42 protein-coding genes, 1 tRNA gene and 1 other RNA gene (2 of these 44 running past the window's edge) are annotated in these 57671 nt (G+C 48.7%); 8 read left to right on the forward strand and 36 right to left on the reverse strand.

What is annotated here, in order from left to right:
• The 11 genes from HMPREF9453_RS03780 to HMPREF9453_RS03825 all read right to left on the reverse strand — a co-directional run.
• A protein-coding gene (locus HMPREF9453_RS03780) for a replication-associated recombination protein A (protein WP_008859248.1) crosses the window boundary here: on the reverse strand, positions 1 to 504 show its beginning. 810 nt of this gene lie to the left of the window's left edge; only the first 504 of its 1314 coding nucleotides appear in the window; it begins with the start codon at positions 502 to 504; its stop codon lies off the left edge, out of view.
• A gap of 223 nt (positions 505 to 727) precedes the next feature.
• A non-coding RNA gene (ssrS, locus tag HMPREF9453_RS11195) (6S RNA) lies at positions 728 to 910 on the reverse strand.
• A 54-nt stretch (positions 911 to 964) separates the two neighbouring features.
• On the reverse strand, positions 965 to 2773 hold the full coding sequence (gene aspS / locus HMPREF9453_RS03785; protein WP_008859249.1) for an aspartate--tRNA ligase: 1809 nt from the start codon (positions 2771 to 2773) through the stop codon (positions 965 to 967).
• 45 nt (positions 2774 to 2818) lie between these two features.
• Positions 2819 to 4081 (reverse strand): histidine--tRNA ligase, encoded by a 1263-nt coding sequence (gene hisS / locus HMPREF9453_RS03790; protein ID WP_008859250.1) that lies wholly within the window; start codon positions 4079 to 4081, stop codon positions 2819 to 2821.
• A gap of 271 nt (positions 4082 to 4352) precedes the next feature.
• On the reverse strand, positions 4353 to 4820 hold the full coding sequence (locus tag HMPREF9453_RS03795) for a Fur family transcriptional regulator (protein ID WP_008859251.1): 468 nt from the start codon (positions 4818 to 4820) through the stop codon (positions 4353 to 4355).
• Positions 4821 to 4830: 10 nt separating this feature from the next.
• Entirely contained in the window at positions 4831 to 5883 is a 1053-nt protein-coding gene (locus HMPREF9453_RS03800; protein WP_008859252.1) for an AI-2E family transporter, read from the reverse strand.
• A complete protein-coding gene (locus tag HMPREF9453_RS03805; protein WP_232217314.1) occupies positions 5880 to 6524 on the reverse strand; it encodes an MBL fold metallo-hydrolase in 645 nt (214 codons plus the stop codon). The genes HMPREF9453_RS03800 and HMPREF9453_RS03805 overlap by 4 nt, the downstream gene beginning before the upstream one ends.
• Positions 6525 to 6536: 12 nt before the next feature.
• Positions 6537 to 6986 (reverse strand): D-aminoacyl-tRNA deacylase, encoded by a 450-nt coding sequence (gene dtd, locus HMPREF9453_RS03810; protein WP_008859254.1) that lies wholly within the window; start codon positions 6984 to 6986, stop codon positions 6537 to 6539.
• Between the two features lie 2 nt (positions 6987 to 6988).
• On the reverse strand, positions 6989 to 9154 hold the full coding sequence (locus HMPREF9453_RS03815; RefSeq protein WP_232217327.1) for a RelA/SpoT family protein: 2166 nt from the start codon (positions 9152 to 9154) through the stop codon (positions 6989 to 6991).
• Between the two features lie 226 nt (positions 9155 to 9380).
• Positions 9381 to 11390, reverse strand: a complete 2010-nt coding sequence (gene recJ, locus HMPREF9453_RS03820) for a single-stranded-DNA-specific exonuclease RecJ (RefSeq protein WP_008859256.1) — start codon at positions 11388 to 11390, stop codon at positions 9381 to 9383.
• 135 nt (positions 11391 to 11525) lie between these two features.
• Positions 11526 to 11972: a hypothetical protein gene (locus tag HMPREF9453_RS03825; protein WP_008859257.1), complete on the reverse strand. Its 447-nt coding sequence runs from the start codon at positions 11970 to 11972 to the stop codon at positions 11526 to 11528.
• Positions 11973 to 12078: 106 nt separating this feature from the next.
• Between HMPREF9453_RS03825 and tadA the strand changes: the two genes are divergently transcribed.
• From tadA to HMPREF9453_RS03840, 3 genes are all read left to right on the forward strand, one after another.
• Entirely contained in the window at positions 12079 to 12552 is a 474-nt protein-coding gene (tadA, locus tag HMPREF9453_RS03830; RefSeq protein ID WP_232217315.1) for a tRNA adenosine(34) deaminase TadA, read from the forward strand.
• An 11-nt stretch (positions 12553 to 12563) separates the two neighbouring features.
• A tRNA-Ser gene (locus tag HMPREF9453_RS03835) sits at positions 12564 to 12652 on the forward strand.
• Positions 12653 to 12983: 331 nt separating this feature from the next.
• Positions 12984 to 14726 carry a DUF4127 family protein gene (locus tag HMPREF9453_RS03840; protein ID WP_008859259.1) on the forward strand — a complete coding sequence of 581 codons (1743 nt, stop codon included), beginning with the start codon at positions 12984 to 12986 and terminating at the stop codon, positions 14724 to 14726.
• Positions 14727 to 14833: 107 nt separating this feature from the next.
• Here the strand turns inward: HMPREF9453_RS03840 and recN are convergent, their stop codons facing one another.
• On the reverse strand, positions 14834 to 16495 hold the full coding sequence (gene recN / locus HMPREF9453_RS03845; protein ID WP_008859260.1) for a DNA repair protein RecN: 1662 nt from the start codon (positions 16493 to 16495) through the stop codon (positions 14834 to 14836).
• A gap of 14 nt (positions 16496 to 16509) precedes the next feature.
• Positions 16510 to 16965: an arginine repressor gene (argR, locus tag HMPREF9453_RS03850; protein ID WP_008859261.1), complete on the reverse strand. Its 456-nt coding sequence runs from the start codon at positions 16963 to 16965 to the stop codon at positions 16510 to 16512.
• A gap of 317 nt (positions 16966 to 17282) precedes the next feature.
• On the opposite strand from argR, the gene HMPREF9453_RS03855 reads away from it, so the two are divergent.
• Complete coding sequence (locus HMPREF9453_RS03855; RefSeq protein ID WP_008859262.1) at positions 17283 to 17777, forward strand: S-adenosylmethionine decarboxylase family protein; 495 nt, start codon at positions 17283 to 17285, stop codon at positions 17775 to 17777.
• Positions 17778 to 18009: 232 nt separating this feature from the next.
• Here HMPREF9453_RS03855 and pheT read toward each other — a convergent pair whose 3' ends face one another.
• From pheT to HMPREF9453_RS03875, 4 genes are all read right to left on the reverse strand, one after another.
• Positions 18010 to 20481, reverse strand: a complete 2472-nt coding sequence (pheT, locus tag HMPREF9453_RS03860) for a phenylalanine--tRNA ligase subunit beta (protein WP_008859263.1) — start codon at positions 20479 to 20481, stop codon at positions 18010 to 18012.
• A 19-nt stretch (positions 20482 to 20500) separates the two neighbouring features.
• The gene (gene pheS, locus HMPREF9453_RS03865) at positions 20501 to 21514 is read right to left on the reverse strand and encodes a phenylalanine--tRNA ligase subunit alpha (protein ID WP_040379881.1); all 1014 of its coding nucleotides are present in this window, start codon (positions 21512 to 21514) and stop codon (positions 20501 to 20503) included.
• 599 nt (positions 21515 to 22113) lie between these two features.
• Positions 22114 to 23577: an ISLre2 family transposase gene (locus tag HMPREF9453_RS03870; RefSeq protein ID WP_008859265.1), complete on the reverse strand. Its 1464-nt coding sequence runs from the start codon at positions 23575 to 23577 to the stop codon at positions 22114 to 22116.
• Positions 23578 to 23903: 326 nt separating this feature from the next.
• Positions 23904 to 24641, reverse strand: coding sequence for an NAD-dependent protein deacylase (locus tag HMPREF9453_RS03875; RefSeq protein WP_008859266.1), 738 nt, complete (start codon positions 24639 to 24641; stop codon positions 23904 to 23906).
• 163 nt (positions 24642 to 24804) lie between these two features.
• Here HMPREF9453_RS03875 and HMPREF9453_RS03880 point away from each other — a divergent pair, with 163 nt between their 5' ends.
• Genes HMPREF9453_RS03880 through HMPREF9453_RS03890 form a run of 3 tightly spaced genes read left to right on the forward strand, consistent with a single transcriptional unit; the run spans position 24805 to position 26765 of the window.
• Complete coding sequence (locus HMPREF9453_RS03880) at positions 24805 to 25368, forward strand: hypothetical protein (protein WP_008859267.1); 564 nt, start codon at positions 24805 to 24807, stop codon at positions 25366 to 25368.
• A 32-nt stretch (positions 25369 to 25400) separates the two neighbouring features.
• Positions 25401 to 25952 (forward strand): LemA family protein, encoded by a 552-nt coding sequence (locus tag HMPREF9453_RS03885; protein WP_008859268.1) that lies wholly within the window; start codon positions 25401 to 25403, stop codon positions 25950 to 25952.
• Positions 25953 to 26003: 51 nt separating this feature from the next.
• Entirely contained in the window at positions 26004 to 26765 is a 762-nt protein-coding gene (locus HMPREF9453_RS03890) for a TPM domain-containing protein (protein ID WP_008859269.1), read from the forward strand.
• A 231-nt stretch (positions 26766 to 26996) separates the two neighbouring features.
• On the opposite strand, the gene citC is transcribed toward HMPREF9453_RS03890, so the two are convergent.
• From citC to HMPREF9453_RS03950, 11 genes are all read right to left on the reverse strand, one after another.
• Positions 26997 to 28094, reverse strand: coding sequence for a [citrate (pro-3S)-lyase] ligase (citC, locus tag HMPREF9453_RS03895; RefSeq protein ID WP_008859270.1), 1098 nt, complete (start codon positions 28092 to 28094; stop codon positions 26997 to 26999).
• Between the two features lie 391 nt (positions 28095 to 28485).
• Complete coding sequence (locus HMPREF9453_RS03900; protein ID WP_008859271.1) at positions 28486 to 29823, reverse strand: bifunctional folylpolyglutamate synthase/dihydrofolate synthase; 1338 nt, start codon at positions 29821 to 29823, stop codon at positions 28486 to 28488.
• A gap of 413 nt (positions 29824 to 30236) precedes the next feature.
• Entirely contained in the window at positions 30237 to 32888 is a 2652-nt protein-coding gene (locus HMPREF9453_RS03905; protein ID WP_008859272.1) for a valine--tRNA ligase, read from the reverse strand.
• Positions 32889 to 33603: 715 nt separating this feature from the next.
• A complete protein-coding gene (ligA, locus tag HMPREF9453_RS03915) occupies positions 33604 to 35607 on the reverse strand; it encodes an NAD-dependent DNA ligase LigA (protein WP_008859274.1) in 2004 nt (667 codons plus the stop codon).
• Positions 35608 to 35617: 10 nt separating this feature from the next.
• Positions 35618 to 37825 carry a DNA helicase PcrA gene (pcrA, locus tag HMPREF9453_RS03920; RefSeq protein ID WP_008859275.1) on the reverse strand — a complete coding sequence of 736 codons (2208 nt, stop codon included), beginning with the start codon at positions 37823 to 37825 and terminating at the stop codon, positions 35618 to 35620.
• Between the two features lie 152 nt (positions 37826 to 37977).
• Positions 37978 to 38922, reverse strand: a complete 945-nt coding sequence (locus HMPREF9453_RS03925) for a manganese-dependent inorganic pyrophosphatase (RefSeq protein ID WP_008859276.1) — start codon at positions 38920 to 38922, stop codon at positions 37978 to 37980.
• A 421-nt stretch (positions 38923 to 39343) separates the two neighbouring features.
• Positions 39344 to 40639, reverse strand: coding sequence for a phosphopyruvate hydratase (eno, locus tag HMPREF9453_RS03930; RefSeq protein WP_008859277.1), 1296 nt, complete (start codon positions 40637 to 40639; stop codon positions 39344 to 39346).
• 47 nt (positions 40640 to 40686) lie between these two features.
• Positions 40687 to 41433 carry a triose-phosphate isomerase gene (tpiA, locus tag HMPREF9453_RS11440; protein WP_008859278.1) on the reverse strand — a complete coding sequence of 249 codons (747 nt, stop codon included), beginning with the start codon at positions 41431 to 41433 and terminating at the stop codon, positions 40687 to 40689.
• Between the two features lie 6 nt (positions 41434 to 41439).
• On the reverse strand, positions 41440 to 42627 hold the full coding sequence (locus HMPREF9453_RS11445; protein ID WP_008859279.1) for a phosphoglycerate kinase: 1188 nt from the start codon (positions 42625 to 42627) through the stop codon (positions 41440 to 41442).
• A gap of 2 nt (positions 42628 to 42629) precedes the next feature.
• Complete coding sequence (gap, locus tag HMPREF9453_RS03945; RefSeq protein ID WP_008859280.1) at positions 42630 to 43637, reverse strand: type I glyceraldehyde-3-phosphate dehydrogenase; 1008 nt, start codon at positions 43635 to 43637, stop codon at positions 42630 to 42632.
• Positions 43638 to 43677: 40 nt separating this feature from the next.
• Positions 43678 to 44691, reverse strand: coding sequence for a sugar-binding transcriptional regulator (locus HMPREF9453_RS03950; RefSeq protein WP_008859281.1), 1014 nt, complete (start codon positions 44689 to 44691; stop codon positions 43678 to 43680).
• Between the two features lie 416 nt (positions 44692 to 45107).
• Here HMPREF9453_RS03950 and HMPREF9453_RS03955 point away from each other — a divergent pair, with 416 nt between their 5' ends.
• A complete protein-coding gene (locus tag HMPREF9453_RS03955) occupies positions 45108 to 46058 on the forward strand; it encodes a nitronate monooxygenase (RefSeq protein WP_008859282.1) in 951 nt (316 codons plus the stop codon).
• 642 nt (positions 46059 to 46700) lie between these two features.
• Here the strand turns inward: HMPREF9453_RS03955 and HMPREF9453_RS03960 are convergent.
• The 8 genes from HMPREF9453_RS03960 to HMPREF9453_RS04000 all read right to left on the reverse strand — a co-directional run.
• Positions 46701 to 48302 (reverse strand): putative polysaccharide biosynthesis protein, encoded by a 1602-nt coding sequence (locus tag HMPREF9453_RS03960; protein ID WP_008859283.1) that lies wholly within the window; start codon positions 48300 to 48302, stop codon positions 46701 to 46703.
• 494 nt (positions 48303 to 48796) lie between these two features.
• Positions 48797 to 52156 (reverse strand): transcription-repair coupling factor, encoded by a 3360-nt coding sequence (gene mfd / locus HMPREF9453_RS03965; RefSeq protein WP_008859284.1) that lies wholly within the window; start codon positions 52154 to 52156, stop codon positions 48797 to 48799.
• Positions 52153 to 52653, reverse strand: coding sequence for a 2-amino-4-hydroxy-6-hydroxymethyldihydropteridine diphosphokinase (folK, locus tag HMPREF9453_RS03970; protein ID WP_008859285.1), 501 nt, complete (start codon positions 52651 to 52653; stop codon positions 52153 to 52155). Before folK ends, mfd begins: the two co-directional genes overlap by 4 nt.
• A 34-nt stretch (positions 52654 to 52687) precedes the next feature.
• Positions 52688 to 53050 carry a dihydroneopterin aldolase gene (folB, locus tag HMPREF9453_RS03975; protein WP_008859286.1) on the reverse strand — a complete coding sequence of 121 codons (363 nt, stop codon included), beginning with the start codon at positions 53048 to 53050 and terminating at the stop codon, positions 52688 to 52690.
• Positions 53037 to 53906, reverse strand: a complete 870-nt coding sequence (gene folP, locus HMPREF9453_RS03980; RefSeq protein ID WP_008859287.1) for a dihydropteroate synthase — start codon at positions 53904 to 53906, stop codon at positions 53037 to 53039. The genes folB and folP overlap by 14 nt, the downstream gene beginning before the upstream one ends.
• Positions 53907 to 54584: 678 nt before the next feature.
• Positions 54585 to 55196, reverse strand: coding sequence for a DUF47 domain-containing protein (locus HMPREF9453_RS03985; RefSeq protein WP_008859288.1), 612 nt, complete (start codon positions 55194 to 55196; stop codon positions 54585 to 54587).
• Between the two features lie 78 nt (positions 55197 to 55274).
• Positions 55275 to 55940, reverse strand: coding sequence for a metal-dependent hydrolase (locus tag HMPREF9453_RS03990; protein ID WP_008859289.1), 666 nt, complete (start codon positions 55938 to 55940; stop codon positions 55275 to 55277).
• Positions 55941 to 57138: 1198 nt separating this feature from the next.
• A protein-coding gene (locus HMPREF9453_RS04000; protein WP_008859291.1) for an ANTAR domain-containing response regulator crosses the window boundary here: on the reverse strand, positions 57139 to 57671 show its 3' portion. 58 nt of this gene lie beyond the right edge of the window; 533 of the gene's 591 nt are visible here — the last part of the coding sequence; its start codon lies off the right edge, out of view; the stop codon is at positions 57139 to 57141.

Below are 57671 nucleotides of genomic sequence, written 5' to 3' on the forward strand. Positions count from 1 at the left end.
AAGAGCCTGGAGACGGATAAGCCGCACCCGGGAAAGAAGAGGACGATTGATTTCAAAATAGGGATTTTCCGTAGTGGCACCGATAAGGATAATGGTGCCGTCTTCCACATAGGGAAGAAGAAGGTCCTGCTGCCCCTTGTTAAAGCGATGGATTTCATCAATAAAAACAATGGTCCGGCGCTGGTAATAGGAAAGCTCCTCCTTCGCATGAGACACCACGTCCCGGATATCCTTCGTGCCGCTGGCCGTGGCATTGAGTTTCACGAAATGACTGTGCGTCATCTTCGCGATTACTGAAGCAATGGTGGTCTTCCCGCAGCCGGGAGGTCCGAAAAGAAGGATAGATGGAATGGTATCCCGCTCAATCATACGGTAAAGGAAAGAATTCTTTCCTACTGCTCCTTCCTGGCCCAGTATATCCTCCAGCCGCTCCGGCCTCATGCGGTCTGCCAGGGGTGCATAAGAAACAGGTTTTCCATTGTCATAATCAAATAAAGAGTCCATAATCGGTGCCTCGCTCAAATACAAATGTTTCCCCTCTATTATCCCATGGATAGAAAGAAAAATCAAACAGATTTTCCATATAAAAGGATGAGATACCCCGACGCCTGGCAGTCATTTTTGTTCTATCAGGAAGCAGACCGACTAATTTGAAGCTCTAAGCCGCTAAGAGCCTATTCCTCTGCATCAAAAAAGCCGCCAAGAATATCTTGACGGCTTCATTGTTATTAGCCCCACCATGTCGTTTATTGCCGTATTTTGAGTCTGCATAATTGCAGGTGGGTGTTCTTGAGACAAGGTTTCTTGAACAGTCCCCGTACGGGGCATTGACTCACCTCATCAGCGCTGAACTCCCGTTATAAAGGTGTTGGTTCAAAATAAGAAGGCACGACGTGCACAGCAGGGTTTCCTTTACAGATAGTGTAGCAAAAATCCTATCATTTTACAAGACTATGACAGAAAATTATGCCTTTTCAAAGAGATCTTTTTCCTTCTTGATGTCTACTTTGATATGAAGTTCTTTGAGCTGCTTGTCTGCTACCGTAGACGGAGCCTGGGTCAGAGGATCAATGGCGCTCTGGGTCTTCGGGAAGGCGATAACATCGCGGATGGAATCCAGATGGAGCATAAGCATGACGAGGCGGTCGAGGCCCAGGGCAATGCCTGCATGAGGCGGAGCACCGTACTTGAATGCATCCAGGAGGAATCCGAACTTCTGCTCTGCTTCTTCCTGGGAAATGCCGATGGCTTTGAATACCTTTTCCTGCAGGTCTTCCTGGTAAATACGGAGAGAGCCGCCGCCGGCTTCTACGCCATTCAGTACCATATCATAGGCCTTGGCATAAACCTTGGAAGGATCGGTGAGGAGGTGCTGCACATCTTCATCCCGCGGTGCGGTGAAAGGATGATGTTCTGCCACATAACGGTGTTCTTCTTCGCTGTATTCGAACATGGGGAAATCGGTCACCCAGCGGAAGCAGAATTCGTTGGGATCGATGAGGTTCATGCGGCGGGCCATTTCAAGGCGCAATTCACCCAGAGCCTGGGCCACCACCTTCGGCTTGTCGGCAATGATGAGGACCAGGTCGCCTTTTTCTGCTTCGCAGGCTTTTCCGATTTCACGGATTTTATCTTCGCCCAGGAATTTGGTAATCTGGCATTTCAGGCTGCCGTCTTCGTTGAAGCCAATCCATGCCAGACCTTTAGCGCCATAGTGGCCTACATAGTCTACCAGGCCGTCCAATTCACGACGCGGAATGGCTGCGTCACCTTTTACATTGATGGCTTTAACCACGCCGCCGTTATCGAGGACAGAGCGGAATACTTTGAATCCGGTATCCCGAAGCAGGTCGGAAATATTATAGAAGTGCATGTCAAAGCGAAGATCCGGTTTATCAGAGCCATAAAGATTCATGGCATCATCCCATTTAATTCTCTTGAAGGGGATTTCAATATCCCTGTTCAGGACCTTCTTAAAGACTCTCTGCATCATGTGTTCCATGAGGTCAAGGATGAAATCCTGATCTTCAAAGGACAGTTCCATATCCAGCTGGGTAAATTCAGGCTGACGGTCGGCGCGCAGGTCTTCATCACGGAAGCAGCGAGCCACCTGGAAGTATCTTTCCAGTCCGGAAACCATAAGGAGCTGTTTGAAAAGCTGCGGGGACTGAGGAAGGGCATAGAATTTGCCCGGATTTACACGGCTTGGTACCAGGTAGTCTCTGGCGCCTTCCGGGGTGCTCTTAGTGAGCATAGGAGTTTCAATTTCCAGAAAATCATTTTCATCCAGGAATGTTCTCATTTCATGGACAATCTTATGTCTCATGATGAGATGGTTCTGCATTTCCGGACGTCTCAGATCGATATAACGATATTTCAGGCGGACATTTTCATCCACATCAATGCCGTCTTCTACATAGAATGGCGGAGTCTTTGCCTTGTTCAGGACGCGGAGTTCGGAAACTACTACTTCCACCTTGCCGGTCTTCATTTTCGGGTTCACGGTGTCAGCGCTTCTTTCCCGAACTTTGCCTTTCACAGCCAGAACGTATTCGCTTCTTACACCTTCCGCCTTGTGGAAAGCTTCTTCACCGTACTGGGGACTTAATACCAGCTGTACGATACCACTTCTGTCACGAAGGTCAATGAAAATCAAACCACCATGGTCTCGGCGGGTATTCACCCACCCTGCCAGTGTCAGTTCCTTACCACAGTCGTTTTCTGTTACCTTACCGCATCCGCAGGATCTTCTCATCCCTGCCATTGTTTCCATATTAGAGCACCTCTTTAAAATAATTTATATAAAGAATGACAACCCTTACGAGTTATGTTCTTCTTTAGCTATATAACCGGCTATATCAGCAAAAGGAATATCCTGCTGTGTGCCCGTATCCATATTCTTTACGGCAGCAGCGCCTTTTTCCAGTTCATTGCTTCCGATAATGACTGTAAACTGGGAAGCCAGCTTACCGGCCTGTTTCATCTGTCCCTTAAGGCTTCTTCCCTGCAGGTCCATATCCGTTACAATGCCAAGACCCCGCAGCTCTTCCTGGATTTTAAATCCTTCTGCGACAGCATCTTCACCAAGAGCGGCAATATAAACTCTCTTTTGTGCTTTGGGGGCAGGAATGAGATTCTGCATTTCCAGAGCCAGAAGCAGTCTTTCCAGACCAATGGCAAAACCAATGCCCGGTGTGGAGGGCCCGCCGATTTCTTCGACCAGTCCGTCATACCGGCCGCCACCGCAGACTGCGCTCTGGGCGCCAAGGGGCGGGTACTGAATTTCAAAGGCCGTATTGGTGTAGTAGTCAAGGCCCCGTACCAATCTGGGATCTACAGTATAGGAAATACCAAGGCTGTCGAGGTAGTGCTTCACTGCCTCAAATTTCCTGTGGCATTCATCACAGAGATAATCTGTAATCTCCGGAGCACCTACAGAAGCTCTCCGGCACCCTTCTTCCTTGCAGTCCAGAATGCGCAGAGGATTCTTATAAAGTCTTTCCCTGCAGTCATCGCAGAGCTGGTCTTTCTTCCCTTCGAAGAATTCGATAAGTTTCTTCCGATAAGCGGGACGGCAGTTCTTATCGCCGATAGAATTCAGGTGGAGATCCAGATCCTTCAGTCCAAGCTTATGGAAAATTTCACAGGCCATGGCAATGACTTCTGCGTCAGCCAAAGGAGAGGATGCGCCCAGCACTTCCAGACCAAACTGATGGAATTCCCTGTACCTTCCGGCTTGGGGACGGTCATACCGGAACATGGAACCAATATAGAACATCTTATGTACCTGCTGGTCACCATACATTTTGTGTTCCAGATAGGCACGAACAGCGGAGGCCGTATTTTCCGGACGAAGGGTCACAGAACGGTTTCCTCTGTCCGTAAATGTATACATTTCCTTCGTTACCACATCAGTGGTATCACCGATACCGCGCTGAAAAAGCTCGGTAGCTTCAATAATAGGAGTCCTGATTTCCTTGTATCCATACCGGGCACATACATCCCGGATGACTCCCTCCATATAATCCCACTTGTACACTTCTTCAGGCAGAATATCATGGGTTCCTTTTAATGCCTGCATAATGACACCTCTTTATTTTTACAGACTTTTCTGCAAAGGCATTCTTTCGGAAAGAAAATCTCCTCTTTCCGCTTACATTAACAAATTAAATTGTACCATCTTACAGGGCATATTGGCAAATTGAAATTGGACAGGTCTTCAGCATGAGGGTACCGCAGGGAAGTATTTTAAGCTGGCTTCTCCTGCAGGCAAAGGGTTCACAGGTTGGGCCGCGTCTGTCAGCGCTGAAAGCTGCCCTTTTAACACGCCTCTGGCCTGCGGATCATGCTCCTCACAGATTCTGATTCTTTTTAGCGCAGTCCCTGCAGTAGCCATAGAATTTCAGCTGGTAATCTACAATGTCAAAGCCGTTTTCCTTTTTGATTTTTTCCTTTACCTCATTAAGGAAGTCGTAGGAGAATTCTGTCACCTTCCCACAGCCAAGGCAGATGAGATGATGATGAGAGTGGGACAGGTTATGGTCATTTAATTCATAACGGCTCCTGCCGTCGCCGAAGTCCAGTTTTTTTAGAAGCTCCAGATGGGTGAAGAGCTCCAGGGAACGATACACAGTGGCCAGACCGATGTCGGGATTTTCGTCCCGTACCATTTCATATACATCTTCAGCGCTCATATGGTTTTCTTTGCTGTCCAGGAAAGCCTGCAGAATGATCTGGCGCTGAGTGGTGAATTTATACTTATGCTCCCTGATTTTCTTTTTCAGGGTATTCATAATGGTCGATTTTTTCATATTTCGCATAATCCCTCCGCTATCTTACTTTTTTATATCTGTCGTAGAACCACATGTGTTTTAAAAGGATCTGCAGCACCGCCACCAGGGGCACTGCAATCATCATGCCCAGGACACCGAAGATTTTGCCTCCGATAAGGACACCAGCAATAATGGCTACCGGGTGCACGTTAATAATGCTGCCCATAAGTTTGGGCATAACGAAATGTCCATCCACCTGCTGCACGATAATATAGAAAAAGATGACCTGAAGCATGACAGTGGTTCCCTGGAGGAGACCAAGAAGCACCGGCGGAATGGCGCCGATGATAGGGCCGATGAGAGGAACCATTTCCACAATGCCCGCCAGTAGGCCGATGACCAGAGGATAGGGAATATTCAGGGTCCACATGCCTATAAAAACCACCACTGCCATCAAGGTGGAAAGAAGGAGCTGACCACGAATATAGGCATTCAGCACAAAATGGATTTCCTTAAAAAGCTCTTCCAGATGATGATGGAAACGATCTGGAAAAATGTGGATGAACGCATTGACGAAGTACCCTCCTCTTTTCATCATATAGAAAGTAATGAAGGGCACCACAATGAGTTCCACTACTGTACTGGCAAAGGAAAAAATAGCAGACAGGCTGAAGGAAGCAATTTTCAGCGTATATTCACCAATATCCTGGAGGATGCGGGCAAACAGAGATTTGGCTTCCGGCGGCATCAGAGAAAGCTGATACTGCTTTTCCAGTTCCGGAACAGCCTGCTGCACCGCTGCCAGCATCCCTGGTACGCTTTTAATGAACTCCTGGAATTCGGAAATAAAAGGTACGAAGATATGGACGCCGATGAGGTAAATCACTGCAATGAAAAGAGCAAAGGAAAAGAGGATGGCAAAATCATAGGGAAATCGTGTCCATCCCATTTTCTGGGTCTGCCCGTATACCGCATGGGCCACAGGATTCAGGAGGGTGGTGATGATAAGAGACACTACGAAGGGAAAGAGCACCGATGGCGCTGCTATGATGATGGCTGCAAAGCCGGCAGCAATGGCCACCCTCAGCCAGAATTCAACACCCCATTTCATAGAATGCCTCCGGTAAGGAAAGGATTTGTCTTCTTTTCCTGTCCAATGGTGGTCTGCTCTCCGTGTCCGGAAAGAACCACCGTACTGTCAGGCAGAGAAAAGAGGTTCTTCTTAATGGTGCCGGTCAGCTCTTTAAGGCTTCCGCCGGGAAAATCGGTACGGCCGATGGAACCCTGAAAAAGGGAGTCTCCTGTAAATACAAGGCCTTCCCTCTTCATGTAGAAGGAAATACCGCCGGGCGTATGGCCGGCCGTGTCGATGACCTGAAATGTATAGCCGCAGGTTTCAATTTCATCGCCGTTCTTCACCCATACATCTGCATCGTCCACTAAAGTGGGCACAGGAAACATATAGGACAGGTTCTTCTCCGGGTCCCGCAAAAAAGGCTGATCCCTTTTATCCATGTACATTTTGGCCGCCGGAAACGCTTTTCGCAGCTCATTCATGCCGGCCATATGGTCTACATGCCCGTGAGTGAGGAAAATGGACCTGAGATGGATTTTCTTTTCACTGATGGCTTTTATATAATGCTCCGGCGAGAAGGAAGGATCTACCACCAGCCCTTCCATGGTTTCCTCATTGTACAGAATATATGTGTTTGTCATGAAAGGTCCAAGGACCATGTACATAATCTTCATCATATAGCTCCGGTTTTAAAAATTCTTTTCACTGTCAAGAAGAATGGTCACAGGGCCATCATTTTCCAAGGCCACCTTCATGTAGGTGCGGAAGACGCCGGTTCCCACTGTAAGGCTCTCTCTTTCACATTTTTCCACCACCAGGCGGTAAAGTTCATCGGCTCGGTCCGGCGCCTCGGCTTCCGTAAAACTGGGCCGTCTTCCATGGCGGGCATCGCCATAGAGAGTGAATTGGGAAACGATGGAAAGCTCCCCTTTGATGTCAAGAAGAGACAGGTTCAGTTTCCCTGCTTCATCTTCAAAAATACGGAGGTGGAGAATTTTGTCAACTATGTAGTCGGCATCCTTTTCTGAATCTCCCTTTTTCACGCCGAGAAGGACGGAAAGTCCCTTCCCGATGGAGGAAACTTCTTTTCCCTCCGAATCTACTCTGCACCAGTTACAACGCTGTACCACTGCTCTCATAATCATTCTCCCTGCATGGAATGCATGCGTCTTACAGAATGGACGCCCTTGATTCTTCTGATTTTTGTCATAATATAATCCAGCTGCTGCAGGTCCTTGATCTGGATACCCAGATGCATGACTGCCATGCCGTTGTTTTCAACTTTCACGTTGGCTTTGGAAACGGAAAGTTTCATCTCCGTCAATGCCGCCAGAATATCCGCCATCAAACCGGTCCGATCGTAGCTGATGACTTCGATGGTTACCAGGAACATACTGCTTGTCTGTTCTTCCCAGGACACGTCGATCATGCGGTCCTTATCGGGGAAATTGATGGCATTGGGACAGTCTGCCCGATGCACCGACACGCCGCGGCCTCTGGTAACAAACCCTACGATATCATCACCAGGCACCGGGTTGCAGCACTTGGACAGGTGCACCACCAGTCCTTCTTCCCCTTTCACCAGCACTCCGCTGTTGGAACGGGTCTTCACGCTCCGCATTTTCAGATTTTCCAGAGCTTTGGCCGTCTTCTGGGCCGCAGGTTTCTGGGCATTCAGTTCCCGCTTGTAAAGTTCCGTCAGTTTCAGTATGACGCTCTTCACTGCCACACCGCCAAATCCCACGGAAGCCAGCATATCTTCGGTGTTCATATTGTTGAACGTCCTAGCCACCTGGGCAAGCCGGTCCCTGGCAATCAGCTTCTTCCATTCATACCCCAGCCGGTCCGCTTCCTGGATAAGGGCTTCCTGACCTCTGGAAATATTTTCGCTGCGGTTTTCCTTCTTGAACCAGCTCCTGATTTTCGCCTTGGAGTCCGCCGCTCCTACCATATTGATCCAGTCGTAGCTGGGTTTCCCGGTTTTGGACGTAATAATGGAAACAATATCGCCGTTCTTCAGCTTCGTATCCAGAGGCACGATTTTGTTATTGACCTTGGCTCCCACGCAGCGGTTTCCCACTTCCGTATGGATACGATAGGCAAAATCGATAGGAATAGACCCTTTAGGAAGGTTAATGACATCCCCTTTCGGTGTGAACACGAAAACTTCATCGGAGAATACATCCAGCTTCAGGGCATTCATGAATTCCTTGGGATTGCTGGTATCCTGCCATTCCAGAATGCGGCGGAGCCAGCTGATTTTAGCATCAAAGTCTTTGGAACCGGCCTGTTTCCCTTCCTTGTACCGCCAGTGGGCAGCCACGCCATATTCGGAAATATGGTGCATTTCCCAGGTACGGATCTGTATTTCCACAGGCTGCCCCCTGGTGCCGATAACCGTGGTATGAAGGGACTGGTACATGTTGGGCTTCGGCACAGCAATATAATCCTTGAATCGGTTGGGCAGCGGTTTCCACAGGGAATGGGCAATACCCAGCACCGCATAGCACTGGGGGATGGTATCCACAATGACTCTCACTGCATAGAGGTCGTAAATCTGGGACAAATCCTTATTATCCCTTTTCATTTTCTTATAAATGCTGTAGAAATGCTTGGGTCTACCGGTAATGGTAGCCTTAATGCCGGCTTCCTCGATATGGTCATGGAGCACCCTCATGGTATCATTGACGATTTCTTCACGGGCTTTCCTCTTCTGTTTCATCTGCCGCACCAGATCGTAGTATTCTTCCGGATGCAGGTAATGGAAACAGAGATCTTCCAGTTCCCACTTAATGTTGTAAATACCAAGGCGATGAGCCAGGGGCGCATAGATTTCAATAGTTTCCTTGGCAATGCGCTGCTGTTTCTCCCGGCGGAATACTCCAAGGGTTCGCATATTGTGCAGACGGTCTGCCAGCTTGATGACCACCACTCGAATATCCTTGGCCATGGCCAGGAACATTTTACGGAAATTTTCCAGCTGCTGGTCTTCCTTATCTTTATAGTGGAACTGGGAAAGCTTGGTCACCCCGTCTACCAGAAAGGCTACTTCCTCGCCAAACATCATCTTGATATCTTCCAGCGTATATTCCGTATCCTCCACTACATCGTGAAGAAGAGCCGCCATAATGCCCTGGGGATCCATTTCCAGCTCTGCCAGAATGTAGGCTACAGCCAGAGGGTGGATGATATAAGGCTCTCCGGTGGCGCGGACCTGGGCTGCATGGGCCTTGCTGGCCAGCTCATAGGCCTCCTCTATGGCCTCCAGGCTCTTTGGATCCTTGATATAGGTTTTCACCTTATCCATGAGGCGCTTATATTCTTCTTCTTTTTCACCGCCCCAGTCCTTTTTCTGTTTCTGCCTTTCCACATACTCTTCCTGGTGAATTAGGAATTCAGCCAGCGTGGAAGCAGAGGCATCGGTATGAATGGTTTCCTCATTCAGATTCTGGTTAAAAACACCGGCCAGATTGGTGGTTTTTGGAAGAGCCGGCATTTCTTCTTCCTTTACATTTTCTTTTTTATCCATATTTTCATTCATCATGCCCACCCTCCTGGGTTCTATGCTTTCTATAAATAGAAGAAGTCAAAAGATCAAGTTTACGGGCCACCAGCCGTTTCTGGTAGAAGTCTTCCCCATTTCTGGAAAATCTTGACAGGATTTCCAATTCCTCGAAAACCGCCAGGGCCATCCCCAGCTTCACCGGTTCAAAGCCGTATTTTTTTCTCATGAGGTAATGGACCTCCCGCACCGGTTTGGCCATGGTGCGAAGAATAAGAGAAAGCTTTCTGTACACATCTACCAGATAATCCCTATCCAGCAGGCAGGCCTCTTCCTGTCTTATATCCCTGCCGATGAGCTGCACATGCTCCCCGTACCATTCATGCACCTCCGGCTCAAAGACCAGATCCACCACGTCTCCTGCCTGGCAGGGATTCTCTTCCCCTACGCCCCAGAAAATAGCGTCCACCAGACCGCTGTCTCCGGAAATCTGGCACTTGAAGTGCCGTCCGTCAGCCCCCATATGCCGGGCTGTTTCCACAAAGGCATGGTTCATGGCAAAGAGAGGTTTGGGATTATCTGCACCGCAGGGTTCCAAAAGGTCTAAAGAGTGGATAAAATCAAGACTCACATCCTTTAATGACAGTTCCTCCTCCACATCCAGCACCGGAATACAGTCTTCCTCTGTCAGCACCGATGCGGCATACCTGTTCATGCGCCGGCGCAGCTCCGGTATCTTCTCCTCTGCAATGGAAAAGCCTGCTGCCATCTTGTGACCGCCAAACTGAAGCAGAATGTCAGACTGGGCGGAAAGGGCTTTATAAATATTAAAAGCAGGAATACTCCGGCAGGATCCTTTCCCTATACCATCCCTCACTGTAATCACGAAAACGGGACGATGGCACGATTCCAGAATACGGGAAGCCACGATACCGATGACACCGGGATGCCAGTCCTTCCCGTCCACCACAACGGCCATGTCATTTTCTATGCCAAGCTCTGCCATGCGGCTTTTGGCCTGTTCAAAAATATCCCGTTCGATCTGCTGCCTCATAGTATTGATTTCACAAAGCTTTTGAGCCAGTCTTTCCGCTTCCTCTGCGGACTCTGTAGTCATGAGGCGAACCCCTTCCGATGCCCGGGCAATGCGGCCTGCCGCATTCAGCCTAGGCGCCAGGCCGAAGGATACCTGATCCGCCCGCCGGATTTCCGTAGTGTCATCATGAACAATGCCGGAAGCCTTAAGCAGCGCCGCCAGCCCCTTGATAGGAGTATGAATAAACCGCTTCATTCCCTCCTTTACAAGAATACGGTTCTCTCCGGTCAGAGACACCACGTCGGCAATGGTACCAAGAGCCGCCAGCTCCACGGTTCCATCATAATCTCTTCCCAGCCGTTTCATATAAAGTCCCCGGCACAACGTGTAGGCCACACCGCAGCCGGCCAGCTCCTTATAGGGGTAGGGGCAGTCCTTCTGGTGAGGATTTAAAACCGCTACGCAGGAAGGCAAAAGCTCCGGCGGAGTATGGTGATCGGTGACAATGATATCAAGCCCCTTCGGCGCCTCGCTGATAAGAGCAGCAGAACTGATGCCACAGTCTACTGTTATCAGAAGATGATATCCTTCCTCTGCCAGATGGTTCACTGCCTCCCTGTTCAGACCATACCCTTCCTTTTCTCTCTGGGGAATGTAGTATCCCACATCCGCTCCAAGGGAAGAAAGGCAGCGCATCATGATGGAAGTAGATGTAATCCCATCGACATCGTAGTCCCCATACACTACGATTTTTTCATGCTGATCTATGGCCTGCAGAATGCGGCTCACCGCTTTGTCCATACCCTTCATGAGGAAAGGATCTGACAGATGATCCAGATTGTCATAAAGGAAATGAGACAGTTTCTCTTCGCTGTCAATGCCCCGATGCATCAGGATCCGGGCCAGCTCCTCCGGAATGCCATGGGAGGCGAAAAAAGAAGGGATTTCCTCTCCTTCCCTATGGATTTTGATATGCCATTTATACTTCTGTTTGTCTCTATTCATAAAAAATCCTCAATTCTCATTCTTATTTTCCCTGTTATTTTATCACCTTTTATTCTCAATGACTACCGCATATTATCATTCTCAATAAAATCCAATAAAAAAAACCCGGAGCGCCCTGCTCCGGGGAAGAAACCCTTATTCCCAGGCTTCCTTCATAATATTTTTATATTCAGAATTCAGGTGATCCACCACCACATCAAGCACTACCCGAACAATTTCCGGATCAAAGCTGTCATTGGTGCTGGGCAGGCAGCAATCCAGGAAAATGGAGCCGTCATCTGCAGCCACATACTTGAAAACTTTGTAGCTTCTGTTCAGCGTGTTCAAATATTCCAGGAACTTAGCCTTGTTGGAATCCTTCACCAGCTGGCTTCCTACCTGTACACGGATAATGGTATAAATGGTATTGTCTGTAATGATACCCATGGGAATGGTCTGCCCTTCCACCTTGATATTGGACTGGAAAACCACCGTATCCGCTTCATCATGGACTTCATTCTTATTGAAGAAATTCATATTATTCTTCTGAATATACGCTTCAAACTTCTTTGCTTTCAGATTCACTCTTTTTTCTTCTGCCATCAAATTCACCTTCCAGTTAGAAATATAATTAACCTTTCTTTATTCTACCCTGCCTTGCCATTTATTTCCACATTGATTATGATAATTTCAGAAAAAAATAAAATCCATGAACCAAAGTAAAGGAAATCCCATGACCGATACAGAATACATGATGCTGGCCCTGGAAGAAGCCAGAAAAGCAGAGGCAGAAGGCGAAATCCCCATTGGCGCCCTGGTGGTATACAGAGACCTCATCATCGCCGCTGCCCACAATGAAAAAGAAGGGACCCATGACCCCACCGCCCACGCAGAAATCACAGTCCTTCGCAAAGCCGCCCGATTTCTGGGCACATGGCGTTTGACGGGCGCTTCCCTTTATGTTACCATAGAACCGTGTCCGATGTGTGCCGGCGCCCTTTTAAATGCAAGAGTCACAAGGCTGATTTACGGATCCCCAAATCCGCAGTACGGAGCGGTGGACTCCAGATTTCACCTCACCTCTTCTTTCGCCTTAAATCACACCGTGGAAGTTACCTCCGGTATCCTGCAGAAAGAATGTCAGGCGCTGGTAGATGAATTCTTCCGCCGTCGGCGCTCATAACTATATTACCTGGAGCAGTATCGAAGTGGTCATAACGAGGCGGACTCGAAATCCGTTAGCCCTTCGGGGCCCGTGGGTTCGAATCCCACCTGCTCCGCCAAAAGCAAAGCACCTTGCGAGGTGCTTTTTTATTTCTCAAGCGGATTTTTATTCCGTCATACAGGCAGATGGATTCAACGATACGTTAGGAGTGTCACTGCTTAAAGAGAAACCACGAAAGCTGATCTCACAAATCCCAGCAGCAGGCAGAGCGTCTTCATCGGTTCATGGCTTCTGCCCTATCCACACGGACCTTTCACATCCGTGTTTTCGTGATGCCCTTTTCATAGATATGAATTTCATCTATCAGCCAATGGAAAATCATTTACCCATCATTTTTCTCCCATGATATAATAATACAAATTACTCAATATACAGGGGAGGTAAATCCATTGATTTTCCATAAAAAAATCTGTCTTCTCGTTTTGGCTGCCAGTCTTTCTGCCTTTATCAGTACAGCCGAGGCAAAGACTATCCTGCTGGTGCCCCAGGATGACCGGCCGGTAAGCCTCGATTACACCGTTTCCACAGCAGAAAAGGCGGGGTACACTGTTCTCACTCCCCCCAGGGCTTATTTATCAGGAAAGAATTTCCGGGGCAGTCCGGATCAGCTCTGGCGCTGGGTTGAGCAGAATATGGTTCGTGCCGATGCCGCTGTGATTTCCACCGATTCTTTGATTTACGGCGGTCTGGTGGACTCCAGAAAGCATAATGAGTCTCTCAATACCCTCATGGCCAGGGAGAATAAAATCAAGTCCCTCCATTCTGCGTACCCGAAAACTCCTATTTACGCCTTTGGCACCATCATGCGCACCCCCTATGCTTCCGGCAGCGGCGTAGAACCCTATTACTACAGCAAGTATGGTAATGATTTGTACCGCCTGTCCGGGCTGCAGGATAAAATGGATGCAGGAAAACTTTCTACCGATGAAGCAGCAGAACTGCTTTCACTGAAGCTCTCCATTCCTAGTGAATATCTGCAGGACTGGTTCAAACGACGCACGAAGAATAATACCATCAACCGCATGCTGATAAAGGATACGAAGAGCGGTATTTTTACCTATTTCTGCGAAGGCCACGATGATAACAGCAGGAATTCCCAGTCTGCGCTGGAAGCCAGATATCTGGCGGTAGATGCGAAAAGCCTTCCGCCCACCCGTTACGGCTCCTTCCCCGGCGCCGACCAGCTGGCTCTTCTCCTGATTGCCCGCTATCATAATGACAGCAATCACTTAAAACCCAGTTTCACTGTAATTTACCCCCTGGGCCGGGCAGAAAATACCATCCCCAGCTATGAAAATCAGCCTATCGGCAAAACGATCAGCGAACACATCGAAGCGGTAGGCGGCACCATGGCAGGCAAAAACATTCCCGACATTGTGCTGGCAGTGAATACCCCCATTGCCACCACCGGCGAATCGGGACAGTTCAGCAATTTCGGCATGCTGAAGCAGAGCACCACCGATTTCATGAATGAGGTAAAAAACGTGGTGAACCGGGGTATCCCTGTTTCCATGGTGGACGTATACTTTGCCAATGGATCTGATAATACCCTCATGAATCTCATGGTAAAAGATGACCTGCTCTATAAAGTAGCTGCTTACAACGGCTGGAACACGGCGTCCAATACCATCGGCTACGCCATCGCCCAGGCGGTGCTGGCGCCGGATATGTCCGCAGAGGACCACAAGGATATGCTCATCGAGCAGTATATCGACAACTGGGCTTATCAGGCCAACGTACGTAAAAATATCGCCCGCCTTACAGAGCAGGAAAGCCAAAACATGGTTCCCACGCCGGCCATTAAAGAAGAAATGATTGCAGAAATCCAGGAATTTGCAAAAAAGAAAATAGGCCTCAACCCTGCCACTGTATCAGCAGAATTCCCCTGGAACCGCCTTTTTGAAATCAACGCTCTTGTATCTTCCAAACCCAGATACAAGGTATACCTTACCCGGGCAGAGCAGCAGCGCATAGCAGAAGAAAAGGCAGCTGCCGAAGCCAAAGCCAAAGCGGAAGCAGAGGCTAAAGCAAAGGCTGCGGCAAAGGCAGAGGCCCCCTCCCCTGCTCCTGCCGCTCCTTCTTCCGATGAAGAAAAGGATGGGGATATTTCTACGATAGTCATTAATAAATGATAGATTAACCCCAAAAGGGTTGTAAGGGATGCTCCTTTCCCCCTTCCTGTATCAAACAAAAACGGGTCTGTGACAAAATGATTTACATTTTGTCACAGACTCGTTTTTTATTCCTTTACTTTTTTCTTCATTTCCTCTGCCGATTCCAAAGCGCTCTGAGAAGAATCGCTGCCGGAAATCATGAGAGCTATGTCCGCCAAATGTTCTTTTTCGTTCAGCAAAACAGCTCTGGTGGCGGTCCTGCCATGGGAGACGGTCTTTACGATTTTATAATGACGGTCTGCGGCACAGGCTGTCTGAGGCAGATGAGTAATACAGAGGACCTGAATGGCATGAGAGAGGAAGGCAATCTTTCTGGCCACCTGAAGGCCTACTCTGCCGCTAATGCCCACGTCGATTTCATCAAAAATCAAGGTCTGCTGCTGGAGAAGGCGGGAGATAACCATTTCGATGGCCAGAGCAATACGGGAAATTTCACCGCCGGAAGCAGTGTCTTTCATGCTTCGAAGGGGTTCGCCCATATTGGCGGAGAAATAGAATTCCATTTCTTCCGCGCCGTTGGGAAGAGGCGTTTTGGCCGGTAGGAGGTGGAGTTTCATTCTTGCATTTTCCATACCCATGTCTTTCAGGGAAGAAACCACTTTTTTCAGAATGATTTCTGAGGATTTCATCCGTTCCCCGTTCAGCACTTCTGATTTTTTCATGAGCAGTGCTGTGAGGTCTTCGTAGTTTTTCTGAAGAGCTGCATTATCATAGATGATTTCTTTCAGGGAATTATATTCTTCCCTGGCCTTCTTTTCATAGGCCAGGACGTCTGACAGTTCAGGACCGTATTTCCGCTTCAGTTCCATAATCACTTCATTCCGATCCTGCAGGGTTTCCAGTTCTTCTTCCGAAAAATCGGAATTTGCGATGTAATCTTCCATGGTGCCGATGGCATCTTCCAGGGAGAAAGAAGCGGACCGAAGGGATTCCAGAATGGACCCAAGAGATTCATCATACCGGGCAGCCTGGGAAATTTCCTTATCCGCTTCGGCAATGGAGTCCTGAGGGCCTCCGTCGGCGGTGATAGTTCCCAGGGCATTGTGAAGAGAGCGGAAAATGCGCTCATGGTTCTGAAGAACCTGGAGTTTCTTTTCCACTTCTTCGTCTTCCCCTTCCTGGAGGGCAGCAGAGGAAATCTGCTTCAGTTCCCACTCCAGAATATCCAGCCGTCTTTCTCTTTCCTGCTTTCTTTCCCTGTAATCATCAAGAGCGTCCTTCAGTTTCTTCCATTCCTTGTAAGAGCTGCGATAGGACTGATAGGCTTCTGCAGCAGCAGGGGTACCGGAGTCCACCATCCTTTCACAAAAGGGAATGGACAGAAGTTCCATGTTATCATTCTGCTCATGGAGCCGCACCAGTTTCTTCCCCAGTTTCTGCAGCTGCCTGACAGTGCAGAAACTGCCGTTAATGGTACAGATGCCCCGGCCGGAACGATTCAACTTTCTGGAAATGATAATCTGTCCGTTATCGGAGTCAATGCCCTCTTCTTTTAGTTCTCCAATAATGGAGCTGTCGGCGTAGAAAACACCTTCTACCTTGAAAAAATCAGCACCGGTACGGATAAGGTCCGTGCTGGCCCGGCGGCCGGTGAGCATGGCCAGAGCATCAATGAGGATAGATTTTCCCGCCCCTGTTTCCCCTGTAAAGACAGTGACGCCCTGGTCAAAATCAATGACCGTATCTTCAATAATAGCGAAATTGATAATATGAAGGCTCTGCAGCATACCGGCTCACCGCCTCAGGACTTGAGCATGCCCTGGATATGGGACAGAAGTACCGGCACATCTTCCGGTGTTTTCAGGATAATGAGAACCGTGTCATCCCCTGCCAGAGTGCCAATGATGACATCATTCTTGGAATGGTCAATGGCAAAGGCTACGGAAGAGGCAGAACCGGGAATGGTGTGAAGCACCACCATGTTCATGGCAGAATCAATTTTCACTACGGCTTCCTGAAAGAGAATGGCCGTGTGGCTCTTAGACATGACACTCTGCTTCTCATTGGAAAGGGCATAGCGATAGTGACCGTTCTTATAGGGGATCTTAATCAGCATAAGGTCTTTAATGTCTCTGGACACGGTGGCCTGGGTAACAGCAATGCCCTCTTTTTTCAGAGCTTCCGCCAGTTCTTCCTGTGTCTCAATGACCTGATTCTGGATGATTTCTTTAATTTTCATGATTCTGTATCTTTTCATAAATGCTCTCCTTATCTGAAAAGTTTATCTTTTCCTGCCGATTGGTATCATCTGTATCTTCAAATGAATATACCTGTATTTTTATCAATTTTAAAGCATTTTAGCCTCAAGGTCAAATATTTTCTGCATAAAAATAAATTCTGTATAGATTTTAACGGCATTTTTTGCATTTCCTTGTTTATTTATTCACTCTGTCATGGAAATCATGCCTGTCATAAAGTGAATGCGAATGAATTGCACTAATTTTATCGCATAGTGAAAGAAATTCTGCTATAATGAATCAAATGTGCAAATATTTTAAAAGAAGGAATATACATATGGATAATTACATTGGAAAACACCTGCTTATTGACTGCTACAGCTGCAGTCCCGACACCCTGGAAGATTCTAAAACCACTCTCCAGACCCTGAGTGATGCTGCCGGGAAAATCGGCATGGAAGTCAAGGACACCTTTTTCCATGAAAGCGAAGATGAAATCACCGCCGCTGCCTACGGCCCCAAATCCCACATCTGTATTCACTGGTATCCTCATCTTGCCTATGCGGCAGTGGATATTTACAGCTTCAACATAGACCTGAAACCCGCCCGCTCCATGGCAGTGCTCCGGGCTACCCTCCATCCGGAAAAAATCAGGGCTACTTCGGTAAAACGGGGAAATATCAACCCCGACATGAAGCCCAATATCAAGTCCAAGTCCACCACCCTTCATAAGTTCAAAAACACAGGGCAGCAGATGAAGACTGCCGGCCAGAAAGTGGCCAACTATATGCGCCACAAGAATGAAAAGAGAGATACCCTGGGACCCGAGTGAATGCATACGCCCGGCAGCCTGAGGGTTCAGATGTTAAACCGGCCTTATGGCAGACAGGGCTTCATTCACAGCAGCCCTGGGACAGCAAACGGTATGTGACAGACTTGCTGCGTTTGCTCCCCTTATTTCAGAAAAGGCATGCCCGCACCATTCCTCGCCAGTATTTTTTACACCACATGAAAAGCCCCGGAAAATCATTTGGATTTTCCGGGGCTTTATCATGCCCAGTTGACTATGCGCGCAGGGTAATACCTGCTTTTCCCAGTGCTTTTACGATCTTTTCAATCCACTGGTCCACTTCTTTATCGGTCAGAGTCCGATCTTCAGCGCGGAAGGTCAAGTTGTAGGCCATGCTCTTACAGCCTTCCTTGACCTGCTCGCCCTGATAAAGATCGAAGAGGCGGAGGGTTTCCAGATGCTTTCCGCCGGCTTTACGGATAATTTCTTCCACTTCATCATTGGTGCAGTGTGCCGGCACCAGGAGGGAGAGATCCCGCTGGGAAGCCGGGAATTTCGGAATTCTGGAGTAGTCGATGGTCTCGTCCACCATGTTCATAAGGTGAGGAACAAAGATGACAAAGCCGTAAACTTCTTTCTTAATCCCCCATTTATCCAGTACCGCCGGATGAAGCTGGCCGAAGGACATGAGGGTCTTTCCGTCTTTCACAAAATCGGCAGAAATACCGGGGTGGAATACGGGATACGTGGAACGTCTGATTTCATAGTCTCTGATTCCCAGGGCTTTCAGCACATTTTCCATAATGGCTTTGATGTCAAAGAAATCATATTTCCTGCCATTATTCGGATAGCCTGCTTCGTCGGGACTTCCGTAGAGGAGTCCGGAGAAAAGTTCGTATTCATAAGGCAGTTCCGTCAGCGGCAGTTCCTTCGGCTGGTACACATGACCGGACTCGAAGATTGCTGCTTCTTCGTTCTTCTGGGAAAGGTTATAGGTCAGAGTATGCATCAGGCCGGGGAGAAGGGTGGTCCTCATATCCGGATATTCTTCGGAAATAGGATTCATAATGGGAATGGCATTATATACCTTATGGCCCCAGGGGAAATTCAGTTTTTCCAGATCCTTCTTATCCATGAAGCTATAGTTTACGACTTCGGAAAGGCCGTCTGCCACCAAACTGTCGGTAATGCGGAAAATCACGTCCTGGTCTTTGGACATGGCTCCCTTGGCAATGGCGCTCCAGGGAGTGGTGATGGGGATGTTCTTATAACCGTATACCCGGGCCACTTCTTCTGCCAGATCCGGCATGCCGGAAAGGTCAAGACGGAATTCGGGAACCGTGACGGTAAGGTTGCCATCCTGTTCTTCTACTTTGAAATAGAGGGCTTCCAGGATTTCAATCATCTGTTCCTTGGGCATGTTGATGCCGATGTAGTCATTGATTCTCTTTACCGTGGTTTTGATAATCTGTGGCTCAGCCTTTACGGGATATTCGTCCAGCATGCCTTTGGCTGTGGTGGCGGCTCCCTGTTCTTCCAAAAGCTGGCAGATGCGATTGATAGCCATTTCACTTCTGGCAGGATTAATCCCCTTTTCATAACGGCCGGACGCTTCGGAGCGAAGGCCCAAACGGCGGGAGGTTCTTCTGATGGAAGCGGAATCAAAAACCGCAGATTCCAGAAGGACGTTCTTTGTTTCCGCGGTGACTTCGGAATCAAATCCACCCATCACACCGGCAACGCAGGCCGCCTTATCATCGCCGTCGGCAATGACCAGATCTGAAGGATTAAGCTGTCTTTCCTGGCCGTCCAGGGTAACGATTTTTTCTCCTTCATGAGCATGACGGCAGGTAAGGGAATGACCGGCTACCTTGTCGTAATCATAGGTATGGAGAGGCTGTCCGATTTCCAGCATCACATAATTGGCAGCATCTACCACATTATTGATGGGGCGGATACCATTGCTGCGAAGTCTGTCTTCTATCCATTCGGGGGAACGTCCGATTTTTACGTTTTCCAAAAGGCGTCCACAGAAGCGTTTGCAGTAGGCCGGTTCGGAAATGTGAACGGAAGCACGGCCTTCGATAGGCGCCCCTTCTTCTTTTACGGAAATGGATGGCAGGGTAACTTTCTTCCTGAAAATGGCACCGGTTTCCAAAGCCATGCCGATCATGCTGAAGCAGTCGGCTCTGTTGGCGGTGAGTTCCATTTCATACACCACATCGTCCAGGTCGTACAGGCTATGAATATCCACGCCTACCGGTGTATCTTCCGGAAGGATAAGGATACCCTCATGGTTGAGAGCCGGGAAAAGATTGGCATCCATGCCCAGTTCACCTAAGGAGCACATCATGCCGGCAGATTTCACACCGCGAAGTTTTCCCGCCTTGATTTTAATATCACCGTGGCGAAGTCCGCCGGGTGCTTTATTATCATGAGCAGCAGGTACATGGGCACCGGAGAGAGCACAGGGAACAATCTGTCCTGCCTTTACATTGGAAGCACTGGTAACAATCTGCACCGGTTCTTCCTCACCCACATCCAGCTGGCAGATAAGAAGGTGATCCGCATCAGGATGTTTTTCCACAGAAAGGATTTTTCCTGTGATTACTCCTTTGATTCCTTCTCCAGGACGGATAACATGCTCTACAGGGATGCCGTCCACTGTCAGCGTTTCCGCCATATCATCAGGATTCATTCCTTTTATATCTACTAAGGTTCCCAGCCATTTTAAAGAAACATTCATCTATATAATCTCCCTTCCATTAGAACTGCTTCAGGAATCTGACATCATTTTCATAGAAATTACGGAGGTCGTCGATTCCGTAAAGCAGCATGGCGATACGTTCGATGCCCATGCCGAATGCAAAGCCGCTCACCTTTTCCGGATCATAGCCATTGAGTTTCAGTACCATGGGATGAACCATGCCGCAGCCCAGGATTTCCAGCCAGTCCGGATCTCCGTCTTCTTCACCGGTTCTGGCAGCAAAGGAAATATCTACTTCTGCCGATGGTTCGGTGAAGGGGAAGTAGCTGGCCCGGAAACGAATCTTCGTATCAGAACCGAAGAGGTCCTTCAAGAAGATTTCCAAGGTACCCTTCAAATCTGCAAAACTGATATCCTTATCCACCACAAGTCCCTCTACCTGATGGAATACAGGAGAATGGGTAGCATCATTATCCCAGCGGAACACTTTTCCCGGAGCAATCATACGGATAGGTGAATTGGGTGTATGTTTTCGGAGGGTTCTGGCCTGTACCGGAGAGGTATGGGTGCGAAGAAGGATTTCCGGTGTAATGTAGAAAGAATCCTGCATATCCCTGGCCGGATGATCCTTGGGGAGGTTCAGGCATTCGAAATTATAGTAGTCCTGTTCGATTTCCGGACCTTCTTCTACGGAATAGCCCATCCGGATAAAAGACTTCATGATTTCACGGAGTGCCTTGTCCAGCGGATGGAGATGACCGATTTTATGATGGCGGGCCGGAAGGGTAATATCTACTGTTTCATGCCGGATTTTTTCTTCCAGTCTCTTCTGTTTCAGTTCTTCCATTTTATCTGCAATGGCTGCTTCCACATCGCTTCTGACCTGATTGGCCAGAGCGCCAATGACCGGACGCTGGGCTGCGGAAACATCTTTCATGCCTCTTAAAATGGCGGTGAGTTTACCCTTTTTACCAAGGAAGAAAACCTTTGTATCCTGCAGTGTCTTCTCATCTACAGCAGCACTGATTTTATCCTGAGCATCCTTTTTCAGGGAATCCAGATCTTTTTCCATAAAAGAAACAATCTGGGCCCGTACCTGGTCAGCCAGCTCCGACAGATTGTTGTCGCTGTCATTCAGCTTCTTCATATCTCCCAGAAAACCGGTGAGTTTTGCTTTCACCGCTTCATAGGTTTCCTGTTTACGGTTTTCATCCCTGCAGGCCTTCAGCATTTCTTCTGCTTTTGCCTTCAGCTCATCTAACTTAGTATCCATCTATATACCTCCTGTAATTGATTCGGGCTGTCTTCCACCGGCAAAGAGGATGGGAAATAAAAAAAGCCTCGCCCCACTAAGGGGCGAAGTCTTTATCCGCGGTACCACCCTGATTTGTACTCGAAAGCTTTAACGCAGCCCTGCGTCCGGCCTACTCCGTTCAGCCGGCAGCTCCGAAGCGAACTAAGCCCAGCCGATTCTTTCCGGTGTCCCACTAGTACCGGATCCCTTTGTAGAATTCCTGCCGGCTCCTTCTTCATCATAGCCTCGATATATAAAGCTATTTTAACATGCCTGCGGTAAAAGTCAACCCCAGGGATAGGACAGGGTAAGTGTCAAGTTTTCCTCGGTAATTCATTTGACTGTCGATGATTACTATCTCCGTGGCTTCGGTTTTATCAGTATTTCTGTATAGCTCTGGCCAGTCTCCCCATTGGTGAAGAAGAAGCTCCATAAACGCCTATACGCCCCTCCAGGCATCCCGGCCTATAGTTTCTCATTTTACGCTTCTGCGCCTCACTCCGGACATTCTGGGCGATTTTACGCTCTGCCTGCACCGCAGCCTTGTGCATGGCTCTATCCATCTTTTTGTAGCTTTTCCCATTAGCATGGTACAGGAGAGCTGCTGTAAGTGTTTTATTCTTCCGGGCGGTCAATACCCAAACCATACACTCCATTCCCTCGCTGGACCAGCTCCGCCCCTGCCGCTTCATGCGATAGCTGTAAAACCGGTGATTTGTTTCTGCAGTCCCCAGGTGAATCTCTGTATGGATGCCGCGCTGACTCAGGCTGGGGATATAGGGAGCATTTCTCTCCAGATAGCTCTGCAGCTTGTCTACCTCCTCCAAATCCGCCTCTGTCCGGGCGCAGCTCCGGGCAGTATCCATCCATACGGGAATCTGTTTCATAATATCGTCGGTCCGGTGAAGTTCTCGGATAATGTGGTCTACCAGTTCCTTGTTGCAGAAGCTGAGCCGGGTCCGGATCTTTTCATGCACATGATAGCAGTCGCGGAAGTGCTGGTGATCCAGGCAGCCTTCTACCATTCGCTCAAAGTCCTGAAACTGGTATCCGGACCCTCCATCCCCATTCGACAGCACTGTGGTCTTAGACAGGTCATAGTGCCCAAGCAGATAGCTTCTTACCATTGCAAAAAGTTCTTTTCTGCAGGTAGATGCAAAGCAGCGAAGTCCTACCAGTTCTGTCCTGTTGCCATTTTCCCTGACCCCCTCATATACCTGGAGGCGGTGCACTTCCGAAACGCCGCCTTTCTCCTTGTTCTTGAGTACAATTCCATCTCCTTCAATCGCTATAATTTCCGGCTGCGTCGGCTTTTCAACCTTTTCCTCTTCTGCCAATGCTTTTTCATAAGCCTTTGCCTTCTTACCGGCATAATTCTTGAGTGAGATAACGGACTGATGGGAGATGGTAATTTCCGCCAGGCTTTGCAGGAGTTCACTGGCACTGCGAGATGTGGTAATTGCGACAGCCTCGACAATCCGCTCAATCATTCCCAGGCTGTAGTGCTTTCTGGGTTCAAAGCCCATTTTGCGGTCCAGAGGATAGAAGCTCTTCCCTTCTTTCTGCAGAAGTCTTCGGGTATAGGTCAGCTCTCCATAGCGGCAGCAAATCGTCCTAGAGTCCCGGCGCGCCACACGCCACCCCTGTACCTTGTAAATCTGATACAGCTCAGTGTCAATACGCGCCAGGGCCATAGCTATAAGCTGACAGTTCATTTCAGTGAGCCAATGAGTTAGCTTCCTTTCAGCCTCGATAGAGTCATCAGATTCCTTAATGAGAGAAATGACTGCACCAATTGCATTTTCACTCCAAATTTCTCCAGTTTTTGTTATAATATCCATGAGGAAAGCCCTTTCTTTGTTTTATTTGTGCACGGAAATTATAACATTTCCACTCAAGGGGAGGCTTTCCTCTTTTATTGTTTCTGGAAAAATTCCCCTACCGAGTAAAATTTTACACTAAGTAGGACAGGCATGCGGGTACAGAAAGTTTAGAATGTTTAGAAAGTGCTGACCCCAGCTGCCGGAAAGGAGTACTCTTCTTATACCCCAGGGCAGCCTGTCTGTTCTTCCTATCATCCCAAAGGGAGCTTTACAGTTCTAAACGATTTATCTCCTTTCACTTGTATCAGTACTTGCCTTTACCAGCTCTCGCCGCTCCGCCGGTGCTATACTCCCACCACTTCTCCCAGTATTTTTCCCACGCTGTCATGGAAAACCAGATCGCAGGTACTATCCCTTCCCGTTTCATCCTGGTTAATCATCACAAGAGAATCGCCGGCAAAATAGTCAATAAAGCCGGCGGCCGGATAGACCACCAGACTGGTGCCTCCAATGATGAGCATATCTGCCGTCTGTATGGCATCCATGGCATCTTCCATGGTATCCATATCAAGAGGCTCCTCATAGAGCACCACATCCGGTTTCACAATACCCCCGCAGTAAGGGCAGTGAGGCACCGGGCTGCAGAGGGAAAGGAAACTGTCCACGTCGTAGGAGCGGCCGCACTGAGTGCAGTAATTTCGCAGAATAGACCCATGAAGCTCCATCACATTTTGACTGCCTGCCTTTTGGTGAAGGCCATCAATATTCTGGGTAACAATACCATGGAGTTTTCCTTCTTCCTCCAGCCTGGCCAGAGCATAATGAGCCCTGTTCGGCTCAGCTGCTACCATGGCTTCTGCAAAGTTCTTGTAGTTGGTAAAAAACTCCACCGGATGTTCCTCATAAAAATGATGAGACAGCATTTCCTCCGGCGTCCAGGGAAGATTTGTCTTTTGCCGATAAATCCCATTGGCCCCGCGGAAATCGGGAATATGGGATTCTGTAGAAACGCCGGCGCCGCCAAAGAAAGCAATCTTATGATGACTCTCAATCATTTCCCTCAGTCTTTCCAAATCAGTCATGATGGTCTCCTTTCTGATGGAATGCAAAAGCCTGTTTTTTTTATTTTACCATTTTTACAGAAGAAAAAGTCAATGGAGAACTTCGCGATTTCCTCACCATTCATTGACAACCTTTCTACTATCCCCTATGCTAGATGTAGAATTTATGAAGGAGGAATTTATTATGAGTCAGCTTACACTGGCGAAAGCCAAAGAAATTTTACCGAAGTATACCACCGAAGACCATCTTTTCACCCATGCCATGGCAGTGAGTGCAGCTATGGGCGCTATGGCGGATTATTTCCATGCCGATAAGGACCACTGGGAAGCTATCGGCTATCTTCATGATGTGGATTATGAAAAATATCCCAATGAACACTGTCACCATGTCCGGGAATTTCTGGAACCGGAAGGCGTAGATGAGGAAGATATCAATACCATCATTTCCCATGGCTGGGGCATCTGCGACAACGACGTGGAACCCACCACGGACATCGAGAAGAGCCTTTTCACAGTCGATGAACTCACCGGCGTAGTCATGGCCTATGCCCTTATGCGGCCCGAGGGCATTACAGGTATGGAAGTGAAGGGATTGAAAAAGAAATTCAAGGATAAACGGTTCGCTGCCGGCTGCAATCGGGACGTCATCAAAAAGGGATTTGCCATGCTGGGTCTTGATGCCGGTACTGTTATGCAGGCCTGCATTGACGGCATGACCGCCCATAAGGAAGAACTGGGATTGAAATAATAGATTTGTTCTCCATTTCTAAGGAGGTTCCTATGAAGAAACTGATTATTATCATTGCTGCAATCCTTGTCATTGCCGGCGGCCTGGTCAGCTCCTACAACGGCCTCGTCTCCATGCATGAACAGGTGAATTCATCCTGGGCCCAGGTAGATACCCAGCTTCAGCGCCGGGCTGACCTGATCCCCAATCTGGTAAACACGGTTAAAGGCTATGCGTCCCATGAACAGGAAGCGGTGAAGGCAGTGGCTGATGCCCGTTCCAAACTCTTGAATGCTTCCACGCCGACCGATAAAATCAGCGCTAATGGTGAATTGTCCAACGCCCTGGGCCGTCTGCTGATGGTAGCTGAAAATTATCCTGATTTGAAAGCCAGCCAGAATTTCCTGGCACTTCAGGACGAACTGGCAGGAACGGAAAACCGGATTTCCGTAGCCCGTCGGGACTATAACAATCAGGTGCAGAAATACAATGCTAAAATTCATTCTTTTCCGGTAAGCCTCTACGCCGGTGCCTTCGGTTTCACCGACGCCCCCTATTTCAAAGCAGACGAAGGAGCCAAAGCAGCTCCCAAAGTACAGTTTTAGTCAATTGGTCAGCCGGTGAGACAGTGAGCTGCTGATGAAAGGAGAGATACCATGAAATCCGTAGGGAAAGTGTTGATCGCTCTTTTGACCCTGGTTTTTGCATGGTTTTCCATAAATACCGTCCTGGCAGCAGAAACCTATCCCCCGCCGCCTTCTGATTCTTTCTACGCGGAAGACTACACCGGTACCTTAAGCGTAGAAACAAAGAAACATATCAATGCCATAGGCTATGCACTGGATCAAAAGACCCATGCCCAGGTAGTGGTAGTCATGGTTGCCACCGTTCCCGATGGTGATCTGGAATCCTATGCCAACGGCCTTTTTCGAAGCCGGGGCCTTGGTGATAAAGAGAAAAACAACGGTCTCCTGCTTCTGGTTTCCATGAAAGATAGAAAAGCCCGGATTGAGGTGGGCTACGGCCTGGAAGGCGCCATGAATGATGCCAAAGCAGGGCGCCTGCTGGATACCTTCCTCATTCCGGCTTTCAAGAAAGGCGACTATAGCCGGGGTGTCCAGGATACCTATGACAACATGGTGCGGCAGGTCATGAAAGAATATGGCCTCGCCTCGCTGGACGGACTCTCAAGTCCTGCTGTCAAAGAAGACAGCGGATTTACTATGGAGGATTTTCTGACGCCCCTGGTGCTCCTCATCCTTCTGGTCATTGACTGGATCTTCCTGGGCGGCCGTCTCACCCGCCTCATCCTTTTCCTCCTCTTCACGGGCCGCGGAGGCGGCCGCGGCGGTGGAGGCTTCGGCGGAAGCGGCCGTGGCGGTTCCTCTGGAGGCGGCGGTGCCAGCCGGGGATGGTGAAATGCCAGATTTGTCCGATCTTCTGTTTCTAACTGCCATCTGCTTTTCACCTTCTTCTTTCCTGCTCGAGCAAAATAAATCATTCCGGTAAAACAGTCATGGATAGACCGTCAATAAATACCAGCCTCTGGAAAGCCCTGCAAAAGAAACGATAAAAAGGAGCTGCGAAGAAATGATTGACATTTCTCCGCAGCTCCTTTTCATTTCTATATTTATTTCTATAAAATACGTTTATTCCTTTTTAGCCTCTTTTACAGCAGCTTCTTCTTTTGCCTTTTCTTCGGCTTCCATCTTCTTGAAAGCTTCGGTCATTTTGATTCTGCGAATCACTTCCTGACCAGCGGGGCTCTTCAAATAGATAAGGGTCGTTTTCGGGACCATGCGATACACCGTTTCCCAGTCGTCATCAGCCAGCGCTTTGCGGACAGAGGAGGCCGATACAATTTGGTTGCCCTTCTGTTCTCTGGGGATTTCTTTCAGTTCAATGCCGTTCTGGGCAAATACTTCCCGCATGGCATTGTTATAGGCCAGAGTGGTCTTATCCGTCGGTTCTTCTCCCACAAAACGCACAGTAATATTCAATGCCGGTGCAATGCGGGTAGCGAAAACGGTGGCGTCCAGTTTGGTCTGCGCTGCGAGTTCATCGGTACCCTTGATGAAATAGGTGGGGAAAGTGGCATTGGAAATAATGAAATCACCGCCGCTGATTACCTCCACGCCTTTCATATCCCGAACACCCTGTTTAATAAGGGAAAAACGGTCAGAGAACGGGAATATGGACCGGTCTTCCTGCACAGCAAAAATAATCACTTCATCGCAGTTGTTGTGGGCATATTCCACCAGGCTCCTGTGGCCAAGAGTAAAGGGATTGCAGTTCATTACGATGGCACCGCGGTTCTTTCCTTCACCAGTCCCCAGAATAGCCCGAACCCGGCCCAGGTAATCTTCCAGGGTATCCGTGCCCTTTTCCAAAAGGGCCGCATAAGGCTCCGCTACTGCCACGCATTTGAAGCCCATATGCTCAAAAATAGGCACATTCTTCGGTTTTGTGAAAATCTGGTTTCCTGTAACACCCCGGCGGTAGGATTCACCCTGCAGGTTGCGGATAATACGGCGGGTCAGCCCCTTCTTCTGATATTTCTCACTGATGGCAATATCCCGCATGACACGGCCCCCCAGGGAACCGGTGCCGATGAGCTGTCCATCGTCATAAAGGCCCATGGTATAATCAATATTTCCTGTAAAAGTCAGGTCAAAGCCCTTCAAAAACTCTATTACTTTTGCTTTTTCCGAGGGATCGGTCAAAAAGATTTCATGTTCAGTAATCATAGTCCGGACTCCTTTTTAAAAGAACAAAGATGAAATTGTATATTCAAATCTTTGAAGTACTTAATTCTATTTAAATAAATACTTCTATCTGAAGACATTTCCATTATAACATATCATTCTTACATCCTTCAATATTTTTATAACATAAAATCATTATACTATGAAACGTATGTATAAGTTATGTCCTTTAAGGTTTTTCCAGAATTCCTGGATTAAACTGCGTCTGTGACCGCTCAGGTAGAAATGACTCCCTACGATATATCCGCCGCGTACCGGGGCTATGAATCTGCCCGACCTTCAGCCATATCGTCCATATTCCTGCTTTCTGCCCAATCCCGATCCCATCACCTTAAAAAACCCCGGGGCGCCCCCGGGGTTTTTCTTAAGCCTATTATTTCTTTTCTTTGGCTGCTTCCATTTCTTTTTCTTCAATGAAACGGATGGCATCTCCCAGAATGTAAAGGGATCCGCAGATAAGGACAATGTCCCCTGCCCCTGCCTCTTTCGTAGCATCTTCCAGAGCAGCCTTGACAGAAGGTTCTGCCATGAAGGCAGCATCAATCTTCTGGGCTTTGATCATGGCACCGATTTCTTCAGGCTTCCTTGTCCTGGGTGTAGGTGCCTCGCAGGCGAAAACCTTGTCTCCCTTGCGGATAAGAAGCTGAATCACCGTTTCTGTATCCTTGTCAGCCAGAGATGTGAATACAAAGAGGCGGCGTTTATCGGGATACTGTTCCTCCAGCGCTTCCATAAGGGCTTCAGCTCCTGCCGGATTATGAGCACCATCCATGATATAGGTGACGCCTTTTACATCGTGGATTTCAAAGCGTCCCTGCCAGCGGGTCCGGGCCAGACCTTCGCGAAGATCATTTTCATTCACCCGGTCATCCTGCTTCATGATGATAGACAGGGCCATGGTAGCTACTGCTGCATTCACAGCCTGATGAGCTCCTACGAAAGGAACAAAGAGAAGGCTCTTTTCCAGTTCCTTAGGCATATCTTTCCGTTTCACCGTAACTACCTGTCCATGTTTCCAGGGATTTCTGGAATCAATTTCAAAATCCCTGCCGTAGAAATAGATGCGGGATTTTTTTTCATGGGCTTCCTTCTTCAGCTGTTTCAAAGCCACATGCTGGGCTGCAGTAACCACCGGAATGCCTTCTTTGATGATGCCAGCCTTCTGGTGAGCGATTTCCTGAAGGGTATTGCCCAGGTACTTCATGTGGTCCATAGCTACATTGGTAATGACAGAAACCACCGGAAGAATGACATTGGTCGAATCATAAAGTCCGCCCATGCCCACTTCCATAACTGCGTAATCCACTTTCTGTTCTTTGAAATACCAGAAAGCCATGGCCGTCAGAAGTTCAAATTCCGTCGGTGCTTCTACGCCGTCTGCAATGATTTCTTCCGCCGCCTTCCGCACCACGGTAGCTGCTTTGGCAAAGTCTTCTCTGGAAATATCATGGCCGCAGATATAAATCCGTTCGGTGTAGTCCAGCAGATGAGGGGAAATGTAACGCCCCACCCGGAGCTGGGCATTTTCCAGCACGCTGGTAATCATGGCCACCACGCTTCCTTTGCCGTTGGTGCCGGTGACATGAATCACCTTGTAAGCGGTTTCCGGATTTCCCAGTTTCTTCAGCATGGCTTCTATCCGTTCCAGTCCCGGCTTAATGCCAAAGGACGCTGCCTGTTCCAGATAGGCCACTGATTCTTCGTAATTCATAATTTCTCCTTTACATAAGAAGTACTCCCTGATGAAAGGGAGTCTTCGATTGGTTTTGATGATTGCGGCTGAGCCGTGGGTTCTTCACCCTTCAGGCGCATAAGATTCTAAGGCTTAATGAATCCTTTGTGAAGGAAAGAGGATGGCGGCTTCGCCGCAGGCTGTGCCAGCTGACGTTCCGTCACCGCCGGCGGTGCCTGTAAACTTTCCTCCCCGCTAGGGAAGCGCTGATTAAATCGTTGTCTGCTTTTATTCTTGAATTTTTATGCAATGCAAGGAATGGGACGACGCGAATAGCGAGCTATTTAAGGAGTCCCATGACGAAGCAGTGCATAAAAATTCTTATGAAAGCAGACTCTATGAATTAATCAGTGCTTCCCTAAAGTCCCGTCCTGCTTAAGAACCTTTTGCAATCAGAGCTGATCCAGGAACTTCAGACGTTCTTCCAGAGATTTCATCTTTTCTTCGAACTGGGCCAGTTTTTCTTTTTCCTTCTCAACCACTGCTTCAGGTGCTTTAGCCAGGAATCCTTTATTGGCCAGTTTGCCGCTGGTGCGGGCAATATCTTTCTCCAGGGCCGCCTTGTTCTTTGCAATCTTTTCTTTTTCTTTAGCCGTATCAATGAGGCCCTTCAGTTCCAGATAAACTTCCAGACCGGTAACTACGGAAGTCAGTGCGTTTTCCGGTTTCGGTGCATCAGCGGAAAGCAGTTTGATGTCTTCTACATGGCCCAGTTTTTCATAGTATTCCTTATGGTTTTCAATGCAGCCTTTCAGGTCATCCCGGAGAACAGCAATCTGGATGTGGCACATCTTATTGGGTGTTACGTTGGCTTCAGCGCGCATGTTGCGGATAGCCTTGATGGAGTCCATAATCCTTTCAAACTGTTCTGCTTCGTCCTTGAAGCGGAGGTTTTCATCAGCCTTCGGCCAGGGAGCCCTTGCCAGGATTTCGCCTTCATGGGGCAGATGCTGCCAGAGGTGTTCCGTAATGAACGGCATAAATGGATGAAGCAGGGCCAGCATGCGGGTCAGGGTATACACCAGCACGTACTGGGTGACCTTGCGGTCCGTATTATGTTCACCATAGAGACGGGTCTTGGCTGTTTCAATGTACCAGTCGCAGAAATAGTTCCATGCGAAGTTATAAATAGAGTCTGCTGCTTCACCCAGTTCGTATTTATCCAGGTTGGCACTGACATAATCTTCCGTGGCTGCCAGACGGTCAAGAATCCATTTATCTGCCAGAGTGAACTGCGTTTTGTCCGGAACGAAATCTTTATCATAATCGTCCAGGTTCATCAGGGTAAACTTGGTCGCATTCCAGATCTTATTGGCGAAATTCCGATTTCCTTCTACCTTTTCATAGTAGAAACGCATATCGTTGCCGGGCGTATTGCCGGTAACCAGGGTGAAACGAAGGGCATCGGCACCGTATTTGTCGATGACTTCCAGAGGATCAATGCCGTTTCCAAGGGACTTGCTCATCTTGCGGCCCTGGGAATCGCGGACAAGGCCATGAATGAATACATACTTGAATGGAATTTCATGCATGAATTCCATGGACATGAACATCATGCGGGCTACCCAGAAGAAAATGATATCGTAGCCTGTAACCATGGTGGATGTGGGATACCACTGTTTCAAAACCGGTGTCTGGTCAGGCCAGCCCATGGTGGAGAATGGCCACAGGGCAGAGGAGAACCAGGTATCCAGCACGTCCGGATCCTGATGGATATGTTTGCTGCCGCACTTCGGGCATTCGGTCAGATCCGTGCGGGATGCACTGACAGCGCCACAGTCATCGCAGTACCATACCGGAATGCGGTGGCCCCACCAGAGCTGACGGGAAATACACCAGTCATGAATGTTTTCCAGCCACTGAATATAAGTCTTGGAAAAACGTTCAGGAACAAATTTCGTCTTTCCGGAAGTCACTGCTTCCATGGCCGGTCCGGCCAGAGGTTTCATCTTTACAAACCACTGTTTCGTAGTCATTGGTTCCACCACCGTCTTGCAGCGGGAGCAGTGACCTACAGCATGCTTCGTTTCTTCAATTTTTACCAGCAGACCGGCCTTCTTGAAATCTTCAATAATGGCTTTTCTGGCTTCATAGCGGTCCATGCCGCTGTATCTGCCGGCCTTTTCATTCATTGTGCCGTCCTTGTTCATGATGACAATGGTGGGCAGGTCATGGCGCTGGCCTACTTCAAAGTCGTTGGGGTCATGGGCCGGTGTAATCTTCACGCAGCCGGTACCATAGTCCATATCTACATAATCATCAGCAATAATGGGGATTTCGCGATCCGTAGTAGGAAGCTTTACCTTCTTACCTACCAGATGGGCATACCGTTTATCTTCGGGATTCACAGCTACAGCCGTATCGCCTGGAATCGTTTCCGGACGGGTCGTAGCAATTTCTATATATCCGTCTTCTCCTACGATAGGATAATTGAAATACCAGAGATGACCCACTTCGTCCTCATGTTCTACTTCAATATCAGAGAGTGCCGTCTGGCAGCGGGGGCACCAGTTAGTAATGCGGAATCCCTGATAGATAAGACCTTTTTCGTAGAGAGAAACAAAAACTTCACGGACAGCCCGGGCGCATACATCGTCCATGGTAAACCGTTCCCGTTTCCAGTCGCAGGAAGAGCCGAGACGGCGAATCTGCAGTCCAATGCGGTTTCCGAATTTTTCCTTCCACTGCCATACTCTTTCCAAGAATTTTTCACGGCCCAGATCGTACTTATTGAGACCTTCCTCGGCAATCTGCTTTTCCACCTTCACCTGGGTAGCAATACCTGCATGGTCCTTGCCCGGCAGCCAGAGTACGTTGTAGCCCTGCATTCTTTTATAACGAATAAGGATATCCTGCAGTGTATTATCCAGGGCATGACCCATATGCAGCTGGCCTGTTACGTTTGGCGGCGGCAGCACAATGCTGTATGGTTCCTTGGAAGGATCCGGTTCATCATGAAATACATCATGATCCTCCCAGAACTTATACCACTTCTGCTCAATCGCAGCGGGGTCATATTTGCCAAGATCTTCAAAATCTGCCATATTTTTCACTCCTAAAAATAAAAAATCTCCTCCATCCCATAGGACGAAAGAGTGCTTCCGCGGTACCACCTAAATAATCATACATGATCGCTCATTTGCGTATAACGTGCGCCACGGGCATAAGCCGGCTCCGGGGTGACCCGCTGCTTCATCCTTACCGCCTTTCCACCATCGGCAGCTCTCTAAAAATTCATCCGCAGCTTCTTCCCATCTCTGCTTTTACATATGATATGAAATATCATAGCAGGATTCAAAATGAAATGCAAGGGGTGGAAATGAAAAGTAAGGGCCGCAAAGCAGCCCTCACTTTTCAGAAGGTTCACAGGATTGACAAGCGCTTTGCGTCTGCGAGCTGTGGTGTCACCCTCGGAGTGCCACCTAAGGAAGCACTGATTAATTCATAGAGTTTTCTTTTATAAGAATTTTTATGCACTGTTTCGTCATGGGCTTCCTTAAATAGCTCGCTATTCGCGTCAGCCCATTCCTCGCATTGCATAAAAATTCAAGAATAAAAGCAAACAATGATTTAATCAGCGCTTCCCTAAAAGAGACTGTGAAGAAATGATTTACATTTTTTCACAGCCTCTGATTACGTGATCACCTTCCCGCCTGATATGGTCATTCTAAGCCGCCGGTGAGAAATCCTGATACAACAGTGAATCAACTGATGGTACATGCCAGCCTAAGATAAATCTCAAAGTCTGATGTCTATCATCTACTCTTGAATCCCCGCTCTTCTCAGAAATTCTTCTTCATTAATGACAGGGATATTCTTTGCCCTTGCCTTTTCCAGCTTGCTCCCTGCATCAGCACCAGCCACCACCAGAGTGGTTTTTCCGGTAATAGAAGACTGGGTATCTCCACCCTGCTGTTTGATGATCTCACTGGCTTCTCTCCTTCCCATGGCAGAGAGTTTACCGGTAAGAACCACCATTTCTCCAGCAAAAGCCTGACCTGCAGGGATTTCCTTGATTTCTTCCATAAGAACACCGGCATCTTTGAGTTTATTAATAACAGCCAGGTTCTTCACATCGTGGAGATAATCATAAAGGCTTGTGGCTATCACTTTACCTATACCTTCAGTTTCCTGAATTTCATCAATGGAAGCGGCAATAATGGCATCCATGGTATGGAAACGGGCGGTGATGAGTTCGGCTCCTTTCGCTCCCAGAAAACGGACTCCCAGACCGAAGAGAAGTTTGGCAAGGCCTCTTCCCTTGCTGTCCGAAATAGCAGCAGCCAGGTTGGCAGCACTTTTTTCGCCCATACGCTCCATCTGTTCCATATCTTCCTGTTTCAACCGATAGAAGTCACCAGGGTCATTGACCAGACGGGCAGCCAGGAGACTGTCCACCACCGAGGGTCCCATCCCTTCGATGTCCATGGCATCACGGGAAGCAAAGTGAATAAGCTTTTCCCGTACCACGCCGCCGCAGTTGGGATTTGTGCACCGATAAGCGGCTTCTCCTTCGATGCGGTGCACCGGCTCACCGCAGATAGGACAGGTCTTTGGCATTTCAAAGATTTCTTCTTTTCCCGTGCGCTTATTCTTGAGCACTGTGGAGATTTCAGGAATAATTTCCCCTGCCTTGTAAATCATGACATGATCTCCCACCCGAATGTCTTTTTCATGGATAAAATCCATGTTGTGGAGGGTAGCCCGTTTCACGGTAGTGCCTGCCAGATGCACAGGGGTAAGGTCCGCCGACGGAGTAAGAACGCCGGTACGACCCATGGTAACAATGATACGCTCTACCTTGGTTTCCACTTCTTCCGGCGGGTACTTATAAGCCATTGCCCACTTGGGATCTTTCACCGTAGCCCCCAGCTGATTCTGCTGGGCGAAATCGTTCACTTTGATGACCATACCATCGGTGTCATAGCCCAGGTCGTGACGCTTGACTTCCCATTCATTGACGCCTTTAATAACGCCTTCGATGGAGTCCCATTTCCGATAATTCGGATTCACCTGAAAATGGAACGCTTCCAGCTGCTTAAGCAGTTCTTCCTGGGAATGAATTTCCAGTCCCTGCATATCCCCCAGTGCATAAGCAAAGAAGGCCAGGTTCCGGGAAGCGGTGACATGGGGATCCAGCTGGCGCAGCGAGCCGGCTGCTGCATTCCGGCAGTTGGCAAAAGGCATGAGCCCTGCTTCATCCCTTTCCTCATTCAGGGTGATGAAGCTTTTTCTGGGCATATACACTTCACCTCTCACTTCCATGTAGGGCGGTGCATTTTCAATGTAAAGAGGAATGGTGTGAATGGTTTTGACGTTGGCCGTCACATCTTCCCCTACTCTGCCGTCGCCTCGGGTAAGTCCCTGGACCAGGCTGCCATTTTCGTAAATAAGATTCATGGAAAGGCCATCAATTTTAAGTTCCGTAATATATTCCACGGAGTTTACACCAAGGCCTTCCTTCACCCTGCGGTCAAAATCCCGAAGTTCATCGGCACTGAAAGCATTGGCCAGGCTCAGCATGGGCTTGCGGAAACGGACTTTTCCAAAATCGTCGGATGCTTTGCCCCCTACCCTCTGGGTAGGAGAATCGGGAGTCACCAGTTCCGGATATTCCTTTTCCAAATCCACCAGCTGACGATAGAGGTGGTCAAATTCATAATCCGTAATTTCCGGAGCATCTTTCACATAGTACAGGTAGCTGTGATGGCGGATTTCCTTCCGGAGTTCCTGCACCTTTTTCCTGATTTCTTCAGTTGCCATAGAAATGCCTCTATTCTTCCTTCCTAATGGGCGCAAAGGTCACCATGAGCTGGCGCACCTTACCCTGAAAATCCACTTTAATCATCATATTCTTGTCTTTTCCCATAACTGACACCACTTTTCCCTTTCCCCAAAGGTTATGAACAGCGGTATCTCCCACTTTCCAGTCATATCGAGCATTTGTGCCGGCTTTTTTGGGTTTGTTCACCACAGCGGAGTCAGAAAGAGCATAGCGGCTCCTGCTTTCATTGTGCCAGCGGCCGACACTTTTGATGGTCTCCTGCTTTCTATCGCTGCCCACGTGGTCGATAAGGTCAGATGGGATTTCTTCCAAGAAACGGCTGGCCGCATAGGGTTTCATCTGTCCATACATGGTGCGCATATGGGCATTGCAGAGGTAAAGCTCCTTCTTTGCCCTGGTAATGGCCACGTAACAGAGACGACGTTCTTCTTCCAGGCGGGATTCTTCCATAAGGGAGCGGACGCCGGGGAAAATGCCTTCGTCCATGCCAGGCAGAAATACTACCGGGAATTCCAGGCCCTTGGCGCTGTGCATGGTCATTAGAGTGACTTTGTCATCTGTTTCTTCATAGCCGTCCACATCGTTTACCAGAGCCACCTGTTCCAGAAATTCAGCCAATCCTTCTCCCGGATGGGTGGTGGTGAAGTCCTTGGCCACAGAAAGAAGTTCGCCCAGGTTTTCTTCCCTGCTCTGGGCCTGGGGATCATCGCTTTCCTGCAGTTGTACCAAATATTTTGTATCGGTTAGAATTTTCTGAATCAGGTCAAAAATATTCATCTCTGTAGAAGCATTCAGAAAATCAAAGATAAGAGCGCTGAAATTCTGCAGCTTCAGCTGGGCGGAAGCGGAAATGGGAGAACCCTCCAGAGCCATAATGCCTTCAAACATGGACATGTTCCCGCTATTGGCATAATCCGTCAGCTTCTGCACAGTGGTGGCTCCAATCCCCCGTTTGGGCACATTGATGATGCGGGTAAGGCTGATGTTATCCCTGAAATTATTAATGACCTTGAGATAAGCCATAATATCCCTGATTTCCGCACGGTCATAGAATCTGGTCCCCCCTACCATGGTATAGCCGATGCCTCGCTTCACCAGGGTCTCTTCCAATACACGAGACTGAGCATTCATACGGTAGAGCACTGCCATATTTCCATAAGGCACATGGTCCTCATCATGCTTTTTCTTCATAGTGTTCACAATGAATTCCGCTTCATTGTGTTCATCCATGGCAGTATACCACTGCAGGTGGGCACCACCCCGCTGCTCGGTCCATAGTTTCTTGGAAGGGCGATCCGGGTTATTTTCAATCACCGCATTAGCAGCGTCAAGAATGGTCTGCGTGGAGCGATAGTTCTGCTCCAGCTTGATAATCCTGGCCTTGGGATAGTCCGATTTGAAATCCATAATATTTCGAAGATCCGCACCGCGCCAGGAGTAAATACTCTGGTCTGCATCGCCTACAGCGCAGATATTCTGAAGGCTTCCGGCAATGTATTTCGCCATCAGGTACTGCGCGTGGTTCGTATCCTGGTATTCGTCGATAAGGATATAATGGAAGCGATCCTGCCAGCGCCTGCGGATGGTTTCATTGGCCAGAAGAGCAGTGGTAATGAAGAGAAGATCGTCGAAATCAAGGGCATTGTTCTGCTTCATATGTTTGTCATAGAGATCATACACATCCGCTGCTTTCTGGTTATAGAAATTTCCTCCTGCCTGACGGCGGAAAGCCTGGGGGCTGAGAAGCTGATTTTTAGCCGTAGAAATACTGCTCTGGATGGACCGGGGCTGAAACTGCTTATCATCCAGATTCAGTTCCTTCAGTACATTCTTCACCAGCTGTTTGGAATCATCAGAATCGTAAATGGTGAATTTATCGGTATAGGGTGGATAATTGTTGATTTCCCGGCGGAGGAAACGGGCGCCGAAGGAATGGAAGGTATACATCCAGATTTTGTCTGCTGCCGGCCCGACCAGACTGTGAACACGATCCCGCATTTCCTTAGCTGCTTTATTGGTAAAAGTAATGGCCAGGATTTCACTGGGGCGGATGCCCAGAGAAAGCATGTAGGCAATCCGGCAGGTCAGAGCCTTTGTTTTACCGGAACCGGCGCCGGCCATAATCAGTACCGGTCCCTCCACCTGCTTAACTGCTTCCAGCTGGCGATCATTTAATGTATGTAAAAAATCTGTCATTCTTACTCCTTTGTTTGTTAGTAACAGTGGGTTAGTGGGCTGGCGGGCCTATGCAAAGCCCCGATAAAAAGAAAAACTCATATATGACAGAGTCATGTATGAGTTCTTCCTCCGCAAATCACCGGCAGCATACCGGGGATTCCAGGATTTTATTATTCTCCATATACCTTCAGGAGGAACGGAGCCACCTGTTTTTTACGGGACATGACTTTCGGCAGGTAAATCATACCATTTTCTGCCTTCTTGCCAAATGCCTTTTCAGCAGCATCTTTGGCACCTTCTGTAAACCAGAGATAGGTATCTTCTGTCAGAATATTGGTTACCATAAGATAGGAAGCTTCGTATTTCTTTTCTGCCTTGGTATCTTCCAGGGCTTTCATAATATCTGCTTTCTTTGCGTTAATCGGTTCTACATCCATAACGGAAATCTGTCCGCAGGAGAAGGTCTTTCCGCCTGCTTCAAACTCCTTGGTGTCGTTGTGAGCCAGTTTTTCAGCCGGATAGTCAGAAATATCAGCGCCGGCCTTCAGCATGTCCATGCCGTACTTTTCATAGTCTACGCCGGCAATTTCAGCCAGTTCCTTCACTGCTTTCTTATCTTCTTCCGTGCAGGTAGGAGAACGGAAGAGAACCGTATCAGAAATAATGGCAGAGAGCATCATACCTGCCACTTCTTTGGACGGTTTTACGCCGTTCTGTTTATAGAGTCCGTAAATAACAGTATTCACACAGCCTACCGGACGAATAAGGATAAAGATAGGGCTCTCCGTTTCAAAATCACCCAGGCGGTGATGATCGATGAGTTCCAGTACATCTGCATCTTTAATGCCGTCTACGCACTGTTTGGATTCATTGTGGTCTACCAGAATGATTTTTGTCTTTTCGTCGGATTCGCTCTTTCTTGCCACGCTGGTCAGAAGAACCGGTGCTTCTACCTTGAAATAGTCAAGGGCGAATTTCGTTTCCTTATTCGGTTCCCCTGCTCTGGCTGCTACTGCATCCATTCCCAGCTGTCTTTTCAGATAGGAATAGGAAATAGCAGCGGCAATGCTGTCAGTATCCGGGGATTTATGTCCTGTTACATATACTTTGCTCATTCTATCGCTCCTTTAAACCAATGATGAATGGGTTCATAATCACTTTCCCCATTATACCATGAAGAGACAAAGGGGGCAAAGATTCTCCCGTTCGAAGTAAGCTCTGCGTTGAAGGTTCTGAAAATGCAGCGAAGAAAAGTTTTAAGGAAGCGCTGATTAAATCATTGTTTGCTTTTATTCTTGAATTTTTATGCAATGCGAGGAATGGGCTGACGCGAATAGCGAGCTATTTAAGGAAGCCCATGACGAAACAGTGCATAAAAATTCTTATAAAAGAAAACTCTATGAATTAATCAGTGCTTCCTTAAAGCTTCCCACCGGCTTTCAGGCAATAAGTCCTATAGGCTTGAGCCGCCTTCTTTTACTCACGCAGCGCAGAAATCCCCGGCACCAGGCCGGGGATTCTGCGTTTATTTTCAGCTTATTCAAACCGTTTCATTCTATGAGAAAGAGCACTGCTTCCGTAGAAAGAATCGGCGTCCAGGTCTTCTTCAATACGGAGAAGCTGGTTATACTTGGCCACTCTTTCTGTCCGTCCGGGAGCACCGGTCTTAATCTGGCCGGCATTGAGAGCCACGGCTACATCAGCAATGGTGGTATCGGCAGTTTCGCCGGAGCGATGGGAAATCACGGCAGTGTATCCGCAGCGCTGAGCCATCTGCACAGCTTCAAAAGTTTCAGTCAGGGTGCCGATCTGGTTCAGCTTGATGAGAATGGAGTTAGCCACGCCCAGATGAATGCCTTTGGAGAGGCGTTTGGTATTGGTAACAAAGAGGTCATCTCCTACCAGCTGTACTTTTTTACCCAGGGCGTCTGTGAGTTTCTTCCAGCCATCCCAGTCCTCTTCTCCCAGGCCGTCTTCAATGGAGATAATAGGATATTCATCAATGAGCTTTTCGTAGAATGCAATCATTTCATCAGCCGTTTTGGCGGTATGGTCTCCTGCCAGGTGGTAGAGGCCATCGTCGCCAAGAAGTTCAGAGGCTGCTACATCAGTAGCAAGAACCACATCTTTACCTGCGGTATAGCCTGCTTTTTCAATGGCTTCACAGATCACTTCCATGGCTGCTTCATTGGAGGGAAGGTCTGGTGCATAACCGCCTTCGTCACCTACGGCAGTGGACAGTCCCTTCTTCTTCAGTACATCTTTCAGGGCATGATAGATTTCAGCGCACATGCGCAGACCTTCGTGGAAGCTGGGAGCACCGACAGGCATAATCATGCTTTCCTGGATGTCCACATTGTTGTCTGCATGAGCACCACCGTTCATGATATTCATCATAGGTACCGGCAGGTTATGGGCATTCACACCGCCCAGATACTGGTACAGTGGAAGGCCGGCAGAAGCAGCAGCTGCATGAGCAGCAGCCAGGGATACACCCAGAATGGCATTGGCTCCAAGGCGGCTCTTGTTTTCCGTACCATCCAGATTGATGAGGATGTGGTCAAGGCCTCTCTGATCGCTGGCATCCCAGCCGAGCACGGCATCAGCGATTTCGCTGTTTACATTGTTTACCGCCTTCAGGACTCCTTTACCGTTGTACCGGCTTTTGTCGCCATCTCTAAGTTCAGTAGCCTCAAACATGCCAGTAGATGCACCGGAGGGAACGGCGGCCCTGGCAAAGGTGCCATCTTCCAATGTCATTTCTACTTCTACTGTGGGATTTCCCCTGGAATCCAAAATTTCTCTTGCGTGCAAATCAGTAATTGCTGCCATGCTTTATTCCTCCTGTAATTTTTTCAGTATGGTTATCAGGCTTGTTATCAGGCTTTATTATAAATATCAATCATTGTGTCCGGCTTCAGGCTGGCGCCGCCAATCAAGGCACCGTCAATATTTTTCTGCTTCAGGAAATGGGAAATATTATCTCCATTCACAGAACCGCCATAAAGGATACGGACCTCATCAGCTGCTTTCTTTCCTGCCGCCTCTTTCACGGTTTTACGAATAAAGGATGCGATTTCTTCCGCATCTTTGGGAGTAGCAGCCTGACCGGAGCCGATGGCCCAGATAGGTTCATAGGCAATGACCATTTTAGCTGTTTCCTCTTTGGAAAGTGCAAAAAGAGCTGTCCTGATTTCGCTTCCAATTCGTTCCTCCGTCTGGCCTTCCTTTCTTTCTTCTTCCGTTTCCCCTACGCAGAGAATAGGAATCATGTCATTTTCCAGCACCGCTTTCACTTTACGGGCCACAAATTCATCACTTTCTCCCAGAATCTGGCGCCGTTCGGAATGGCCGCAGATGACATAGCTGCAGCCTAGGTCCTTCAGCATAGGCGCCGAGATTTCTCCTGTAAATGCTCCCTTTTCTTCGGGATACACATTCTGGGCCCCCCAACGAATGGAGGAGCGGTCCAAAAAGAAACGGGCTATGGGAATATCAGTAAAGGGAGGACAGAAAAGAAGCTCGGTCCCTTCCTTTTTCTGTATTTTGAAGGCTTTGAAAAATTTCTCAGCTTCTGTTACTGTGAGATTCATTTTCCAGTTGCCTGCAATCAGGGTTTTACGCAAACAGAATCACTCCTTATCCGCCAGTACTGCCACGCCGGGAAGGACCATGCCTTCCAGCATTTCCAGGGAGGCGCCGCCGCCGGTGGATACATGGGAGAACTTGTCTTCAATGCCCAGCTGGTCCACAACGGATGCGGACTCGCCTCCGCCGATGACGGTGGTGGCATCAAGGTCTGCCATAGCTTCTGCAATGGCAAAGGTGCCTTTAGCAAAGGGTTTCATTTCAAATACACCCATGGGACCGTTCCATACCACGGTTTTCATTTTCTTCAGTGTTTCCACATAAAGTTCAATCGTCTTAGGACCGATATCCAGTGCCATCCAGGGGCTCTTGAATTCCGATGCCGAAAGGACTTTTGTCTTCGCTTTTTCAGAGAAGGAATCTCCAGCCATAAAGTCCACTGGGAGCATAATTTCGGAACCCATTTCATGAGCCTTTTTCATCAGGTTTCTGGCCAAATCGAAACGGTCCCTGTCCTGAAGGGACTGGCCCATGTCATATCCCTGGGCAGCCACAAATGTATTAGCCATGCCGCCGCCGATGAGGATGACATCAGCCTTTTCCATGAGGTTGGCAATAACCTGGATTTTATCACTGATTTTAGCCCCGCCGATAATGGCTGCAAAAGGTCTTTCCGGATGTTCGATGACGCCATCGAGAAAATCAATTTCCTTCTTTAATAAAAGGCCGGACACCATGGGCATCAGCCTGCCCACCCCTACCACAGAGGCATGGGTACGGTGAGATACGCCGAAAGCATCGTTAACTGCCAGGCTGCAGCCGTCAGCAAGGGCTTTGGCAAATTCGGGATCATTCTTCTCTTCTTCCTTATGGAAACGAAGATTTTCAAGAAGAAGCACCTGTCCCGGTTTAAGGCTTTTCTTCATGGCAGAGGCCTTGTCCCCTATGCAGTCATCAGCAAAGAGTACTTCCTGGTGAAGAAGTTCGGACAGCCGCTTGGCACAGGGAGAAAGAGACAGCTCTTTGACCACTGCTCCCTTGGGACGCCCCATATGACTTGCCAGTACCACAGCAGCCCCCTGGTCCAGGAGGTAGCGGATGGTAGGAATGGTAGCCCGTATCCGGCGGTCATCAAGGATATGACCTTCCTTATCATGGGGCACATTATAGTCCACACGGACATACACTGTTTTTCCTTCCGGTTTCAAATCATATACGGTCTGCTTGTTCATAATCAAAGTCCTTTCGATGCTACATACTTAACAAGGTCAATGATTCTCATGGAGTATCCCCATTCATTGTCATACCAGGCAATTACTTTCACCAGATTGCCTTCCATAACCATGGTGAGGAGGCTGTCTACGGTGGAGCTGACATCGGTGGTAAGGAAATCACTGGAAACCAGCGGTTCATCGGTGTAGGCCAGAATGCCCTTCAGTTCTCCTTCCGATGCTTCTTTCAAAGCTGCATTCACTTCTTCTTTCGTTACATTCTTTGAAAGTTCTACCACCAGGTCTACCAGGGATACATCGGGTGTTGGTACGCGGATAGCCAGACCGTTCAGCTTGCCTTTCAGTTCAGGAATAACAATGCCGATGGCTTTGGCTGCGCCGGTGGAGGTAGGAATGATGTTTTCTGCTGCCGCCCTGCCTCTTCTGGGATCTTTCTTATGGGCCTTTTCCAGAATAGCCTGGTCATTGGTGTAGGAATGAACAGTAGTCATAAGTCCCCGTTTGATATGGAACTTTTCATGAAGCACCTTCACCACCGGTGCCAGGCAGTTGGTCGTGCAGGATGCATTGGAAATGATATTGTCTTTTTCCGGATCATAGGTATTTTCATTAACGCCCATGACGATGGTGGCATCGTCATCTTTGCCGGGAGCCGTAATGATAACTTTCTTGACTGTTCCTCTGATATGCTTGCCAGCACTGACCTTGTCCTTCAGCTTGCCCGTGGATTCAACTACGATTTCAACGCCATAAGCGCTCCAGTCCAGGTGTTCCGGATCTCTGTCATGGAATACATGAACCCGTTTTCCTTCAATGATCAGGTCATCACCATCAATTTCCACCTTCTTGCCCAGGCGTCCATGGACGGAATCATACTTCAGAAGGTAAGCCGCAGTTTCTACACCGCTGGGGTTATTGATGGCCACCACGTCCAGGTCATCCCTGTCCAGCATGCCGCGGAATACCAGTCTGCCGATTCTGCCAAATCCGTTAATACCAATCTTTGTCATAATGTTAGTACCCTCCTGTGATTGACTTGGAACGCCGTTTCTATAAAGAGAAGCCGGCGCTGCCTTGTATGATTGTTTTACCTGCACCTTCATCAGTAATCAAGGTTCCCCGTATACCGGCTCTGGCCATGGCAAGAATTGCGGGGCCCTTGTGACTGCCCCCGGCTGCAACTAAGACATGGGGAATAGAGGAAATATCTTCCCTGGAAATCCCGGCATTGTAGAGCCGATAGAGAATCTTCCCGTGAATATCCGCATAGAGGCCAAGAGCTTCGCCCACTGCTTTTTCCTTGATCAGCCGACGCCTTACATCTTCCGGAATCTCCAGCCACTTGGACTGATCCTCCGGCTCATCCACCCCTGTCACCAGGATATCCGTTCTGGAAAGGAGCCTGTCGATTTCTCTGAACTGGGGCAGTTCCTTCTTTACCCGAAGGAAAAGCTCGGGACTTAACCCGTCCGGTATATGGATGATATGATACTCACCGCCCAGTTTTTCCGCCATACGGGCTGCCACAAAATTGGGCAAATATTCCACCCGGTTGCCAAAACCACCGCGGGCAGGAACCACATCCACCTTCATGTGAAGGGACGGCAGGGCTTCCGCCATACCTGCCATAATCGGACCTCCGCCTACGGCGATAACAAAATTATCCCGGAGAAGACGAAGCAGTACAAAGGCCGCTTCCTGGCTGATTTCATTTTTCACAGCCGGTGTATCATCCAAATCCCCTCTCACCACAATCACCTTCTCCATTGAAAGAATCTTCTGCAGTTTATTTTCCATGTCCGAAAGAGATGGACTTTTCTGGAAATAAGGAGCCAGCGGCTCAATCAGTGATTCTCCCTTGGTGGTGAGACTCATGCCCGAAGGACGAGAAAAAAGAAGACCTGACTCTTCCATTTTTTCAATGTGCTTACGGACCGTGTTTTCAGAAAGCTTCGTCTGCATGGCGAGAAGATGCCTTCCCACCGGCCCGTTGTCGTGAATCTGCCGAAGAATCTCGTACCGCTCCTGAGCCTCTGCCATCATTTCCGGCAGAAAGAGCATCATCAAAGAATCTTCTTTCAACCATATCACTTCCATCCATTAAAAAGTGCGGAATCATGCCAAGTCTTACCTTTTACAGTATATCACGCCGTCATTAATACTACAACATCTATGTAAAAATATAGTAATACGTATACCCTATATTTCAAAAGTATACCAATTAATTTGCTGCCTTCTAATTTGCTTTTTCCTGAAACCATGAAAATTCCTTAAATTACGGGCTGAAAAAAACAGGAAAATACTCTTTCCATAAATTCATACCATGAAGTCATAATATTCTTAAGTTCAATAACTTTTCAGTATGAATTTTTTCCCGAAAAAGATAAAAATTTTTTCTCATAAAAGCCATGGCCTCCACAGAAAAAATGGATATAATAAGGGCAGAACCATAACTATTTCAAAGTAAGGGAGGAATCATTATGCCGTGGAAAACAAAACTGACAAAACTCTTATCCATTGATTATCCGATTATCCAGGGAGGCATGGCCTATATTTCCGATGGCCTCCTGGCTGCTGCCATGGCCCATGCAGGCTGCGCGGGAGTCATCGGTTCCGGCGGGTTCACCACCGACGAAGTGCGGGACAATATCCGCCGGGCTAAAGATATTCTGGGACCCAGAGGAATCTTCGGCGTGAACCTTATGCTCCAGGCTCCCAATAAAGACGACGTGGCTCAGATTATTTGTGATGAAAAGGTACCCTTCGTCACATTAGGTGCCGGAAACCCTCTGCCCTGGTTTGACGATCTTCACCATGCCGGCGTGAAATGCATTCCTGTAGTGCCTAATGTGAAACTGGCCAAAAGAGTACAGGATGCCGGTGCCGACGCCCTGGTGGTGGAAGGTATGGAAGCCGGCGGTCACGACGGCAAGCTCACCCTCATGGCCCTCCTGGAAAACGTACTTCCAGACATTGAAATTCCCGTCATCGCTGCCGGCGGCATTGTAGACGGAAGAGGCATTGCTGCCGCCCTCGTTATGGGTGCCTCCGGCGTACAGATGGGCACCCGTTTCCTTCTGGCAGAAGAATGCCGTCTGCATCCTAAGGCAAAAGAAGCGATTATCAAAGCTCAGGACACGGACTCCACAGTCACCGGATTCACCACCGGTGACAGCGTACGAGGACTCAAAAACGCTTTCTCTGAAAAATACCTGAAAGCAGAATACAGCGGCTCTCCACTGGAAGAACTCATTTCCCTGGCCGTCGGCACCACCAGAAAAGGAGCCGTGGAAGGGGATACGGAAAACGGCTACGTCCTGGCCGGCATGTCCCTTACCCACCTCACCAGAATTCAGCCGGTAGAAGAAATTGTAGAAGAACTGGTTTCCGAGACAGAAAGAACACTGGCCGGAGCCAAGGGGCTGATTTGAATTTTATGCCCTCTGGGGCAGAAGGGGCGCGGCTGCGCCGCAGGTTGCGTAGAAAGGTTGTGTCCCCAGAGGGGAAACGACTCACTACGTTTTGTGCGTCGCTTTGCTCCTTCACCCACTGCTGTCACTGACTCACTGGATTTTCAGGTCGCTGATGCTCCCTTACAAATCCAGTTCGCATAGTGCATCCACTGCTGTCACTGACTCACTGGATTTTCAGGTCGCTGATGCTCCCTTACAAATCCAGTTCGCATAGTGCATCCTCTGCTGTCACTGACTCACTGGATTCTCAGGTCGCTTTGCTCCCCTACGAATCCAGTTCGCATAGTGCAAAATGTGTTCGCTGTGCATCGCTGCCGCTCAAGGGGCAAGGCCAAAGGGTTCAAAGGGTTCAAAAGGTTCAGAGGGTTCAGAGGGGAAGGATTGCCGCCGAAGGCGGCAATGATTTTATATGCCGCCTTACGGCGGCCAGCGGTAAACGGATAGCAGATAGCCGTCCCACTGTCTCACTAGTACACCAGCTCACTAGTTCACTAGCTCACCAGCCCACTTTTCCCCACATAAAAAAGCCATGAAATGATATCTCCTTTGAGATTCCATTTCATGGCTTTTCATATTTCCTATGATGTATGAGATGTATGATTAGATTTTAAAGCTCAGTTTTTCTACAGTTGCTGCCAGTTTCGGTCCAATTTTCGGCACGCCCTGTACGTCTTCCGGCTTCACAGCCCGGATGACCACAATAGCTGTCAGGTAAACCACTCCGCCTACACAGATAGCCGCTAATGTGGCAAGGGTATTGCTGTGGATGAAACTGAAAGCTCCGTGGTAGGCCCCCAGAACAGCAGCACCCATGATGCCGGCGGCGACGAACAGTTTCACCGTGTGAAGCATATCCATGGTATATCTTCTGTATTTATAGAGGAAAATCAGATTCAGCACGGCTGCCACGCCAAAGTCAGCGTTAGTGGCCCAGGCTGCCCCAAGCACACCCCAGGCGGGAAGGGCGGTAAGATTCCAGGAAAGAAGTACCTTTACCGATGCGGAAATGACCATGTTAATGAAAGGAATGGCCGTTTTGCCCATGCCCTGCAGAACACCGGTAGTAACCTGCTGCACTCCCAGAAGGAATACGCCAAAACTCATGACTGCAATGCAGGGGCCCGCATCAGGGGTCGCATAAAGCATGGCAGAAATCGGGGTGGCAATGACGCACATGCCCACGAAAGCAGGAATCGTAATGAGATTGGCCAGCCGCATGGCGGTGTCGGTCCTCTTCATCACTACATCTCCCCTTTTCTGAGCAATCGCTTCAGAAATGACAGGCACCAGGCTGGCCGCCAGGGAAGCGGTCACAATGGTGGGCATATTCACGAGGGCCGTAGCCATGCCGGTGAGATAGCCGAAGAGAGTCGTCGCTTCTTCCACCGCAAACCCTGCCACTTCCAAACGCCGGGGCACAATGAAAAGGTCGATGTTGGATACGATGGGCAGCATAATATTAGCCAGTGAAACGGGGATGGCCAGCACAAGAAGCCTTTTGATAATGTGGAGGGCACTTTGCGGTTTAATGGAAGGATCCTGCTCAGAAGCCAGTTCTTTTCGCCAGCCTCGGGTCATGTAATAGAAACCGATAAGGACCACAATGCCCATGAAAGCACCGGGAGCCGCACCCAGCGTAGCACCGGCAGCACCGAATTCAAGGCCGTAAGGCAGAAGGATGACAGCAAAGGCAATCATGGTCACCACCCGCACCACCTGCTCCAGAATCTGGGATACTGCCGTAGGCGTCATAAGCTGGAGACCCTGGAAATAGCCGCGCAGCGTTGCCAGAAGGGTGGCGCAGAAAACAGCCGGAGAAAGAGCAAGAAGAGACCAATAGGCACGGGGATCGCGAACGATGCCCGTATCCACCAGCCACTGAGCGCCAAAGAAAAGAAGGACACTGAAAAAGAGCCCTGTCAGCACCAAAGCTGCCATGGAAATACGAAATACTTTCTGTCCGCCGTGATAATCGTTTAACGCATTTCTCTCTGCCACCATGATGGAAATAGCTACCGGAAGACCGGCAGAGGATACGGAAAGACAGAGGAGATAAATTGGATAGGCCATTTGGTATAGGCCGATGCCCTCCCCGCCCAGAAGACGGGACAGATAGATACGACTGAACGCACCAATAAATTTAACAATAATACCGGCTACTGTCAGAATCAGGGCACCCTGGATAAATGAATTTTTACGCATTTTTCACCTGTTTCAATAGGAAATAGATTCACAACTCATATAGTCATATCAGATTTCAGAAAAATTGTAAAGCATTATGGCCGATTTTTATCTGAACCAGTCCAGAAGGATGGGAAAATGAGAAGCGTTGAAAGGGCCGTGACCGCCGCTTTGAAGGTAATGTTTTATAGTCACCGCTGCCTTCCTTTCCTCTCCAACCAGAATACAAAAACAGGAAGAGGATTTCGGCCCCGTCATCTTTGAGATGACCGATAATAAATATCAGCCGATGGAAAGGAACCGACTTAGGGAAGCACTGATTAATTCATAGAGTTTTCTTTTATAAGAATTTTTATGCACTGTTTCGTCATGGGCTTCCTTAAATAGCTCGCTATTCGCGTCAGCCCATTCCTCGCATTGCATAAAAATTCAAGAATAAAAGCAAACAATGATTTAATCAGCGCTTCCCTAGGCGGTCAGCAGCAGAAAGAAAATATATTCCCACCGTCAAAACTCTACTCGCCCTTTACTTCTTTATACATTTCATCCATGAATTGGGCCATCCATTTCATTTCGTCTCCGGTAATGGCTTTTTTATTAATATTCATTTTGGCCATATGGCCGGGAAGGAGGCGGATGTAGGGAAGCATAGTCCTTGGGAGTTTCATGGGGTTCCAGCCCCGCATGGGTTCTTCGTCAGCCCAGGTAATGACGAAGGAAGCACCGCTGTCCATAATGCTTCCGATTCCAAGCTGCCTTGCCTTGACGCGGATACGGGAAATATGGAACAGTTTTTCCACTGGCCTGGTAGGAGTACCGAAGCGGTCCACCACTTCATCAATCAAGTCAGAAAGGGCCTTGTCATTTTCTACAGCAGCCAGGCGGCGATAAATTTCCATTTTCTGCTCTTCATTGGAAATATAGCTTTCATCCAGATAGGCATCCTGGCGAAATTCGATAGTGGTATTAGGCAGTTTTTTAGGCAGGGGCCTGTTTTCCCTTTTGGCCCTGAGCCTTTCCACTGCCTCTTCCAGCATGGTGCAGTAGGTGGCAAAACCGACGCTGGCAATGTTTCCATGCTGAGCCGCGCCTAGAAGATTTCCGGCGCCCCGGATTTCCAAATCCCGCATGGCCACTTTGAAGCCGCTGCCCAATTCCGTAAATTCACGGATGGTATCCAGCCTTTTTTCCGCTACTTCCGAAAGGACTTTGCCTTTCCGATAGAAAAACCAGGCCCGGGCGATTTTTTCAGAGCGGCCTACTCTTCCCCTCATCTGATAAATCTGGGAAAGTCCCATGCGGTCTGCATCATATACCAGCATGGTATTGGCATTAGGCTGGTCAAGTCCGTTTTCAATGAGGGTGGTACAGAGAAGCACATCGTATTTTTCATCATAGAAATCAAGCATCACCTTTTCCAGCTGTCTGCCCTCCATGCGGCCATAGGCAACGCCGATAGTCACATTTTCAGGAAGGATACTGCGAAGATGGTCCAGCATGGCGGGCATGGATTCTATGCGGTTATACACAAAATAGGTCTGGCCGCCCCTTTCCTTTTCACGAAGGATGGCATCTCTTACAATGGTATCATCATACTCCGTCACATAGGTCTGGATCGCATGGCGGTTGGAAGGAGGTGTAGTAATAGTGACCATGTCCCTCACGCCGGTAAGACTCATATGGAGAGTGCGGGGAATAGGCGTAGCCGACAGGGTGAGCACATCGATTCCGCTGGACCAGGATTTCCATTTTTCCTTCTGTACCACGCCGAAGCGCTGCTCTTCATCCACCACCAGAAGCCCCAGTTTCCTGCACTCTACCTTCTTGTTGAGTACCGCATGGGTGCCGATAACCACATCTATATCGCCGTCCTTTAAACGGCGCAGAATTTCTTTTTTCTCTTTCAGCGTGGTAAATCGGTTCAGGAGAGCCACATTCACGCCAAAGTTATCCATACGGTCTTTGAAATTTTTGTAATGCTGCTGGGATAGTACCGTGGTGGGACAGAGCACCATGGCTTGATAGCCGCTCATGACACATTTAAAAACCGCCCGCATGGCCACTTCCGTTTTGCCGAAACCCACGTCGCCGCAAAGGAGCATATCCATGGGCACCGGCCTTTCCATGGCCTGTTTGATACCGTCAATAGCGGTGAGCTGGTCCTCCGTTTCCACGAAGGGAAAGGTATCCTCAAATTCCCGCTGCTCCGGGCCGTCTTTGGCAAAGGCAATGCCTTTGGTGATTTCCCGTTTAGCATAAATATCAAGAAGCCTTTCCGCCAGTTCCTCAATGGATTTTCTGGCCTTGGATCGAATTTTCTCCCAATGAGCTTCTCCCATCTTGTTCAATACCGGAGTACCGCCCTCAGGGCCTATGTATTTTTCCAGAGTTGAAATCTTTTCCACCGGCAGGTAAAGCTTATCATTTCCTGCATACTGGATGGCAATATAGTCTCGATGCACGCCGGAAAGCTCGATGGTCTTAAGCCCCAGATATTTGCCGATACCGTGCACGTCCTGTACCACATAGTCTCCAGGGTTTAAGTCGGAGAAGTATCGAATCTGTCGTCCTTTGCCAGCGCCTCTCACCCGGCGGATTTTCTGTTTTCCCAGTATGTCGCCGGCAGTCAGAAGAGCCAGTTTTTCCGGGGCCATTTCATAACCTTCGGAAAGAACGCCATGCACCAGGCAGACGCTGGAAGAGGTCATATCCGAAGAAAGAGGGATTTCATATTCTTTAAGGATTTCCTTTAACTCCTCTTCTTCCGAAGCCCGGGGAACCACGAGAAGAACCTTCCATTCTTTCTTCAGGAGAGATTTTAAATCTTCAATAAAAATGGGAATCTGCCGCTGATAGTTGGTCATGGACTGGCCCTGCCAGCCGAAGATAACCGGCTGGAAAGCAGTGAGAGAACGGTTCAGCAGGGAGAAAATAATTTCCCTGTTTCCCTTCCGCCCCCTTCGCACCATGTCATTCCAGGGAAAGGCCTTTCCTCTGTTTTCCTTTTCTTCCTTGAAATAACGATTCAGATTTTCCTCGGACCGCTGGGGTTCGTCGTAAAGGATAAGTCCCCCATCCAAATAATCAAAAAGGATGCTCTTTTTTTCTTCTTTAAGAGACAGAGGCAGCACCATAGCCTTTTCAAAGCGTTCCATGGATCGCTGGCTGTCCTCATCAAAGGAACGGATGCTGTCGATTTCATCACCAAAAAATTCAATACGCAGGGGATGGGCTTCGCTGATGGGGAAAATATCCACAATATCACCGCGTACCGCAAAATGGCCGCATCTTTCGACCTGCCCCACTCGTTCATAACCGGCGGAAACCAGTTTTTCCAGAAGATCCTCTCTTCCCCATTCCTCGCCCAGGGTAAAGGTAAGGGCATGGTCTTTCAGCAGCTGAGGAGAAACGATTTTCTGGGCAGCCTCTATGGAAGTTGCCAGAATCACAGTCTTCTTCTTCTCCATGAGAAGGGAAAGAGACTGCATACGGTCCCTGAGCCGCTCGGTTCCCGTAAAAGTGACATGAAAACCAGCCTCCTCCACGAGAGGAAAAGGATGTGCATCGTAATCGGGAGCAAAGAAAGCCAGATCCTCTTCCCAGCGGAAAATGTCTTTCTGGTCAGGTACGATAATCACAGCCCTGTCACAGTTCTTCAGAAGAGCCGCTGCGGCCAGTGCTTTCTGGGACCCGGAAATCCCTGTCATCATGAGGGGTTTTCCTTTTTCGGCCAAAGGACATAGCCTCATCAGCCTTTCCCTCGTACCTTCTGCCAGCAGTGGGCCGGTGGTACGGTCTAAGGGAAAAGGATTCCTGCCATCCCTTAATGCCGCCTTCACACCGGACAAGGAAGATGCTTTTTCTTGTTCATTCATTTGCTCATCTCCTTTCCTTCTTTGTCGAGCTTCACCAGATCTTTATATCCATCAAGAGATTCAATGCGGTGATGAATGGTTTCATGGTCATAAACGAAATCCGGCAGGATTTCCTCGAGCGGAACCAGCACAAAAGGCCGCTCCCAGAAATAGGGATGCGGCAGGCGGAGAAAATCGGTCTCGCTTCTTACACAGTCACTGTATATAAGATCCAGATCCAGGCTGCGGGGGCCCCAGTGAATATCCCGTTTCCGTCCGAATTCTTTTTCTATTTTAAGGAAAAGTGTCATGAGCTCTTCCGCTGTTCCCTCCCATGCCACCAGTGCTGCTGCATTAATGAAATCAGGCTGGTCCGTCTTTCCCCAGGGTTTGGTTCTGTAAAAGGAAGAAGCCTTCAGAATGTAGACATTTTCCTCTCCCAGCCTTTTGAATGCGCTTTGTAATATACCCAGGGAATCTCCCATATTGGAGCCCAGGGCCATAATATATGTATTCATGTGTCTCAATGATGCAGGATATCCTGCAGACTCATCATTTCCTTTCTTTGCAAAGAGTGACAGAAACATCATCCAGGATGCCGGGAATAGGAGAGCCCGGCTTGTGGACAGTCGTTATCACTTTTGTCACCGGCGGGAAATTTTCCATAATATCAGTATTGATAACGCCTGCCAGTCTTTCCAGCAGTTTATAGGGGCCTCCTTCAGCCCTCTTTTTCACTATTTCATATACGGCCACATAATTGACAGAATCTTCCAGGGCATCTGTTTCTCCTACCCTGGACAAATCCAGATCCATTTCCACATCAATGTAAAAACGCTGGCCCAGCTTTGTTTCTTCCGGTTCATCGCCATGATACCCGAAAAAAGCCATACCTTTAAGGTCAATATGATCCATAGGACTCTCCTTTTCCCTGAAAAAGACGGAGCGCATCCCATACCGCAAGTTCCCGGGCTGTGGTTTTTACATCGTGGACTCTGTAAATGGAGCAGCCTTTTTCAGCGCCCCAGAGATTCACTGCCGCCGTGCCTTCATCCCGTTCATCGGCATCGGTACCAAGGATGGTGCCAATAAATCGTTTACGGCTTACACCAAGAAGCCAGGGGCAGGGGAAAGCCAGAGTAAGCTCATCAAGCCTCTTGAGGATTTCCATATTCTGCTCCGCATTCTTTCCAAAGCCAATGCCCGGATCCAGGATAATGTTCTCTGCCCTGACGCCGGCGGAAAGGGCAATTTCAATGGATTTATCGAAGAAGTGCTTCAAATCATCCATCATATCCTTTCCGTAGACTTTCGTTTCCTGGTTATGCATGAGAATCACAGGAACATCAAAAGCGGCGGCGGTTTTAGCCATACTGCCGTCATCATACTGAAATCCCCAGATATCATTGACTATATGAGCTCCTGCCTTGAGAGCAGTTTCCATGGTTTCATAATGATAGGAATCAACGGATACAGGAACCATACTCACCTTCAGCACATCAGGAAGAAATTGCATGAGACGCTTTGTCTCCTCTTCCGGTGTAAGCGCCACATGGCCCGGTCTGGTAGATTCTGCCCCCACATCAATCAGATGAGCTCCGTCTTTAATCATATCGGTGGCATGGGAAACGGCCAGGGTGTTGGAATTCCATTTTCCCCCATCGGAAAAAGAATCAGGCGTTACATTGAGGATTCCCATAACCAGGGACCTTTCACCTAATTCCAGCTTCTTTCCATCTTTCCATTCATATAGACGATGCTGTCTTTTCATGTCCATCCCCCTTAAGGAAAAATCATTTCATACCATTATAGCACGGACAGGAAGCTCCTGAAAATTTCAACAAAAAAAGCGGTATCCACCGCCTTCTTTGTGCAAGACCGCCATTGAGGAGTATGACGAATCCGCAGTCAGATTGATAATCAGGGAAATAATCATCAATGAGACCGGACAGATAAACCCGTCCCATGGCATTTCCTCCATGTAACCCTATTATACAAAATTTTTCACAAAAATCCAATAGGTTTAAAATTTTTTAATACCGGGCATGGAGCCCCTGACCGCCTCATTTCCGCTTTCATGCTTGAATTTGTGCAATGCAAAGAACGGAACAGAAAACGGGCGGCCATTACGGAAGCACTGATTAATTCATAGAGTTTTCTTTTATAAGAATTTTTATGCACTGTTTCGTCATGGGCTTCCTTAAATAGCTCGCTATTCGCGTCAGCCCATTCCTTGCATTGCATAAAAATTCAAGAATAAAAGCAAACAATGATTTAATCAGCGCTTCCTTAGGAAAATCCCATGGCCGGCAGCATATAAAGAATCTGATAAAAGCAGACTCCATAAATGAAACCATGCCCTTCACTGATTCTTCACTGCCCTTCCGTCTGACAGGGAAAAACAGGGGGGTTCTGCCCCGCCGCTGATTCCAGTAATGATAAAAAATCTTCAGTAACGGGTAATGATTTTCTGCAGCAGCGGTACCGTTCCGGCAGAGGCATCAAGCACTTCCTCCAGGTGATCAAAGATTTCTTTCCAGTACACCAGCTCTGCTGCTTTAGTTTCAGATCCATACAGCTTTTTCATCATCCTGCGAAAGCAGTCATCCCCTCTTTCTTCGAAAGTATAAATCCGACGGCAGCGGGCTTCCATTTTCATGAAGTTTTCCGAGACATCAGTGGTGTAATCCATGATTTTCTTCAGCTCTGAAAGGGATGCTGCCGACAGGCGGGCCATAAGGGTGAGTTCCTCCGGTGTTTCTCCCACCATGGCCATATCCAGCTGGCCCAGAATGCTTTTGGAAATATCTACTATATGATACATCCGTTCAATAAGCCCCCTCGCGTTATCCAGCTGGGAAGGATCCTTGTAGGCCTTATACATCCGCTCCATCAGAAGGCCGTAGGATTCTCTGCATTTCATCTTGATATCGGAGCACTCTTTATAGCTTTCGGAAACTGCCATGCGTCCTTCTGCCGTTTCTTCCAAAAGAAATCCGACTCTGCCGGTAAAGCCGGCAAAATCACGAAGTCTTTCAAAAAACTTATCTTCTTTACTCATCTGCGTCTCCATGTATGAAAATAGAAAAAGGCAAAACCATGAACCAGAGGATTCATGGTTTTACTTCTATGCCTTTGATTATAAATCTATCGTTTCTCCGGGGTGGACAATCATAACATCAAGCCCTTCCTCTGCCGCCTTTGTCTTGAAAGCGTCCACGTTCTGTGAAATCACAGGCCATGTATTGTAATGGAGGGGTATCACATGTTTTGCCTTCAGGAATTTTCCCGCCAGAATGGCATCGTCCGGTCCCATGGTGTAGTTATCGCCAATAGGCAGAATAGCATAGTCAATATCATAGAGCTCACCAAAGAGTTTCATGTCGCCGAAAAGGGCGGTATCTCCGGAATAGTAAACCACAGGGCCTTCTTTGAAGGAAATAATAAAGCCACAGGGTGTGCCGCCAGCTGCTCCGCAGCTGTGGAAAGCCTGCACCATTTTCACATCACCGAAGTCAGCATGGAAAGTACCGCCCAGATTCATGGGCTGGAAATTGGACAGGGACTTGGAGAAAAGGGCAATAACCTCGGGAATAGCTACTACCTTAGCCCCCGTGCGGAGTGCAATTTCATTGGCGTCGCCAAAATGATCGCTGTGAGCATGGGAAAGGAGGATGTAATCGCATCTTACCTTATCCGCCTTCATCGCAGCCTGCCCGTTTCCTGTAAGAAACGGATCAAAAAGGAGCCTTTCTTTTCCTGTATCAATCTTAAAGCATGCATGTCCTAAAAATGTGTACTTCATGATGAAAACCTCCTTGATTGATAGATATGAGATAATTTTGAGAAGAGATAAGCATTTTCCAGTGAAAGGGTTCAAAGGGTTCAAAGGGTTCAGAGGGGAAGGTTGACGGGGCTTCGCCCCGAGGGTTGTGGCCGCCTGACGGCGGCGGGTTGTGTCGAAGGGTTGTGAAGAGAAAGGTTCTTAAGATGGATGGGCCTTCGGCCCAAGGGTTCTTAAGTTTGACGGCCCTTCAGGCCGAGGGTTGTGGTATCGCCCTTGGACACACCTTCGGTGTGAGGGTTCTTAAGATGGACCGGCCTGCGGCCGGAAGGTTCTTAAGTTTGACGGCCTTTCAGGCCGAGGGTTGCGGATTGCCCGTTGGGCAATGCTTATGAAGTCAGCGTTACGGATTAGCTTTATGAGTCATAGGGCATGAAAAACATTCTGCTGACTGGCTCGCTGCGCTCGCCTCCCCCTATCCGGCTTCGCCGGACTTCCCCCGCAAGCGGGGCAGAATAAAGCTAACGCATAGCGAAGAATAAAGTCCCCCCGCCGGGGGGAAGGTGGTGGCGCCAGCCACCAAAAGGGGTGCATTTCCGACGCCCGCAGGGCGGTTGTAAAGGTTTTACACAAACTGGCGCCTTCCATAATTTAGAGGCGCCCTCCACAACCCTCAGCGGCATAGCCGCTGTCAAACTTAAGAACCCTCGGGGCGATAGCCCCGTCAAACTTTAGAACCCTCAAGCCCCAAAGGGGCTTGTCCATAAGGCGGTTGTATGGTTTTCGCCGCCAAAGGCGGCATAAGAAATGGCGCCGAAGGCGCCGTACCTCGCCAGCGGGCACGGTCAGCCAACCAACAGGTAAGCCCTTTAATGGGCAGGCTAAGGGCCTACTTTGGCTGACTTGGAGGTCCTATGCAGGACCTCCACAATACTATATACCTCCCGAGGGCGAGAGCCCGGAGCCCGCCTGTAAGGCGAAGCCGATCACAGGCAGAACCCTGGCAGCCCAGGGCCGAAAGGCCCGGCGGCTGGCTCAACCCTCACGCCCGTAAGGGCGTGTCAACCTTCGGGAATACTGGAAAGCATCGCGCCGGTCCCGGTCCCGATCTCGACCGCGCCACAGGCGCTTCAAACTTTAGAACCTTCGCACCGTAAGGTGCGTCAAACTTCAGCCGCGAAGCGGCTGTCAAACATGAGCCCGCAAAAGCGGGCAGCTCTTACCTGTTCTTTCTTGCCATGATTTCCTTTACTACCTTCTGCGCCACATCGGCGATGGTGATGCCCCGCTTCATACTGGTCTGCTGCATACGGCGATAGGCATCTTCTTCAGTAATATGGTAGTAATCCATAAGAAGGCCCTTGGCACGATCCACGATCTTCCGGGCAGCCAGTTCTCTTTCCATGTTTTTCACCCGGTCCACCATGTCTTTCTTCTGTCTGTACTGACTCACGGCAATCTGAATGGCAGGGAAGAGTGTCTTCTCTTCCACCGGTTTCATGACATATCCAAAGACCATGGATTTCTTGGCCTTTTCAATCATATCTTCATCACCGAAAGCAGTGAGAAGAACTACAGGAGCCAGATTATCATGAGCAATCATGCGGGCAGCCTGTATCCCGTCAAGCCTCGGCATTTTTACATCCAGAATAGCCAGATCCGGCTTCTTCTCTTTTACCAGATTCAGTGCTTCCACGCCATCGGAGCCAATGCCCACCACTTCGTGGCCTGCTTCTTCCAGCATTTCCCTAA

The sequence above is a fragment of the Dialister succinatiphilus YIT 11850 genome, assembly GCF_000242435.1.
Taxonomy (GTDB): Bacteria; Bacillota; Negativicutes; order Veillonellales; family Dialisteraceae; genus Dialister; species Dialister succinatiphilus.

Excerpts from the sequence above, each read along its gene's own strand:
- aspS (WP_008859249.1), bottom strand. The coding sequence starts at position 2,773 with ATGGAAACAATGGCAGGGATGAGAAGATCCTGCGGATGCGGTAAGGTA.
- hisS (WP_008859250.1), bottom strand. The coding sequence starts at position 4,081 with ATGCAGGCATTAAAAGGAACCCATGATATTCTGCCTGAAGAAGTGTAC.
- HMPREF9453_RS03795 (WP_008859251.1), bottom strand. The coding sequence starts at position 4,820 with ATGCGAAATATGAAAAAATCGACCATTATGAATACCCTGAAAAAGAAA.
- HMPREF9453_RS03800 (WP_008859252.1), bottom strand. The coding sequence starts at position 5,883 with ATGAAATGGGGTGTTGAATTCTGGCTGAGGGTGGCCATTGCTGCCGGC.
- HMPREF9453_RS03805 (WP_232217314.1), bottom strand. The coding sequence starts at position 6,524 with ATGATGAAGATTATGTACATGGTCCTTGGACCTTTCATGACAAACACA.
- dtd (WP_008859254.1), bottom strand. The coding sequence starts at position 6,986 with ATGAGAGCAGTGGTACAGCGTTGTAACTGGTGCAGAGTAGATTCGGAG.
- HMPREF9453_RS03815 (WP_232217327.1), bottom strand. The coding sequence starts at position 9,154 with ATGGATAAGGTGAAAACCTATATCAAGGATCCAAAGAGCCTGGAGGCC.
- recJ (WP_008859256.1), bottom strand. The coding sequence starts at position 11,390 with ATGAATAGAGACAAACAGAAGTATAAATGGCATATCAAAATCCATAGG.
- HMPREF9453_RS03825 (WP_008859257.1), bottom strand. The coding sequence starts at position 11,972 with ATGGCAGAAGAAAAAAGAGTGAATCTGAAAGCAAAGAAGTTTGAAGCG.
- tadA (WP_232217315.1), top strand. The coding sequence starts at position 12,079 with ATGAACCAAAGTAAAGGAAATCCCATGACCGATACAGAATACATGATG.
- recN (WP_008859260.1), bottom strand. The coding sequence starts at position 16,495 with ATGCTGCAGAGCCTTCATATTATCAATTTCGCTATTATTGAAGATACG.
- argR (WP_008859261.1), bottom strand. The coding sequence starts at position 16,965 with ATGAAAAGATACAGAATCATGAAAATTAAAGAAATCATCCAGAATCAG.
- HMPREF9453_RS03855 (WP_008859262.1), top strand. The coding sequence starts at position 17,283 with ATGGATAATTACATTGGAAAACACCTGCTTATTGACTGCTACAGCTGC.
- pheT (WP_008859263.1), bottom strand. The coding sequence starts at position 20,481 with ATGAATGTTTCTTTAAAATGGCTGGGAACCTTAGTAGATATAAAAGGA.
- pheS (WP_040379881.1), bottom strand. The coding sequence starts at position 21,514 with ATGGAAAAAGATCTGGATTCCCTGAAAAAGGATGCTCAGGATAAAATC.
- HMPREF9453_RS03870 (WP_008859265.1), bottom strand. The coding sequence starts at position 23,577 with ATGGATATTATAACAAAAACTGGAGAAATTTGGAGTGAAAATGCAATT.
- HMPREF9453_RS03875 (WP_008859266.1), bottom strand. The coding sequence starts at position 24,641 with ATGACTGATTTGGAAAGACTGAGGGAAATGATTGAGAGTCATCATAAG.
- HMPREF9453_RS03880 (WP_008859267.1), top strand. The coding sequence starts at position 24,805 with ATGAGTCAGCTTACACTGGCGAAAGCCAAAGAAATTTTACCGAAGTAT.
- HMPREF9453_RS03885 (WP_008859268.1), top strand. The coding sequence starts at position 25,401 with ATGAAGAAACTGATTATTATCATTGCTGCAATCCTTGTCATTGCCGGC.
- HMPREF9453_RS03890 (WP_008859269.1), top strand. The coding sequence starts at position 26,004 with ATGAAATCCGTAGGGAAAGTGTTGATCGCTCTTTTGACCCTGGTTTTT.
- citC (WP_008859270.1), bottom strand. The coding sequence starts at position 28,094 with ATGATTACTGAACATGAAATCTTTTTGACCGATCCCTCGGAAAAAGCA.
- HMPREF9453_RS03900 (WP_008859271.1), bottom strand. The coding sequence starts at position 29,823 with ATGAATTACGAAGAATCAGTGGCCTATCTGGAACAGGCAGCGTCCTTT.
- HMPREF9453_RS03905 (WP_008859272.1), bottom strand. The coding sequence starts at position 32,888 with ATGGCAGATTTTGAAGATCTTGGCAAATATGACCCCGCTGCGATTGAG.
- ligA (WP_008859274.1), bottom strand. The coding sequence starts at position 35,607 with ATGGCAACTGAAGAAATCAGGAAAAAGGTGCAGGAACTCCGGAAGGAA.
- pcrA (WP_008859275.1), bottom strand. The coding sequence starts at position 37,825 with ATGACAGATTTTTTACATACATTAAATGATCGCCAGCTGGAAGCAGTT.
- HMPREF9453_RS03925 (WP_008859276.1), bottom strand. The coding sequence starts at position 38,922 with ATGAGCAAAGTATATGTAACAGGACATAAATCCCCGGATACTGACAGC.
- eno (WP_008859277.1), bottom strand. The coding sequence starts at position 40,639 with ATGGCAGCAATTACTGATTTGCACGCAAGAGAAATTTTGGATTCCAGG.
- HMPREF9453_RS11445 (WP_008859279.1), bottom strand. The coding sequence starts at position 42,627 with ATGAACAAGCAGACCGTATATGATTTGAAACCGGAAGGAAAAACAGTG.
- gap (WP_008859280.1), bottom strand. The coding sequence starts at position 43,637 with ATGACAAAGATTGGTATTAACGGATTTGGCAGAATCGGCAGACTGGTA.
- HMPREF9453_RS03950 (WP_008859281.1), bottom strand. The coding sequence starts at position 44,691 with ATGATGCTCTTTCTGCCGGAAATGATGGCAGAGGCTCAGGAGCGGTAC.
- HMPREF9453_RS03955 (WP_008859282.1), top strand. The coding sequence starts at position 45,108 with ATGCCGTGGAAAACAAAACTGACAAAACTCTTATCCATTGATTATCCG.
- HMPREF9453_RS03960 (WP_008859283.1), bottom strand. The coding sequence starts at position 48,302 with ATGCGTAAAAATTCATTTATCCAGGGTGCCCTGATTCTGACAGTAGCC.
- mfd (WP_008859284.1), bottom strand. The coding sequence starts at position 52,156 with ATGAATGAACAAGAAAAAGCATCTTCCTTGTCCGGTGTGAAGGCGGCA.
- folK (WP_008859285.1), bottom strand. The coding sequence starts at position 52,653 with ATGAATACATATATTATGGCCCTGGGCTCCAATATGGGAGATTCCCTG.
- folB (WP_008859286.1), bottom strand. The coding sequence starts at position 53,050 with ATGGATCATATTGACCTTAAAGGTATGGCTTTTTTCGGGTATCATGGC.
- folP (WP_008859287.1), bottom strand. The coding sequence starts at position 53,906 with ATGAAAAGACAGCATCGTCTATATGAATGGAAAGATGGAAAGAAGCTG.
- HMPREF9453_RS03985 (WP_008859288.1), bottom strand. The coding sequence starts at position 55,196 with ATGAGTAAAGAAGATAAGTTTTTTGAAAGACTTCGTGATTTTGCCGGC.
- HMPREF9453_RS03990 (WP_008859289.1), bottom strand. The coding sequence starts at position 55,940 with ATGAAGTACACATTTTTAGGACATGCATGCTTTAAGATTGATACAGGA.